At 70.1% G+C, this 45,814-nt stretch carries 43 protein-coding genes; 29 read left to right on the top strand and 14 right to left on the bottom strand.

All coding sequences use genetic code 11. The annotated features are described in order from the left end of the window. The first annotated feature begins 36 nt into the window (after window positions 1-36). From U874_RS0100255 to nrdF, 12 genes are all read left to right on the top strand, one after another. Window positions 37-1,029, top strand: coding sequence for a C-terminal binding protein (locus U874_RS0100255; RefSeq protein WP_025132543.1), 993 nt, complete (start codon window positions 37-39; stop codon window positions 1,027-1,029). Beyond that, complete coding sequence (locus U874_RS0100260) at window positions 1,029-1,892, top strand: fumarylacetoacetate hydrolase family protein (RefSeq protein ID WP_025132544.1); 864 nt, start codon at window positions 1,029-1,031, stop codon at window positions 1,890-1,892. The genes U874_RS0100255 and U874_RS0100260 overlap by 1 nt, the downstream gene beginning before the upstream one ends. A 46-nt stretch (window positions 1,893-1,938) precedes the next feature. After that, window positions 1,939-2,619 (top strand): two pore domain potassium channel family protein, encoded by a 681-nt coding sequence (locus U874_RS15600; protein ID WP_198525794.1) that lies wholly within the window; start codon window positions 1,939-1,941, stop codon window positions 2,617-2,619. Beyond that, window positions 2,616-3,929 carry a chloride channel protein gene (locus tag U874_RS0100270; protein ID WP_025132546.1) on the top strand — a complete coding sequence of 438 codons (1,314 nt, stop codon included), beginning with the start codon at window positions 2,616-2,618 and terminating at the stop codon, window positions 3,927-3,929. Before U874_RS15600 ends, U874_RS0100270 begins: the two co-directional genes overlap by 4 nt. Window positions 3,930-3,993: 64 nt before the next feature. Further along, window positions 3,994-5,865 (top strand): ABC transporter ATP-binding protein, encoded by a 1,872-nt coding sequence (locus tag U874_RS0100275; RefSeq protein ID WP_025132547.1) that lies wholly within the window; start codon window positions 3,994-3,996, stop codon window positions 5,863-5,865. Window positions 5,866-5,895: 30 nt separating this feature from the next. After that, complete coding sequence (locus U874_RS0100280; RefSeq protein ID WP_025132548.1) at window positions 5,896-7,122, top strand: pyridoxal phosphate-dependent aminotransferase; 1,227 nt, start codon at window positions 5,896-5,898, stop codon at window positions 7,120-7,122. Window positions 7,123-7,144: 22 nt separating this feature from the next. Then, window positions 7,145-7,603, top strand: coding sequence for a 23S rRNA (pseudouridine(1915)-N(3))-methyltransferase RlmH (locus U874_RS0100285; RefSeq protein WP_025132549.1), 459 nt, complete (start codon window positions 7,145-7,147; stop codon window positions 7,601-7,603). Between the two features lie 41 nt (window positions 7,604-7,644). Further along, on the top strand, window positions 7,645-8,034 hold the full coding sequence (locus U874_RS15445; protein WP_157834191.1) for a hypothetical protein: 390 nt from the start codon (window positions 7,645-7,647) through the stop codon (window positions 8,032-8,034). A 329-nt stretch (window positions 8,035-8,363) separates the two neighbouring features. Further along, on the top strand, window positions 8,364-8,600 hold the full coding sequence (gene nrdH, locus U874_RS0100295) for a glutaredoxin-like protein NrdH (RefSeq protein WP_025132551.1): 237 nt from the start codon (window positions 8,364-8,366) through the stop codon (window positions 8,598-8,600). Window positions 8,601-8,701: 101 nt separating this feature from the next. Further along, a complete protein-coding gene (gene nrdI, locus U874_RS0100300) occupies window positions 8,702-9,103 on the top strand; it encodes a class Ib ribonucleoside-diphosphate reductase assembly flavoprotein NrdI (protein WP_025132552.1) in 402 nt (133 codons plus the stop codon). Beyond that, window positions 9,103-11,244: a class 1b ribonucleoside-diphosphate reductase subunit alpha gene (nrdE, locus tag U874_RS0100305; RefSeq protein WP_025132553.1), complete on the top strand. Its 2,142-nt coding sequence runs from the start codon at window positions 9,103-9,105 to the stop codon at window positions 11,242-11,244. The genes nrdI and nrdE overlap by 1 nt, the downstream gene beginning before the upstream one ends. Window positions 11,245-11,293: 49 nt before the next feature. Then, window positions 11,294-12,262 (top strand): class 1b ribonucleoside-diphosphate reductase subunit beta, encoded by a 969-nt coding sequence (gene nrdF / locus U874_RS0100310; RefSeq protein WP_025132554.1) that lies wholly within the window; start codon window positions 11,294-11,296, stop codon window positions 12,260-12,262. 84 nt (window positions 12,263-12,346) lie between these two features. Here the strand turns inward: nrdF and U874_RS0100315 are convergent, their stop codons facing one another. Both U874_RS0100315 and U874_RS0100320 read right to left on the bottom strand, forming a co-directional pair. Further along, the gene (locus tag U874_RS0100315; RefSeq protein ID WP_025132555.1) at window positions 12,347-13,378 is read right to left on the bottom strand and encodes an AbaSI family restriction endonuclease; all 1,032 of its coding nucleotides are present in this window, start codon (window positions 13,376-13,378) and stop codon (window positions 12,347-12,349) included. 121 nt (window positions 13,379-13,499) lie between these two features. Continuing rightward, a complete protein-coding gene (locus tag U874_RS0100320) occupies window positions 13,500-14,003 on the bottom strand; it encodes a MarR family winged helix-turn-helix transcriptional regulator (protein ID WP_025132556.1) in 504 nt (167 codons plus the stop codon). A 187-nt stretch (window positions 14,004-14,190) separates the two neighbouring features. Between U874_RS0100320 and U874_RS0100325 the strand changes: the two genes are divergently transcribed. Together U874_RS0100325 and U874_RS0100330 are read left to right on the top strand one after the other, a co-directional pair. Beyond that, a complete protein-coding gene (locus U874_RS0100325) occupies window positions 14,191-15,267 on the top strand; it encodes a 2,3-butanediol dehydrogenase (protein ID WP_025132557.1) in 1,077 nt (358 codons plus the stop codon). Between the two features lie 381 nt (window positions 15,268-15,648). Further along, window positions 15,649-17,373 (top strand): long-chain-fatty-acid--CoA ligase, encoded by a 1,725-nt coding sequence (locus U874_RS0100330; protein ID WP_025132558.1) that lies wholly within the window; start codon window positions 15,649-15,651, stop codon window positions 17,371-17,373. 79 nt (window positions 17,374-17,452) lie between these two features. Here U874_RS0100330 and U874_RS0100335 read toward each other — a convergent pair whose 3' ends face one another. Continuing rightward, window positions 17,453-18,181, bottom strand: coding sequence for a Pr6Pr family membrane protein (locus tag U874_RS0100335; RefSeq protein WP_025132559.1), 729 nt, complete (start codon window positions 18,179-18,181; stop codon window positions 17,453-17,455). A gap of 136 nt (window positions 18,182-18,317) precedes the next feature. Between U874_RS0100335 and U874_RS0100340 the strand changes: the two genes are divergently transcribed. After that, a complete protein-coding gene (locus tag U874_RS0100340) occupies window positions 18,318-18,974 on the top strand; it encodes a TetR/AcrR family transcriptional regulator (RefSeq protein WP_025132560.1) in 657 nt (218 codons plus the stop codon). 50 nt (window positions 18,975-19,024) lie between these two features. Here U874_RS0100340 and U874_RS0100345 read toward each other — a convergent pair whose 3' ends face one another. Beyond that, a complete protein-coding gene (locus U874_RS0100345; RefSeq protein WP_025132561.1) occupies window positions 19,025-19,495 on the bottom strand; it encodes a zf-TFIIB domain-containing protein in 471 nt (156 codons plus the stop codon). A 77-nt stretch (window positions 19,496-19,572) separates the two neighbouring features. Next, window positions 19,573-20,733 (bottom strand): helix-turn-helix domain-containing protein, encoded by a 1,161-nt coding sequence (locus U874_RS0100350; RefSeq protein WP_025132562.1) that lies wholly within the window; start codon window positions 20,731-20,733, stop codon window positions 19,573-19,575. 208 nt (window positions 20,734-20,941) lie between these two features. Here U874_RS0100350 and U874_RS0100355 point away from each other — a divergent pair, with 208 nt between their 5' ends. The 5 genes from U874_RS0100355 to U874_RS0100375 are packed head-to-tail and all read left to right on the top strand — an operon-like array spanning window position 20,942 to window position 26,384. Further along, complete coding sequence (locus U874_RS0100355) at window positions 20,942-22,294, top strand: MFS transporter (protein WP_232755831.1); 1,353 nt, start codon at window positions 20,942-20,944, stop codon at window positions 22,292-22,294. Further along, window positions 22,291-22,677 carry a RidA family protein gene (locus U874_RS0100360; RefSeq protein ID WP_081809833.1) on the top strand — a complete coding sequence of 129 codons (387 nt, stop codon included), beginning with the start codon at window positions 22,291-22,293 and terminating at the stop codon, window positions 22,675-22,677. Before U874_RS0100355 ends, U874_RS0100360 begins: the two co-directional genes overlap by 4 nt. Beyond that, window positions 22,674-23,324 carry an RraA family protein gene (locus U874_RS0100365; protein ID WP_025132565.1) on the top strand — a complete coding sequence of 217 codons (651 nt, stop codon included), beginning with the start codon at window positions 22,674-22,676 and terminating at the stop codon, window positions 23,322-23,324. The genes U874_RS0100360 and U874_RS0100365 overlap by 4 nt, the downstream gene beginning before the upstream one ends. 42 nt (window positions 23,325-23,366) lie before the next feature. Continuing rightward, complete coding sequence (locus tag U874_RS0100370) at window positions 23,367-25,076, top strand: thiamine pyrophosphate-dependent enzyme (RefSeq protein ID WP_025132566.1); 1,710 nt, start codon at window positions 23,367-23,369, stop codon at window positions 25,074-25,076. Window positions 25,077-25,106: 30 nt separating this feature from the next. Continuing rightward, window positions 25,107-26,384: a M20 family metallo-hydrolase gene (locus tag U874_RS0100375; protein WP_025132567.1), complete on the top strand. Its 1,278-nt coding sequence runs from the start codon at window positions 25,107-25,109 to the stop codon at window positions 26,382-26,384. Window positions 26,385-26,432: 48 nt separating this feature from the next. Here U874_RS0100375 and U874_RS14560 read toward each other — a convergent pair whose 3' ends face one another. Then, window positions 26,433-27,710, bottom strand: a complete 1,278-nt coding sequence (locus U874_RS14560) for a D-alanyl-D-alanine carboxypeptidase family protein (protein ID WP_025132568.1) — start codon at window positions 27,708-27,710, stop codon at window positions 26,433-26,435. A 152-nt stretch (window positions 27,711-27,862) separates the two neighbouring features. On the opposite strand from U874_RS14560, the gene U874_RS0100385 reads away from it, so the two are divergent. Both U874_RS0100385 and U874_RS0100390 read left to right on the top strand, forming a co-directional pair. Continuing rightward, complete coding sequence (locus U874_RS0100385) at window positions 27,863-29,035, top strand: acetyl-CoA C-acyltransferase (protein WP_025132569.1); 1,173 nt, start codon at window positions 27,863-27,865, stop codon at window positions 29,033-29,035. Between the two features lie 127 nt (window positions 29,036-29,162). After that, a complete protein-coding gene (locus tag U874_RS0100390) occupies window positions 29,163-30,194 on the top strand; it encodes an FUSC family protein (protein ID WP_232755832.1) in 1,032 nt (343 codons plus the stop codon). Here U874_RS0100390 and U874_RS0100395 read toward each other — a convergent pair. Then, window positions 30,191-31,447, bottom strand: a complete 1,257-nt coding sequence (locus U874_RS0100395) for an MFS transporter (RefSeq protein ID WP_025132571.1) — start codon at window positions 31,445-31,447, stop codon at window positions 30,191-30,193. The two genes, U874_RS0100390 and U874_RS0100395, sit on opposite strands and share 4 nt — an antisense overlap. 62 nt (window positions 31,448-31,509) lie before the next feature. Further along, entirely contained in the window at window positions 31,510-32,340 is an 831-nt protein-coding gene (locus U874_RS0100400) for an aldo/keto reductase (RefSeq protein ID WP_025132572.1), read from the bottom strand. 139 nt (window positions 32,341-32,479) lie between these two features. On the opposite strand from U874_RS0100400, the gene U874_RS0100405 reads away from it, so the two are divergent. Together U874_RS0100405 and U874_RS0100410 are read left to right on the top strand one after the other, a co-directional pair. Further along, on the top strand, window positions 32,480-33,007 hold the full coding sequence (locus tag U874_RS0100405; protein ID WP_025132573.1) for an HPP family protein: 528 nt from the start codon (window positions 32,480-32,482) through the stop codon (window positions 33,005-33,007). A gap of 151 nt (window positions 33,008-33,158) precedes the next feature. After that, window positions 33,159-35,324: an ATP-dependent Clp protease ATP-binding subunit gene (locus U874_RS0100410; RefSeq protein WP_025132574.1), complete on the top strand. Its 2,166-nt coding sequence runs from the start codon at window positions 33,159-33,161 to the stop codon at window positions 35,322-35,324. On the opposite strand, the gene U874_RS0100415 is transcribed toward U874_RS0100410, so the two are convergent. Further along, complete coding sequence (locus U874_RS0100415; protein WP_025132575.1) at window positions 35,321-36,580, bottom strand: glycerate kinase; 1,260 nt, start codon at window positions 36,578-36,580, stop codon at window positions 35,321-35,323. The genes U874_RS0100410 and U874_RS0100415 overlap by 4 nt on opposite strands. A 171-nt stretch (window positions 36,581-36,751) precedes the next feature. Here U874_RS0100415 and U874_RS0100420 point away from each other — a divergent pair, with 171 nt between their 5' ends. Then, window positions 36,752-37,438, top strand: coding sequence for a TrmH family RNA methyltransferase (locus U874_RS0100420; protein WP_025132576.1), 687 nt, complete (start codon window positions 36,752-36,754; stop codon window positions 37,436-37,438). Here U874_RS0100420 and U874_RS0100425 read toward each other — a convergent pair. The 5 genes from U874_RS0100425 to U874_RS0100445 form a co-directional block, all read right to left on the bottom strand. After that, window positions 37,435-38,286, bottom strand: a complete 852-nt coding sequence (locus U874_RS0100425) for a hypothetical protein (protein WP_025132577.1) — start codon at window positions 38,284-38,286, stop codon at window positions 37,435-37,437. The genes U874_RS0100420 and U874_RS0100425 overlap by 4 nt on opposite strands. Further along, the gene (locus tag U874_RS0100430; RefSeq protein ID WP_232755833.1) at window positions 38,283-39,230 is read right to left on the bottom strand and encodes an ABC transporter ATP-binding protein; all 948 of its coding nucleotides are present in this window, start codon (window positions 39,228-39,230) and stop codon (window positions 38,283-38,285) included. The genes U874_RS0100425 and U874_RS0100430 overlap by 4 nt, the downstream gene beginning before the upstream one ends. 118 nt (window positions 39,231-39,348) lie before the next feature. Further along, window positions 39,349-40,074: a GntR family transcriptional regulator gene (locus U874_RS0100435; protein ID WP_025132579.1), complete on the bottom strand. Its 726-nt coding sequence runs from the start codon at window positions 40,072-40,074 to the stop codon at window positions 39,349-39,351. Window positions 40,075-40,089: 15 nt separating this feature from the next. After that, window positions 40,090-40,893: a carbon-nitrogen hydrolase family protein gene (locus tag U874_RS0100440; RefSeq protein WP_025132580.1), complete on the bottom strand. Its 804-nt coding sequence runs from the start codon at window positions 40,891-40,893 to the stop codon at window positions 40,090-40,092. Continuing rightward, a complete protein-coding gene (locus U874_RS0100445) occupies window positions 40,890-41,534 on the bottom strand; it encodes an RraA family protein (protein ID WP_232755834.1) in 645 nt (214 codons plus the stop codon). The genes U874_RS0100440 and U874_RS0100445 overlap by 4 nt, the downstream gene beginning before the upstream one ends. Before the next feature lie 374 nt (window positions 41,535-41,908). Between U874_RS0100445 and U874_RS0100450 the strand changes: the two genes are divergently transcribed. Genes U874_RS0100450 through U874_RS0100465 form a run of 4 tightly spaced genes read left to right on the top strand, consistent with a single transcriptional unit; the run spans window position 41,909 to window position 45,785 of the window. Beyond that, window positions 41,909-42,976: an extracellular solute-binding protein gene (locus U874_RS0100450; RefSeq protein ID WP_051582727.1), complete on the top strand. Its 1,068-nt coding sequence runs from the start codon at window positions 41,909-41,911 to the stop codon at window positions 42,974-42,976. 2 nt (window positions 42,977-42,978) lie between these two features. Beyond that, entirely contained in the window at window positions 42,979-44,079 is a 1,101-nt protein-coding gene (locus U874_RS0100455; protein ID WP_051582728.1) for an ABC transporter ATP-binding protein, read from the top strand. 10 nt (window positions 44,080-44,089) lie between these two features. Then, on the top strand, window positions 44,090-44,995 hold the full coding sequence (locus U874_RS0100460) for an ABC transporter permease (RefSeq protein ID WP_025132584.1): 906 nt from the start codon (window positions 44,090-44,092) through the stop codon (window positions 44,993-44,995). Between the two features lie 7 nt (window positions 44,996-45,002). Continuing rightward, entirely contained in the window at window positions 45,003-45,785 is a 783-nt protein-coding gene (locus tag U874_RS0100465) for an ABC transporter permease (protein ID WP_025132585.1), read from the top strand. Window positions 45,786-45,814: the final 29 nt, after the last annotated feature.

Genomic DNA, 45,814 nt, shown 5'->3' on the forward strand with positions numbered 1-45,814 from the left:
TGGCGCGTGTTTGCTAGATGCTATAGCATTCGATGCATGAACTCTGATCTCGTACTCCTCACGGACAGCGATCTCCCCGGCACCGCCGCCCGGGACACGCTGGCCGCGGCCGGCCTCCGCGTCGAGGCCGCCCAGACCCGCGATCCCGCGCAGCTCATCGCCGCCGGGCGCGACGCGACGGCGCTCGTCGTGCAGTGGGCCCCCATCACCGCCGAGGTGATGGACGGCATGCCGCGGCTGCGCCTCATCAGCCGGCTCGGGATCGGCGTCGACATGGTGGATCTCGCCGCGGCGACGGAGCGCGGCATCGCCGTCGCGAACACCCCCACCTACTGCGTCGAGGAGGTGGCCACGCACACGATCGCCATGGTGCTCGCGCAGGCCCGCGGTCTCGCCGGCTACGACGCCGCCGTCCGCGCCGGGCGCTGGGCCGCGGTCGACGCGCAGCCCATGTCGATCCGCCCCTCCGCGAGCACCGTCGCCGTGATCGGCTACGGCCGCATCGGCCGCATGGTCGCCGCCTCGCTCACCGCGATCGGCTTCCGCGTGCTCGTCTCGGATCCGTTCCTCGACGCCGCCGCAGCGACCGCGGCGGGCGTCGTCCCCGCCACGCTCGACGAGGCGCTCGCGGGCGCCGACATCGTGACGCTCCACGCGCCGCTCACCGAGGAGACCCGCCACCTCCTCAACGCGCGCAGCATCGCGGGCATGCGCCCCGGCGCGGTCGTGGTGAACACGTGCCGCGGCCCCCTCATCGACGAGGAGGCGCTCGCCGACGCGATCGAGTCCGGTCACCTCGGCGGAGCCGCGCTCGACGTGTTCGCCGCCGAGCCGCTCCCCGCGGACAGCCGCCTGCGCGCGAGCGACCGCGTGCTGCTCACCCCTCACGCCGCCTGGTACTCGCCGGAGGCGCTCGCCGACCTCCCGGTGCACGCTGCGCGCAACGTCGTCGACTTCGTCGCGGGCCGCCCGGTGCCCGCGATTCTCAACCCGGAGGCGCTGACGCGCCGCGAGGAGGTAGGTGCCTGATGGAACTCATGCGACTCGGCCAGCCCGGCCAGGAGCGCCCCGTCGTCCGCGACGGCGAGCGCGTCTACGAGCTGAGCTCCCTGACCGCCGATATCGACGGCGCCTTCCTCGCCGCGGACGGCATCGCGCGGGTCCGCGCCGCCCTCGCCGAGGGCGCGCTGCCCGAGCTCGCCGACTGGCGCTCGTTCCGCGTGGGCGCCCCGATCGCGCGGCCCTCCGCGGTGATCTGCATCGGCATGAACTACGCGGCACACGCCGCCGAGTCCGGGTCGCTGCCGCCCGAGCAGCCCGTCGTCTTCCTGAAGACCCCGAACACCGTCGTCGGTCCGTTCGACGACGTGTTCCTGCCGCCCACCGCCCAGACGGTCGACTGGGAGGTCGAGCTCGCCGTCGTGATCGGGCAGCGCGCACGCTACCTCGCGAGCCCCGCCGAGGCGCGCGCCCACATCGCCGGCTTCACGATCTCGAACGACGTCTCCGAGCGCGACTTCCAGCTCGAGCAGTCGGGCGGCCAGTGGTCGAAGGGCAAGTGCTCGGAGACGTTCAACCCGCTCGGCCCGGCGCTCGTGCCCACCGCGGAGGTGGACTACCAGAACCTCCGCCTCGGCTCGCGCGTGAACGGCGAGACTCGGCAGGACTCCACGACCGCCGACATGATCTTCCCGGTCGACGGGCTCGTGTACCACCTGAGCCAGTACCTCGTGCTTGAGCCGGGCGACGTGATCAACACGGGCACCCCGAAGGGCGTCGCGCTCTCCGGGAACTTCCCCTACCTCGGGGACGGCGACGAGATGACGATGTGGATCGAGGGGCTCGGCGAGCAGACGCAGCGCCTGCGCCCCGCGGTGCTGCCCGCCGCCTGAGCGCGGGCTCCCGGGCCCTGGCCGCCGGCCGTGGGACACTGAACGGGTGAGCAGACCGAGCGCCGATCCGCGGGACCCCGCGCACCCCGAGAGCCCCGGAACTCCCGCGCGCCCCAGAGTTCCCGCGAGCCGCGTGGGGCGCGATACCGTCGCGACCATCGGCATCGTCGTCGCCCTGCTCATCTTCTTCGCGACCGTGCCGCTCTCCGCGCAGGACGGCACCGCGTGGTGGCTCATCACCCTGGCGATCGGCTCCTCGCTGCTCCTCGCGGCAGTGCTCGTGCGCATGTTCATGCGCGGGTCGAATCTGTTCCGGCTCCTCGCGCTCCTCCTCGTGGTGGCGGTCGCGTGCGCGCTCGGCATCTTCACGGTGGCGCGGGAGATGCCCGGGCAGTTCTCGGGCATCGAGACCCGCATCGACGCGCTCTACTTCACGCTCACCACGATGACCACGACCGGCTACGGCGACATCCACGCGGTCGGCCAGTTCGCGCGCGCCCTCGTGTCGCTCATCCTCGTCTTTGATCTCGTCTTCCTCGGCCTGTTCGGCGCGGAGCTCTCGCGGATCGCGCAGCGCACGCTCGTGCGGGTGCGGGGCGGGGGCGCCGATCACTGGCCCGCGGGCGCGTCGGGCGCGGCGGGCGCGGCACCCGAGCGGCGCGCTGAGCGGCGTGCCGAGCCAGCGGAGCCCCGGCCCGCAGCACCCGAGCGGCCGGAGGCCGAGTGACCCCCGGCGAACTTCCCGGACCGCCCTCGCGCGCCGCGCGCCTCCGCGCCACCGCGAAGCCGCTCATCACCGCGATCCTGATGGGCGGCTTCGCCGGGCTCATCGCGATCCTCACGTTCCAGGGGATGATGGCGCTCCAACACCTCGTCTGGGGCGACGAGGCGGCGGGCCCGGCGCGGATCGCCCTCACGATCCTGCTCGGCGGGGCCCTGCTGATCCTGCTCGCGCGCATCGCGCCCACCGAGACTATGGACGAGCTCCTCCGCGACACCGAGCGGCCCTGGCAGCGCTCCCGCCGCACGATCATCGTGACGGCGCTCAGCGCGATCGTCGCCGTCGCGTTCGGCGGAGCGATCGGGCCGGAGGCGGGGCTGCTCGCGGTCGTCGCCCAGTGTTCGGCGATCGTGTCCCGGCTCATCGCCCGCGACGAGGCCGGAGCCCGCGCGATCTCCGAGGCCGGGGCGGCCGGCACGCTCGGCGGGCTCTACGCCTCGCCGCCCGCGGCGGCGGCGCTCGACGGGGATCGCCTCACGCCGAGCCGCTTCGCCTCGCTCGTGGCGGCGGTGTCCGGCTTCGTGGTGTTCCTCTGGGTCGCGCGCAACGTGTTCGGCGGCGAGGGCGTCACCGCCGTCCCGCTGCCCGCGCCGAGCCCGGGCGCCGACTGGCTGCTCGTCATCCCCGTGCTCGCCGGCCTCGCGCTCGGCGTGCTGTTCCGGATCCTGCTCCCCGCCGCTCAGCGGCTCGCAGCCCGGCTGCGCCGCCCCTGGCTCGCGACCGTGGCCGGCACCGTGCTGTTCGCGCTCCTCGCCGCCGCCGTGCCGCTCGTGCGCTTCTCCGGGCACCACGACCTCGGCACCGTGAACGCGCTCGCTGCGGACGATGCCTGGATGCCGCTCGCGCTCGTCGCCGTGGCGAAGCTCGTCGCGCTCGTGCTCTGCCTCGCCTCCGGCTGGCGCGGCGGCGAGATCTTCCCGCTCATCTTCATCGGGGCGGCCGCGGGCGCGGCGTGCGCGGCGCTCCTCCCCGGGCTCGATCCGGCCTCGGCCGTGATGATCGCGATGGCCGCGACGGTTACCGTGGGTTGGCGCCGCCCGCTCGCCGCCTTCCTGCTGCTCGTACTCGTGGTCGACGGCCCGGTGATCGTGCCGCTGCTCGTCGGGATCGGCTGCGGGATCGTGGTGGACAAGCTCTGCTTCCCGCCCCGCGCGGAGCCGGAGGCCCCGGCCGGAGCGGCGCCCGATGCGGCGCCGGGCACGCCGCCGGGCACGCCGCCCGGCACGCCGCCCGGTTCCTCGTCGCGCGCGCGGTGAATCGGCCGCACCCCGGAACCGCCCCCACCCCGCGCCCCATCGCCGCTATGCTCCGAGCATGAGCATGGGTGGCGGAATGGGCGGTGGCCGGGGCTCGCGCGTCTCGGGCGGCGACGCCGCGCGGCAGCGCGAGCTGAACAGCCAGGCGCCGAAGGTGGCGGGCCTCGGCAAGCGGATCGCGGAGCTCTTCCGCCCGTACCGCGGCCCGCTCGCGGTGATCATCGCGCTCGTGATCGTCTCGGCCGCGCTCGCGATCCTGCCGCCGCTCATCACGCAGCGGGTGTTCGACGACGGCTTGTTCCCGGTCGACGGCTCCGGGCCGAACCTCCCGATCCTCACCTGGCTCGTCGTGGCGATGATCGTCGTGTTCGTGGTCTCGTCGGGGCTCGGCATCATCCAGACCTACTTCACCGCGCGCGTGGGCAACCGCGTCATGGGCGACCTGCGCGTCCGGCTGTTCTCCCATCTGCAGCGCATGGAGCTCGGCTTCTTCACCCGCACGAAGACGGGCGTCATCCAGTCCCGCCTGCAGAACGACGTCGGCGGCGTCGCGAACGTTCTCACGAACACGGTGTCGAACATTATCGGCAACACGGTCACGGTGATCGCCGCGGCGGTCGCGATGATCCTGCTCAGCTGGCAGCTCACGATCGTCGCGCTCGTGCTGATGCCCGTCCTGGTCTTCGCACAGCGTCGGGTGGGGCAGGTGCGGGCGCGGATCGCGGGCCGCACCCAGGAATCGCTGTCCGAGATGACGGCGATCACGCAGGAGGCGCTCTCGGTCTCGGGCGTGCTCCTCGCGAAGACCTACTCGCGGCAGCAGGCGGAGACCGAGCGCTACGCCGACGAGAACCGCAACCAGATCGCGCTGCAGGTGCAGCAGACGATGAGCGGGCAGGTGTTCTTCGCGCTCGTGCAGGTGTTCCTGTCGGCGGTGCCGGCGATCGTGTACCTGGTTTCGGGCTGGCTGCTCGCGGAGGCGCAGGGCACGGGCTTCGACCCGGGCATCACGGCGGGCACGATCGTCGCGTTCACGACGGTGCAGTCGCGGCTGCTCTTCCCGCTCATGGCGCTCATGCGGATCGCGCTCGACCTGCAGACCTCGAGCGCGCTGTTCGCGCGCATCTTCGAGTACCTGGATCTCGCCCCGGCGATCGTCGACGCCCCCGATGCGGCGCAGCCCTCGGACGCTGCGGGGCGGGCGGGCCGGATCGAGTTCGCCGACGTGACGTTCCGCTACCCGGACGCGGGGCCGGAGGACCGCCCCACGCTCGACGGCATCTCGTTCACCGTGGCGCCGGGCGAGTTCGTGGCGTTCGTCGGCGCATCGGGCTCGGGCAAGACGACGATCGGGAACCTGATCCCGCGCCTGTACGACGCCTCCTCGGGCACCGTGAGCTACGGGGGCGACGACGTGCGCAGTCTCGCGCAGGAGGCCCTCATGGACCGGATCGGCGTGGTCACCCAGGAGCCGTACCTGTTCCACGCGTCGATCGCGGCGAACCTGCGCTACGCGAAGCCGGACGCGAGCCAGGAGGAGCTCGAGCGGGCGGCGCGGCTCGCGAACATCCACGACACGATCGCGGGCTTCGCCGAGGGCTACGACACGATCGTCGGCGAGCGCGGCTACCGCCTCTCGGGCGGCGAGAAGCAGCGGATCGCGATCGCGCGCGTGCTGCTCAAGAACCCCCGCGTGCTCGTGCTCGACGAGGCGACGAGCGCGCTCGACACCGTGAACGAGCGGGTTGTGCAGCACGCGCTCGAGGACGCGCGGAGCGGGCGCACGACGATCGCGATCGCGCACCGGCTTTCGACCGTGGTCGACGCGGACCGGATCTACGTCGTCGGGGCCGGGCGGATCCTCGAGGCGGGCACGCACGAGGAACTGCTCGCAAGCGCCGGCGCGTACGCGGAGCTCTACTCGCAGCAGCAGTAGGGCGCGGCCGCCGCGGAGTAGGATCTTCCCGTGCGTCCGATCACCCAGTCCCGCAAGCTCGCCGGTGTGCGCTACGACGTGCGGGGCCCGATCCTGCAGGAGGCCGAGCGCCTCGAGCGCGCGGGGCAGCAGATCCTGAAGCTCAACATCGGCAACCCGGCGCCGTTCGGCTTCGCGGCGCCGCCCGAGATCGTCGAGGCGGTCGAGCGCGCGCTGCCGATCGCGCAGGGGTACACCGACTCGCGGGGGATCCTCCCCGCGCGCGAGGCCGTCGCCGCCGCCTACACGGCCGCGGGGGTGCCCGGGGTCGGGCCGGACGACGTGCTGATCGGCAACGGCGTGAGCGAGCTCATCTCGCTCGTGCTGCAGGCACTCGTCGACACGGGCGACGAGATCCTCGTCCCGGCACCCGACTACCCCCTGTGGACGGCGCAGGTGACGCTCGCGGGCGGCCGCGCGGTGCACTACCCGTGCGCCGAGGAGCAGGGCTGGCTGCCGGATCTCGCCGCTGTCGAGGCCCTGATCACTCCCGCGACCCGGGGCATCGTGCTGATCAACCCGAACAACCCGACGGGCGCGGTGTACCCGCCCGAACTCGTGCGCGGCTTCGCGGCGCTCGCCGAGCGGCACGGCGTCGTGCTCATGGCGGACGAGATCTACGACCGCATCCTGTACGACGGCGCGCGGCACGAGCACGCGGCGCGGCACGTGGCGGACACCCTGTGCCTCACCTTCGGCGGCCTGTCGAAGGTGCAGCGCGTGGCGGGATACCGCGCGGGCTGGCTCGTCGCCTCCGGGAACCGGGCGCGGGCGCGCGACTTCCTGGAGGGGCTCACCCTCCTCGCCAACATGCGGATGTGCGCGAATGCGCCGGCTCAGCACGCGATCCCGGTGGCGCTCGCGCCCGGGGGCGACGGCTCGGGGATCGCGGAGCTCTGCGCGCCGGGCGGACGGCTGCGCGAGCAGCGCGACACCGCGCACGGGCTGCTCACCGAGATCCCGGGCGTGAGCTGCGTGCTGCCGGGCGGCGCGATGTACCTCTTCCCGCGGCTCGACCCCGAGCGCTTCCCGATCGAGGACGATCAGGCCTTCGTGATCGAGCTGCTGCGCGCCACGCGCGTGCTCGTGACGAACGGGCGGGGCTTCAACCTCCCGACGCCCGATCACCTGCGCTTCGTCACGCTGCCGAGCGTCCCCGTGCTGACGGAGGCGATCGGGCGGATCGCGGAGCACCTCGCCGAGATCCGGCGGGACTGAGCGTGGAGCGGACGGAGCGCGCGTGAGCATCAGGATTCTGGCGGTCGGGAAGAAGCACGAGGCCTGGGTGACCGAGGGGATCGGGCGCTACGAGCAGCGCCTGCGCAAGCCCTTCGACACGGCGTGGCAGCTGCTGCCGCACTCCGCGCGCGACGGCGAGGCCGCGCGGGCGGAGGAATCGGAGCGGATCCTCGCGAAGCTCGACCGCGACGCCTTCGTGGTGCTCCTCGATGAGCGCGGGCGCAACGTCGATTCGCCCGAGCTCGCGCGGCGGGTGCGCGCGGAGCTCGACGCGGGACGGCAGATCGTCGTGGTGATCGGCGGCGCCTACGGGGTGTCCGACGCCGTGCGGCAGCGCGCGAACTTCGTGTGGAGCCTGTCCGCTCTCGTCTTCCCGCATCAGCTCGTGCGGCTCATCCTCGTGGAGCAGCTCTACCGCGCCCAGGAGATCTCCGCGGGGCGGTCCTACCACCACGTCTGAGCCTCGGCCACAGTGTCGGAGGCCGCCGGTATCCTCCCCGCATGAACCCCTTCCGGCTCTCGACTCGGCGGCGGCCCCCGGCCGCGCGGGCGCGCTCAGCTCGGCCCGGTGCCGGCGCTGCGCCGCGCGCCGCGGCCCCGGTGCCGCCGCCCGGCGTGGTTGTGCCCTGGCGGGTCACGGAGCGCTCGCCCTCGGGGGTGATCGAGGTGGCCCACGTCGGCCACGCGCCGCTCACCTCCGTCCGCTTCGCGCTCGCGGGCCGCGGGATGCTGGGGCTCTCCCTCCCGCAGACGGTCCACCCGGGGGAGCGCGTGCGCGTGGTGCTGCGGGGCGTCCACGCCGAGGCGGCCGCGCAGGCCCCCGACGGGATGCTGGTGCTGCGCTGGTTCCAGGCGGACGGAACGGAGCTGCTGTGGCCGATCGCGCTGTGAGGGGGCGCCGCAGAGGCCCCGCAGAGGAAGCTCCGAGCTCCGGAGCGCGGTGCGCTGGGCGCGCCCACGGGGCTCCTCTGGGGGCGCTCGCGCGACACGCCGAGGGAGGGGTGTGCGGCAAATTCTTCCGGGCCCGCTCACCCTGTGGATAACCCCCCGAAAGGGGCGGAACTGCGCCGAAAGTTCTCCCCAAGCAAGTGGCGTTTCTGGTGGATAGACCGTGAATAACTACATTGATGTAACTACATCATGTTGTGGTTGGCCGAGGTGTGGTTCACTAGATGTAGTGCCTCGGGGTGAGGCGCGAGGTTGTTCGAGAAGGGCGTGAAATGGCCATTACGGTATACACCAAGCCGTCGTGCGTGCAGTGCACCGCGACGTACCGGGCGCTCGACAGCAAGGGGATCGAGTACAACGTGCTCGACCTCTCGCAGGACGAAGCGGCACTCGAGACGGTGAAGGAGCTCGGGTACCTGCAGGCGCCCGTTGTGGTGACCGATGAGGAGCACTGGTCCGGCTTCCGTCCCGACAAGATTTCGGAGCTCGCCAGCCGCCTCGCCGACTGATCCCGAGCCCCACGCAGCGCCCCGTGCGAGCGGAGTCCCGTGCTTCGCTGGTCGGGGCGCTTCGGTAGCGTGAACTCAGTCGGGGATGAGAGGTGAAGGCCGTGGCTGATCTGGTCTACTTCTCGAGCGTCTCGGGGTACACCCACCGATTCGTCGAGAAACTTGGACGGCCGGCGCATCGCATCCCGCTCTACGCGCACGATGAGCCGCTCGTCGTCACGGAGCCGTTCGTGCTCCTCCTGCCCACCTACGGCGGGGGCCCCGAGACTCGGGCCGTCCCGAAGCAGGTCATCCGGTTTCTCAACGATGAGCGCAACCGGACGTTGATCCGAGGCGTGATCGCCTCGGGCAACACCAATTTCGGCGAGGCGTACGGCCTCGCAGGGGACATCGTGGCGCGGAAGTGCCACGTACCGGTCCTCTACCGATTCGAACTCTTTGGCACCCCGGACGACGTGCGCGTCGTCCACGATGGATTGGAACAGTTTTGGAAGCAACAGTGATGGAGCCCGGGCTCGCGTCGTCGAAGATCAGCGACATGGATTACCACTCGCTGAACGCGATGCTGAACCTGTACGACGCCGACGGCAAGATCCAGTTCGACAAGGATCGCGAGGCCGCGCGCCAGTACTTCCTGCAGCACGTCAACCAGAACACGGTGTTCTTCCACAACTTCGAGGAGCGCCTGCGCTACCTCATCGACAACGACTACTACGAGAAGGAACTGCTCGATCAGTACGACGCGAAGTTCGTCGAGCGGCTGACCGACGAGGCGTACGCGATGAAGTTCCGCTTCCCCGCGTTCCTCGGCGCCTTCAAGTTCTTCACCTCCTACGCGCTCAAGACGTTCGATGGCAAGCGCTACCTCGAGCGCTTCGAGGACCGCGTCGTCATGGTCGCCCTCGGCCTCGCCCGCGGCGACGAGGAGCTCGCACGCGGCTTCATGCGCGAGATGATCTCGGGCCGCTTCCAGCCGGCCACCCCCACCTTCCTGAACCTCGGCAAGGCGCAGCGCGGCGAGCTCGTCTCCTGCTTCCTCCTCCGCGTCGAGGACAACATGGAGTCGATCTCGCGCGGCATCAACTCCTCGCTGCAGCTCTCGAAGCGCGGCGGCGGCGTGGCGCTCTCGCTCTCGAACATCCGCGAGGCCGGCGCCCCGATCAAGAAGATCGAGAACCAGTCCTCCGGCATCATCCCCGTGATGAAGCTGCTCGAAGACAGCTTCAGCTACGCGAACCAGCTCGGCGCGCGTCAGGGCGCGGGCGCGGTGTACCTCAACGCGCACCACCCCGACATCATGAAGTTCCTCGACACGAAGCGCGAGAACGCGGACGAGAAGATCCGCATCAAGACGCTCTCGCTCGGCGTTGTCGTGCCCGACATCACCTTCGAGCTGGCGAAGAAGAACGAGGACATGTACCTCTTCTCGCCCTACGACGTCGAGCGCGTCTACGGTGTGCCCTTCGGCGACATCTCGGTCACCGAGAAGTACGCCGAGATGGTCGCGGATGCGCGCATCAAGAAGACGAAGATCAGCGCCCGCCAGTTCTTCCAGACGGTCGCCGAGCTGCAGTTCGAGTCGGGCTACCCCTACATCGTGTTCGAGGACACGGTGAACGCGGCGAACCCGATCAAGGGCCGCATCAACATGTCGAACCTGTGCTCCGAGATCCTCCAGGTCAACACCCCGACCACCTACAACGAGGACCTCAGCTACGACCAGATCGGCAAGGACATCTCCTGCAACCTCGGGTCGATGAACATCGCCATGGCGATGGACGGCGGCGACCTCGCCGGCACCGTCGACCTCGCGATCCGCTCGCTCACCGCGGTGAGCGACATGAGCTCGATCACGTCGGTGCGCTCGATCGAGGACGGCAACGCGCAGTCGCACGCGATCGGCCTGGGTCAGATGAACCTCCACGGCTACCTGGCGCGCGAGCACGTGCACTACGGCTCCGAAGAGGGCATCGACTTCACGAACATCTACTTCTACACGGTGCTGTTCCACGCGCTCTCCGCGTCGAACAAGATCGCGATCGAGCGCGGCGAGGTGTTCGGCGGCTTCGCCGACTCGAAGTACGCCTCGGGCGAGTTCTTCGACAAGTACACGGACGCCGCATGGGAGCCGGAGACGGCCCGCGTGCGCGAGCTGTTCGAGAACGCCGGCATCGCGATCCCCACGCAGGAGGACTGGCGCACGCTCAAGGCGTCCGTCATGGAGCACGGGATCTACAACCAGAACCTGCAGGCCGTGCCGCCCACCGGCTCGATCTCCTACATCAACAACTCGACGAGCTCGATCCACCCGATCGCGTCGAAGGTGGAGATCCGCAAGGAGGGCAAGCTCGGGCGCGTGTACTACCCGGCCCCGTTCATGACGAACGAGAACCTCGAGTACTACACCGACGCGTACGAGATCGGCGCTGAGAAGATCATCGACACCTACGCCGCGGCCACGCAGCACGTCGACCAGGGGCTGTCGCTCACGCTGTTCTTCAAGGACACCGCCACCACGCGCGACATCAACAAGGCGCAGATCTACGCATGGCGCAAGGGGATCAAGACGATCTACTACATCCGCCTGCGCCAGCTCGCACTCGAGGGCACCGACATGACCGAGTGCGTGAGCTGCATGCTCTAACCTGCCACTGAGACGACTACCACTGACGGAGAAAGACGCAAGGGACGCGATGAACTTCAAGTTGGGGCACGCCGTGCAGGCGATCAACTGGAACCGGATCGAGGACGACAAGGACCTCGAGGTCTGGAACCGCCTCGTCAACAACTTCTGGCTGCCCGAGAAGGTGCCGCTGTCGAACGACGTGCAGTCGTGGGCGACCCTCACGGAGGACGAGAAGCTCCTCACGATGCGGGTGTTCACGGGCCTCACGCTGCTCGACACCATCCAGGGCACCGTGGGCGCGGTTTCGCTGATCCCCGATGCGATCACCCCGCACGAGGAGGCCGTCTACACGAACATCGCGTTCATGGAGTCGGTGCACGCGAAGAGCTACTCGTCGATCTTCTCGACGCTGTGCTCCACGCAGGAGATCGACGACGCCTTCCGCTGGTCCACGGAGAACGTGAACCTGCAGAAGAAGGCCCAGATCATCGTCGACTACTACGAGGGCGACGACCCGCTGAAGCGGAAGATCGCCTCGACGCTGCTCGAGTCGTTCCTCTTCTACTCCGGCTTCTACCTGCCCATGTACTGGTCGGCGCACGCCAAGCTCACGAACACGGCGGACCTCATCCGCCTCATCATCCGTGACGAGGCCGTGCACGGCTACTACATCGGCTACAAGTTCCAGAAGGGCCTCGAGAACGAGACCGAGGAGCGCCGCCAGGAGCTGAAGGACTACACCTTCTCGCTCATGTACGAGCTCTACGAGAACGAGGTGAAGTACACGCAGGATCTCTACGATCCCGTCGGCCTCACCGAGGACGTGAAGAAGTTCCTCCACTACAACGCCAACAAGGCGCTCATGAACCTCGGCTACGAGCCGATGTTCCCCAAGGAGATGACCGACGTCAACCCGGCGATCCTGTCGTCGCTCTCGCCGAACGCGGACGAGAACCACGACTTCTTCTCGGGATCGGGATCCTCCTACGTCATCGGCAAGGCGGAGGCCACCGAGGACGAGGACTGGGACTTCTAGCCCGGAGCTGCTCCGGCCCGCACTCGCGGGCGCACGAGGCCCGGAACCGCGCGAGCGATTCCGGGCCTCGTGCTGTGCACGACGCTAGTGCTCTCCGGTGCCGTCGGCTGCGGGCATCTTCGGGAAGCGCTCTCCGACACGACGATGCACCTCCGTGGTGCCCCCGTTGATCACTCCGGCGGGGCCGGCTGCGCGCTCGAAGACCCCTACGAATCGGTATCCGATTTCCCGCGTGACGGGGTTCCTGACCTGTGCGAATGTGAGGCTCTTGGTGACGCGATCCGGCGAGATCTCTTCGACGGCGCCGCCGTCGCCCCTGTGGGTGTAAATCGTCCGGCCGTCGCTCGCGAGCGAGTTCTGCCAGTGGAACGAATCGCTCACCGTTCCGACGAGCTTCGGGCACCAGATCCGGTACGTGGAGTAGTCGCGGTCCGTGCCTCGCGTCCCGGCGAGGCCAGCGGGCGTAAACCAGGAGCGCTGGATCCCGCGATAGCTGCAGCCCAGCAGCACGTTGCAGATCTCGGCAATCGTGGCGAAGCTCACCCCGTCCCCGACGGTGAACTCATCCCGTCCGGCGTAGAAGGCGTTCGGGTCGTTCGCGATATCGAGATCGTCCCACATGACGAAGTCTGCCGTTGCTGTCCTGCGTGTGATTTCGGCCACGTGCGCGTCGATGGTGGCATCGATCTGCGCGACGGTGACCGCCTCGGGCGAGCGGCCCGCGTTCGAAGTCTCCGCGTCCGCGGGAGCGGGCACCGGGACGCGGAGGAACTCGCACTCATTGGCCTGAATGGCGGTCAGAGTGGTGAAGAGATCCGGGTGTTCGACCGGGCGCAGCTCGGTGATGATGCTGGCCTGCCGCTGGGCGTCGGCGAGCTGGTTGTGCTCGTGAAAACGTTCGTCGCACTCGATCGCGAGATTCAGCTGTGGGAAGTAGAGGTCGATGTAGAACTGGCGACCGTCTTCGGTTCGAACGGACTGCTGGCTCACCGGTTTGAGCTGTCCGCGTACCTCGGGGCTGAGCCGGTGCCAGATCGCATTGATGACGTAGTTCTCGTAGTCCTTGCGTCGCGTGCGTGACAGCGTTCGTGAGAGGTATTCCAGCCGATCGATCATCCCTCAAGTATGCAGGAATTACATTGCTTATTGATAGGTAGCACACGCGGCCCGTCACGATGGCTGCGGAAGCGGGCTCCCCTCATGTCCCGGCGCTCGCTCACCCGGGCGTGCTGCACGGTCAGTGGGGTGTCGAGCCCCCGGCATCCGCCCGGAGATGGGCGCGGAGCGCGGCCGCGATCTCGCCCGCGTGCCGAGACTGCTCGGGGGTGAGCGCGTCGACGAAGAGCTCCTTAACCGCGTGGAGGTGCCGGGCCGAGGCCGCGCGGAAGGCGCTGAGCCCGGTCTCGGTGATCGTCACGTACACCCCGCCGCGTCCACTGCTCGTCGAGGCCGCGCCGCCGGGTCCGCGGTGCACCAGGCCCCGCCGCTCCATGCGCCCCACGTGGTGCGAGAGGCGGCTGCGCTCCCACTCGACGAGGTCGGCGAGCTCGGAGGAGCGCAGCGTGTGGCCCTCGGCCTCGCTCAGCGCGAGCAGCACGCGGTAGTCACCGAGGGAGAGCGCGGATTCCGCCGCGAGCCGGCGGTCCATGCGGCTGCGCAGGATCTCAGCAGACTCGATGAAGTCTCGCCAGACGAGCAGCTGCTGGGCGTCCGGCGAGTGGCGTCCCGGGAACTCGGTCATGGCGTGCCTCCTCGCATGGTTGACGTGTCAACACTAGCAGCGGCTATGATTGATGTATCAACTCGGAGGCGAGCAGCTCGCCTCCGGTTGAGCGAAAACCCATCCGGCAACTGACCGGTCGGTGCCGACCCCACAAGGGACGGCGGCTTCGTGTCGGTTGCGACCTTGCACTGAGAGGTTGAACACCATGAAGGCAGCGCGCTACTACGGCCGCAAGGACATCCGCATCGAGGACATCGAGCCGCAGCCGCTCGAGGCCGGGACCGTGCGCATCGACGTGGCCTGGACCGGCATCTGCGGCACGGACCTGCACGAGTACCTCGAGGGCCCCATCTTCGTGCCCGAGCACGGGCATCCGCACCCCATCTCGGGCGAGGACGCTCCCGTGACGCTCGGACACGAGTTCTCGGGCGTCATCTCCGAGGTTGGCGAGGGCGTCACTGATCTCGCGGTGGGCGATCACGTGGTGGTCGAGCCCTACATCATCCGCGACGACGTCAACACGGGCCCCGACTCGAACGACTACCACCTGTCGCCAGACATGAACTTCATCGGCCTGGGCGGCCGCGGCGGTGGACTCGCCGAGAACATCGTGGTGCAGCGCCGCTGGGTGCACAAGATCGACGCGTCCGTCGCGCTCGACGAGGCCGCGCTCATCGAGCCGCTCTCCGTGGCCTACCACGCGGTGCAGCGCTCCGGCGTGGTCGCGGGTCAGACCGCGCTCGTCGGCGGCGCCGGGCCGATCGGCCTCCTCACGGCAGCGGTGCTGCGCGCGCTCGGCGTCACGGTGATCGTCTCCGAGCTCTCGCCGCTGCGTCGCCAGAAGGCGCTCGACTCGGGTGTCGCCGATGTCGCGCTGAACCCGGCCGAGGTCGACGTCGTCGCCGAGGTGAAGAAGCTCACCGACGGCAAGGGCGCGCACGTCGCCTTCGAGGCGACCTCGGTGCAGGTCGTCTTCGACACCCTGATGGACGCGGTGCGCCCCACGGGCGTCATCGTGGTCATCTCGATCTGGGGCAAGCCCGCCACCTTCGACATGCACAAGCTCGTCATGAAGGAGATCGATGTCCGCGGCACGATCGGCTACGTGAACTCCCACCCCGCCACGATCGCGCTCGTCGAGTCCGGGAAGATCGACCTCAAGCCCTTCATCACGGGCCGGATCGGCCTGGAGGGGCTCGTCGACGAGGGCTTCGACACGCTCATCAACCGCAACGAGACCGCGGTGAAGATCCTCGTCTCGCCGACGGGCAAGGGGCTGTAGCCGAACGGCTGCAGCGATTCCGGCGTGCGCGGCCGGGGTGGGGCAGCGGCCCCGCCCCGGCCGCGTTGCTTGTTCGCGAACGCGGACCCCGAGGCGCGGGGTCCCGAGGTGGGGGACCGCGAGGCGCGGATCCCGAGGCACCCCCCGTGCGCGGGCAATCGAATGACATCAATGTCATTTCGAAGTTCGCTTCGACTTATCCACATGGCTGTGCAGAATGTTCCGCACATATCTGCGAGTTATCCACATGTCCCTGCACAGGGTGTGGGGAAAACCTGCCCGCCACCGGGGCCTTCTTCGCTCAGGGGCACGGCGCTCGCACACGCGTTCGAGCGCGGCCGCGGGGGCGGAGCATACCCCCGAGGGGGTTACCCTTGACGCATGCAGTTGAATGACACGCGCGCCTGGAACCGCTTCTACGCCCCGGGCACCCCGGTCGACATTGAGCCCGTCACGGGATCCCTCGTGGATCTCCTCGACGAGCGCTGCGCCCAGTGGGCCGACCGCGACGCGATCAGCTTCTTCGGGCGCACCGTCACCTACCGGGAACTCGGCGAGCGCGTCGCGCGCGCGGCGCAGGGGCTCGCGGATCTCGGCGTGCGCGCGGGGGACCGTGTCGCGCTCATCATGCCGAACGCGCCGCAGCACGTCATCGCCTTCTACGCGGTGCTGCGGCTCGGCGGCGTGGTCGTCGAGCACAACCCGCTCTACACCCGCGACGAGCTCGACACGCAGTTCCGCGATCACGGCGCCGCCGTCGTCATCGCCTGGGACAAGGTCGTCGGCACCGTGCAGTCGCTGCCCGCGGAGCTCGGGATCCGCACCGTCGTCGCGGTCGACATCACCCGGGCGATGCCGTTCGCCACTCGCGCGGCCCTGCGCCTGCCCATCGCGAAGGCCCGCTCGTCTCGCGCGGCGCTCACCGCGCCCACGAGCGGCACGGTGTCGTTCGCGGAGCTCGAGCGCGCCACCCCGCTGCCCGCGGCGCACCCCCGGCCCGGCCGCGACGACGTTGCCTGCCTGCAGTACACCTCGGGCACCACGGGGGCGCCGAAGGGCGCCATGATCACGCACGGCAACCTGTGGGCCAACGCCCGCATGGGCGCCGCCTGGATGCCGGAGTTCACCCGCGGTGAGGGGTCGATCTACGGCCTCCTGCCGATGTTCCACTCCTTCGGGCTGCTCCTCTCGGTGATCTACTCGGTCGAGACGGGATCCCGGGCCGTGCTCTTCCCCACCTTCGACCCCGAGCTCGTGGCCCAGGCGGCGAAGCGCTTCCCGCCCACCTTCATCCCCGCGGTGCCGCCCATGTTCGACCGGCTGGCGCGCGTCGCGCGCGACGGGAAGCTCGACCTCAGCCAGGTGGTCTACTCGATCTCCGGCGCGATGACCCTCACCCCCGCGATCGTGAAGCGGTGGGAGGATCTCGCGGGCAGCATGCTCAACGAGGGGTACGGCCTCACCGAGACGAGCCCCATCGCGCTCGCGAACCCCTTCACCGCGGAGCGCCGGATCGGTGCGATCGGGATCCCGTTCCCCTCCACGGACATCCGCGTCGTGGATCCCGAGGAGCCGGGCCGTCAGGTGGCGCAGGGCGAGGTGGGCGAGCTGCTCATCGCGGGCCCGCAGGTGTTCCTCGGATACTGGAACCGGCCCGAGGAGACGGCGGCGACGCTGCTCGACGGCGGCTGGCTCCGCACGGGCGATCTCGTGGTGCAGGACGAGGACGGCTTCGTGACCGTCGTCGACCGGAAGAAGGAGCTCATCATCACGGGCGGCTTCAACGTCTCTCCGAGCGAGGTCGAGCGGGTGGTGAACGCGCTCCCCGGCGTCGCGGAGTCGGCGGTCGTCGGCATCCCCCGCGGCAGCGGCGCGGAGGTCGTGACGGTCGCGGTGGTGCTCGAGCCGGGTGCCGAGTTCGACGAGGAGGCGGCCCGCGCCGCCGCGCGCGAGCACCTCGCGGAGTACAAGCGGCCGAGCACCTACCTCGTGTGGGAGGAACTGCCGAAGTCGCTCATCGGCAAGGTGCTGCGCCGAAAGGTGCGCGACACGCTCGTTGCGGACCGGGGCGCGGTGCGCGCGGCGCCCGAGGACGCCGCCGAGTAGCGGGGTTCCCGGAGCGGAATCCGGCGCGACGGGTCCCGGCCGGATCGGGGCAGGGCGCGGCGGGCTCGCCGGCCCCTGATCAGCCGCGAGTGAGGAGACGCGCGAGCAGGCGGTCGAGCGCGACGTAGACGTAGCCGACCCCGATCAGCGCGACCGAGAGCGCCGCGATCCAGAGCGCCACGCCGCCCCAGCCGAGCCTGGCCACGTCGAGGAACGGGTACGGGTAGCTCTGCCCGGCCGCGAACTCCCCGCCGAGCCCGCCGTACACGAGCGCGTAGGCGAGGTACGCGTACGGAATGAGCGCCCAGAGCACGGGGTCGATCCAGCGCAGCCGGCCCTTGGGCACGAACAGCAGCCAGTCAAGGATCAGCAGTGCGGGCGTGATGATGTGGATCAGGTTGTCCGTGAGCGAGAAGGGCACGTAGTCGCCCTCCTGCTGGAACGCCGTGGGCACGAGCACCACGAGGTAGACGAGCATGGTCACGGTGATCGCCATCATGACGGCGCCGCTCGCCCGGGCCGAGGGCGTCGAGGTGCCGCGCGGGCCCAGCGTGCGCAGCTCGTGGATCGTCCGCGCGATGAGCACCACGAGCCAGAGGAGGCAGAGCAGGTTGCTGAGCACGGTGTAGTAGCGCAGCGCGCCCCAGCTGGGGTCCGGGGTGAGCGCGCCCGTGATCCGCAGAAGTCCCGTCAGCACGACGAGGAGCGCGACGGCGCGGAAGGCGAGCGCGAGCGGGCGGGAGCGCAGCGCTCCGACGGCGGATGCGCGCCCTTCGGCGGCGGTCTGGGGAGCGGCGATGGTGTCCACGGCACTATCTCACCACGGGGCGGGCGAATCGCGCGAGCGACGCGCACTCGGCGCGGCGTCGTGAAGCGCTAGACTGACCCGGAGGTGCGCCGGTCCGGTTCCGAGGCGCACGTGCAGACTGACGGAGGTGGCGCGGATGAAGCGAGGCCGCCTGGACCAGCGCACGATCGTCGATGCGGTGCTCGGTCTTGCGAGCGGTGAACCGCAGGCGCGCATCACGTTCAAGCGGCTTGGCGAGGCGCTCGGCGTCGACGCGACCGCGATGTACCGGCACTTCCGCAACAAGGACGAGCTGATCCGCGCCGCGCTCGACCGGCTCGCCGCCACCGCGACCGCCGATGCGCGCGCGACGCCGGGGGACTGGCGGGCCCGTCTCGAAGCGTTCGTCACCCGGATGGCCGAGCTGAGCCTGGAGCACCCTGCTATCGGTGCGGAGTGGGCGATGGTCGATCCCGTGGGTCCCGGCGACGTCGCCTCCGACGAGTTCATCCTCGAGATGCTCGCCGACGCTGGGCTTGCCGGGACGGAGCTCATCACCGCCTACGCCGCGATCTCGGGCTTCACGCTCGCGCAGAGCGCGGCCCTCGCGCAGGAGGCGCTCGAGCGCTCGGAGAGTAGCCGGGACGGGACGATCCCCTGGATCAGCACGTTCGGCTCGGTGGATCTCGCCGAGTTCCCGCACGTCAGCGCGCACCGCGAGGCGCTGCTCGCGATCGACGGGATCACGGTGTACCGCGCCGGGATCACCGCGATCCTCGACTCGATCGCGCGCTCGGCCGCCGCGAACGGGTAGCGCCCGCGCGCAGCGAGCGCCGGGCGGGCGCCCGGCGCCGGCGCTCCGGCCTACTCGAAGATGTCGCCGAGGAAGTCGAACGGGCTCTTCTTCTTGCGGGAGCGGGGATCGCCGTACCCGCGGCGGTCACCGTACCCGCGGTCTCCATATCCGCGCTCGCCATACCCGCGCTCATCGGAGCGGCGGTCATCGTACCCACGGTGGTCGCCGGAGCGGCGCTCGTCGTACCGCTGCTCGTCGTACCGCTGTTCGTCGTACCGCCGTTCGTTCGCGCCGGAGGTCGGGGCGGGAGGAGCCGCGGGTGCCTGCGGTGCTGGAGCCTGCGCGGCCGGGGCGACGCCCGGGGTCGCGGGCGCGCCGCCCGGGGCGGTGAACGCGGCGGCCTCGGCCTGGGCGCGGTCGAGAATCTTGTCGAGCTCACCCCGATCGAGCCAGATGCCTCGGCACTCGGGGCAGTAGTCGATCTCGATGCCCTGGCGCTCGCTCATGAGCAGGGTCGTTCCATCAGTGGGGCAGTTCATACCCGTCAGCGTATGGGGGCGGGATCAGCGGGAGCCGGGAGGACCGCTCCTTCTCGGTGGATTCAAAGCACCGCCGCTCACCCCGCGGCGGGATCCCCGCCCTCGCGCTGCAGCCCGGCCAGCGCGATCAGCGCGCGCGCCGCGTCGCGCGGCACGGTGGGATCCATGCCCGTGAGGTCGTGGAAGCTGCGGAGCCGGTTCACCACGGTGTTGCGGTGCACGAAGCCGGCCTCGGCGGTGAGCTTCACGGATCCCGTCTCGCAGTAGCTCAGGAAGGTGGAGACGAGGCGCTCCCGCTCGGCCGGGGCCGCGGCGCGCAGCGCGGCGAGGGCTGCGGGGCTCAGGCCGGGCAGGATCGGCGCAAGCGCGTGCGCGGCGACGGGCACCCAGAGCTCCTGCTCGTCGCTCAGCCGCCCCTCGGGGGCGTGCGGGGCGAGCCGGTGGGCGAGGCGAGCGGCCGCGGCGACGCCGGCGAGCCCGTCGATCTCGGCGACCACGACGCCGCGCACGGCGGCGAGCGGATGGCTGCCCAGCACCGCCAACTGGGGGCGCACGAACAGCACGCCGTCGTCGAAGTCCCAGATGAGGAAGCGCTGCCGGGTGTATTGCAGATCGGCGACGCGCTGGCGGGCCTGCGCCGCCGCGGAATCGGGGACGAAGATCGCCTCGTAGGCTGCGCCGACGGGGAGCCCGAGGTCGGCGGCGACGTCCTCGGCCGCGGCTGCCGGATCCTCCGCGGAGAGCAGGCGCGCGAGCGCGCGAGTCTCGGTCGCGCGCGAGTCGCGTGCGAGCACGTCCCGCTCGTTCAGGAACGCGACCTGCACCTCCCGGATGTACTCCTCGACGGTGGAGAGCACCACCTCCGCGTGCTCGACGAGCAGGTGCGAGTCCGCGGGATCCACCACGCGGGTGAGGCCGGCCCAGAGCACCCGGTAGTCGAGGCGCACGGCCTCGAGCAGGCGATCCCGGTCGACCCCCTGCCGCGCGCGCCGCACGCCCAGGCGCTGCGGGAGGTCGCGCAGCGCCTGGGGCGTCGGCTCGCCGCGCAGCTCGGAGATGAGCAGGGTGAGGGTCTCGTGGGCGGTGAGGTGGAGGTCCTCAGCCGTGATGCTCTCGTAGCCGCTGCCCGCCGCGCGGAGGCGCGAAATGAAGTCGGCCACGAGCGCGTCCATGTCGGCCCGGAGGTCGGCGAGCGTCGCGAGCCACCAGGCGTCCTGCGGGGCGGTGCGCGTGGGCATGGGGCCTCCTTCGAGCGAGTGCTCCCAGTGTATTGAGTATTCACACACTCAGCGGCGAGAAAAGGCTCGAATTGCGATCCCTGGCTGTGCATCTGCATACTCTCACGGGGGATCCGTGTGCGAATGTCGATTGCTGCGGCCCGCGAGAAGCGAGACCGTAGAGTGATGGGCCAGCGACGTGCCCACCACGTATTCCATGGAGGAAACAATGACTGCACAGCCAGCTCTGGACGAGGCTGTCCCCAACGCGCGACTCGACCAGTCGAAGATGCGGAAGATCGCCACGGCGAGCGTGATCGGGACGACCGTCGAGTGGTACGACCTGTTCCTGTTCGGCACGGCATCGGCGCTCGTGTTCAACCAGGTGTTCTTCCCCGATCTGCCGCCCGCCGTCGGCACGATCCTCTCCTTCCTCACCTTCGCGGCCGCGTACGTGGCCCGCACCCTCGGCGCGATCCTGTTCGGCCACTTCGGTGACCGCCTCGGCCGCAAGTCGATGCTGCTCGTCTCGCTCCTCACGATGGGCGGCGCGACCCTCGCGATCGGTCTCGTGCCCGACTTCAACACGATCGGCCTCGCCGCGCCGTTCATCCTCCTCACGCTGCGCATCATCCAGGGCCTCGCGCTCGGTGGCGAGTGGGGCGGCGCCGTGCTCATGACCGTCGAGCACGCGCCCGAGGACAAGCGCGGCTGGTACGGCTCGCTCGTGCAGGTCGGCGTGCCCTTCGGCACCCTCCTCGCGAACGTCGCCTTCCTGATCGTCACGGCCGCGGTCTCCGAGGAGGCCCTCCTCTCCTGGGGCTGGCGCGTGCCCTTCATCGCCTCGGTGCTGCTCGTCGCCGTGGGCATCTACATCCGCCTGAACATCGAGGAGACCCCGAGCTTCCAGCAGGTCCGCGAGCAGGGTGCGAAGGCGAAGCTGCCGTTCGCGTACCTCATGAAGCACTACTGGAAGCAGGTCATCCTCGGCGGCGTCGCGACGCTCTCGACGGGGTCCACCTTCACCCTCATGGTCGCGTCCGGCATGAACTACGGCACCAGCGAGCAGGGCTTCTCGGCGAACCTCATGCTCTGGGTGGTGCTCGTCGCCTGCATCATCGGCCTCTTCCTCATCCCGTTCTTCGGCCGGCTCTCCGACCGCTACGGGCGCAAGCCGATCATCGCAGCCGGCATCGCGGCCGAGGCGCTCCTCGCGTTCCCCTTCTTCTGGCTCATCAACACGGGCACCGTGGGAGGCCTGTTCCTCGCCTACGCGCTCATGATGGTCGCCTTCTCCGCGAACTACGGCCCCATTGCCACGTTCCTCGCCGAGCTCTTCGGCTCGAAGGTGCGGTACTCGGGCCTCTCGATCTCCTACATGCTCTCGGGCCTGCTGGGCTCGGCGATCACCCCCGCCGTGACCGTCTGGCTGCTGAACCTCACCGGTCAGAGCGACTCGATCGCCTGGTACATCGCCGCGTCCGCCGCGCTCTCGTTCGTCGCGCTCTTCATGCTCGCGGACAACCGCTCGCGCAACATCGACCGGGTCGGCGCGACGACCGCCATCTCGGTGGACCGATGATCCGCCGGATCGACTCGGCGCCGGGGCTCGCCCCGGCGATCGGGCCCTACTCGCAGGCCGTGGTGGCGAACGGCTTCGTCTTCACGACGGGGCAGGTGCCCTTCCGGGCCGATGGCACGCTGCCCGAGCGCTTCGAGGATCAGGTGCGCGTCTGCATCGAGAACCTGCGCTCGGTGCTCGAAGCTGCAGGGTCCGATCTCGCGCACGTCGTGAAGGTCACCGCGTTCCTCACCGATCCCGCGCAGCGCGAGGAGTTCAACCGCGTCTACGCGGAGTACTTCGGCGAGGCGAAGCCGGCGCGCACCACGGTGTGCGTCGACATCTGGGACATCCCCTTCGAGATCGAGTGCGTCGCGGCCGTCCGCGCGGAGCTCGAGCGATGAGTGCCGCAGACGCGGAGCTCCTCGCCGCACTGCGCGCGGTCGAGCTCCCCACGCTCGGCCACTTCCTCGAGGACGGCTTCTGCGGCCAGGAGCTCCGCCCGGTGAACCACGGGCCGCAGCTCGTGGGCCGCGCCCGCACGCTCGACCTCACCTCGCCCGACGCCTACGCCGTGAACCGCGCGCTGCTCGCACTCGAGGCCGGGGAGGTGCTCGTGATCCGCGTGGCGGGTCGCGGGCACGCCCCGGTCGGCGCGGTCACGGCGCACGCCGCGATCGCGCGGGGCGCGGCGGGGATCGTCGTCGACGGCCCGGTGACCGATGCGTCCGCGCTGCGCGAGGTGCAGGATCGGCTCCCGGTCTTCGCGACCGGGCTCACCGCGCGCACGACGAAGCGCTCCGGCGCGATGGCCGGCGACGCCGACGGCGGACTCGACCGCGCGATCGAGGTCGCCGGGGTCACGGTGCGCCCGGGCGACCTCGTGCTCGGCGACGCGCAGGGCGTGCTCGTGCTCCCGCCGGCCGGCCCGGATCCCGCCGTGCTGAGCGCCGCCCTCGCATCCGACGCGGCCGAACCCGAGCTGCTCGCCCGGATCGCCGCGGGCGAGCCGCTCGACACGCTCCTCGCCACGGCCGATCCGGCCCTCTAGACCCTCACGACCCAGCGTTCACCGCTTCACAAGGAGAGCAACATGACTTCGCAGCAGCCCGTCGCCGAGACGCACTCGGCGGGCCACCTGATCGTCCGGACCCTCGAGGCGCACGGCGTCGAGCGCGTCTACGCCGTGCCGGGCGAGAGCTACCTCGACGTGCTCGACGGGCTCCACGACTCGGGGATCGAGACGGTGGTGTGCCGCCAGGAGGGCGGCGCAGGGTTCATGGCGCTCGCGGAGGGCCGGCTCACCGGCCGCCCCGGCATCGCGATGGTGACGCGGGGACCCGGCGCCGCGAACGCGATGATCGCGGTGCACACGGCGTACCAGGATGCGACGCCGCTCGTGCTCTTCGTGGGGCTCGTCCCCGTGAACGACCGCGAGCGCGAGGCGTTCCAGGAGTTCAGCCTCACGGGCTGGTTCGGCTCCACCGCGAAGCGGGTCATGACGATCGACGATCCCGATCGCGCGGGCGCGCTCGTCGCCGAGGCGATGCGCATCGCCGCGGCGGGCCGCCCCGGACCGGTCGTGATCGGCCTGCCCGAAGATGTGCTCGTGCTCCCCGCCGCGCCGCGGGTCGCGCAGCCCGTGCTGCCGCCCGCCCCGGCGCCGCACCCGGACGCCGTTGCGGAGCTCGTCGCGCGGTGCGCCGCGGCCGAACGCCCCGCGATCGTGACGGGCGGCGACGGCTGGCACGGCGGCGAGGGGCGCGCGCTGCTCGCGTTCGCCGAGGCCGCGGGCATCCCCGTCTTCGCCGACTGGCGCGCGTACGACACGGTGCCCCACGACGGCGCTGCGTGGGCCGGCTGGCTCGGCTACGGCCGCACCGACGCCGTGGCCGAGGGCTACCGCACGGCCGACCTGCTCGTCTTCGTGGGCTGCGGCCGCGCCGACGTGCTGAGCGACGGCTACACCCAGGGCTTCGACGCGGAGACGGTGCTCGTCACGGCCGACCCCGACGCGGCTATGCACTCGGGACGCACGGATCAGCACATTCTCGCGACCCCCGCGACGTTCGTCGCTGCGCTCGCCGCGGTCGACCCCGCTGCGGCCCGCGGTGCGCGCGGCGACGCCTGGCTCACGGGTCGAGCCGAGGCGCAGCGCCGCACGGCCGCGCACCGTCCGGACGCCGTGATCGCGGGCGAAGCACAGGCGATGGATCTCGGGATCGCGTTCGGCGAGCTCGACGATCAGCTGCGCGGCGAGGCCGTGCTCACGTTCGGGGCGGGCAACGCGACGATCTGGGCGCACCGCTTCGTGCGGCACCTCCGCTCGGCAAGCCTCGTCGGCGCCCGGAACGGCGCCATGGGCCTCGCGGTTCCCGCGGCCGTTGCCGCCTCGCTCATCTTCCCGGAGCGCACGGCGGTCGCGGTGTGCGGCGACGGCGACTTCATGATGAACGGGCAGGAGCTCGCCACGGCGGTGGCGCACGGCGCCGCCCCGCTCACCATCGTGATCGACAACGGGATCTACGGCACCATCGTGCAGCACCAGGAGAACCACTACCCGGGGCGCCCCTCGGGCACCCGGATGGCGAACCCCGATTTCGCCGCCTGGATGCGCTCCTTCGGCGGCCACGGCGAGCGGGTCGAGCGGACCGAGGAGTTCGGGCCCGCGCTCGAGCGCGCGCTCGCGGCCGACGGCCCGGCCCTGCTCCACGTCCTCATCCCGGACACCATCATGCCGCCCGCGAGCAGCGACGTGCCCGCGAGCGGCGACGTGCCCGCGAGCGGCACTGGCCGCGCCTAGGCCCGCGAGATCAGGCGAAAGGACCCCTCGATGACGCATCAGAATCACGACTCCGCATTCCTTACCGATTGGGCGACGCACTCGGCGTTCGGCGCGGTTCCTGGCACGAACGGCGTCGACCGCCAGGCCGGGAGCGCGGCCGACGGCGCGCAGCGCGCCTGGTTCGCGGAGCTGCTCGAATCGCGCGGCTTCACGGTACTGCGGGACGAGATCGGCAATCAGTTCGGGCTGCTCGAGCTCGTCCCCGGCGCGCCCTACGTGCTCACGGGTTCGCACATGGACTCGCAGCCGACGGCGGGCCGCTTCGACGGCGCCTACGGGGTGATGGCCTCGGCGTACGCCTGCTTCCGCGTGGCCGACGAGCTGCGCGCCCGGCCGGAGGGCGCGCGCTTCAACCTCGCCGTGGTGAACTGGTTCAACGAGGAGGGTTCGCGCTTCAAGCCCTCCATGATGGGCAGCTCCGTGTTCACGGGCAAGCTCGATCTCCCGGAGGCGCTCGCCACCCCGGATCCCCGCGGCACGACCGTCGCGGAGGCCATGGGCGGGCTCGGCGAGCTGGGATCCGGCCCCGTCTTCGGCGGCGACTCGGGGCGCAGCGTCGCCTCGTACGCGGAGATCCACGTGCAGCAGGGGCGCAGCATGGAGCAGGACGGTGTGACGATCGGGCTCGTGAACGCGACCTGGGCCGCGCACAAGTTCGAGTTCCGGGTGACGGGCGAGCAGGCGCACAGCGGCTCCACCCTCATGCCCGAGCGGCGCGACGCGCTGCTCGGCGCGGCCCGCCTCGTCGTCGCGGCCCGCGAGCTCGTCGACGAGTTTGCGCCGGGCTCGCTCCACACGGCGTGCGGCGAGCTCAACGTGTACCCGAATTCGCCGGTCGTCGTGGCGAGCGAGGTGGAGCTGCTGCTCGACCTCCGCTCACCCGATGCTGAGGTGATCCGCGCCGCGCACGCCTCACTCATGGCGACCGTCGAGCGCGTGCAGCGCGAGGACCGGGTGGGGATCGAGGTGATCGCCGAGCACGCATGGGATCAGAACCCGTACCCCGAGCACGGGGTCGAGCTCGCACGCGAGGTCGCGGAGGAGCTGGGGCTCACCCACGACCGCGTGATGACGGTGGCCGGCCACGACTCGACCAACATGAAGGACGAGGTGCCGACCGTCATGCTCTTCGTGCCGAGTGTGGACGGGATCTCCCACAACCTCGCGGAGTACACCCGGGACGAGGACCTGCTCGCCGGGATCGCGCACCTCACGGGCGTCGTCGGCCGGCTCGCCGCAGGCGCGCTCGTGGCGCCCGCGGCCTAGCCGGGCCGCGGCCTCGCCAGGCCGCGGCCTCGCCGGTCCGCGGCCGCGCTACTCCCAGCCGAAGACGCGGGCGGGGTGCGTCACCCGCCACCAGAGATCGGGCTCCTCGATCCGCTCCGCGGCGACGACCGCCACCTCCGTGTCGCCCTCCGGCGCCGTCACCGTGATCCGGCCCGCCGACTGGCGGGCCGGGCCCGCGGCCACGGGCGCGAGCGCGATCTCGCGGCCGGCCTCCTCGCTCGGCAGCAGCACGGCCGCCGCGCTGCCATCGGCGACGAGGGGGATCTCCGCGCCGTCGATCGTCGTGGCGGTGCCCACCCGCTCCTCGGGGAGCACGAGCTGCACCTGGCGGCTCGCGTCGCCCATCCCGGTGAGGAGCGTCCCGGCGTCCTGCGCGCGCTGCGAGGCGGAGTCGCGGCCCAGCACCGCCGCGATCCGCACCACCGGGCGGCCGTGCGCGTCGGCCTCCTGCGCCGCGACGAGGTTGGCCCCCGCCGCCCCGGAAGTGCCGGTCTTCACGCCGATCACCCCGGGCAGCTTCGTGAGGAGGGGGTTCGTGTTCTGCACGGTGCCGATGTCCCACGGCAGCTCGGCGCTCGGCGTGCGCACGATCTCGGCGACGACGGGCTCGGCGAGCGCCAGGCGCGCGATCCGCACGACATCCGCGGCCGACGCGACGTTCTCCTCGTCCATGCCGGTCGGCTCCGCGAGGGAGACGGAATCGAGCCCGTTGCGCGCCGCCCAATCGGCGACCGCCGACGTGAACGCCTCGCCCTCGCCGATCGTCTCGGCGGCGTACGCGGCCATGAAATCGTTCGCGGAGGGGAGCAGCGAGAGGGTGAGCAGCTGCCGCGTCGTCACCTCCGTGCCGACGGGAATCGGGTAGGCGATGCCCCCGAGGGCCTGGTAGCCGCGGCTCCGCGACGCGTCGGCCTCGGTCCAGACGTGCACGGGCCCGTCGGCACCCGGGGCGAGCGGCGCGCGCTCGAGCCCCACGAGCACCGTGACGAGCTTCGAGATGCTCGCGATGGGGTGGGCGCGATCGTCGTTGCTCCACACCTCCTCGTCGTCGAGCCAGCCGATCGCCGCGGGGCCGCCCTGCGCATCGACCGCGGCCTGCGTGCGCTCGGTGAGCTCGGCGGCCGTCGCCGTCGCGTCGATGTTCACGGGGTCGGTCGCGGTGGTGACCGCGGCGCGCACCTCGGGCTGCGGAAGCGGAGTGAGCGCGCAGGCCGCCGTGTAGCCGCCGAGCAGGGCGACCGCGGTGAGCGCGCTGATGCCCCAGGCGCGGCCCGCGCGGCGGGTGCGGGTGGCGTCGGATCGCATTCGCCCAGCCTACTGGGGGCGCGCTGCACAGCCGCGATGGCCTGCGCTGTGCGAGGATGCGGGGGAGTGCGCGGCGCCGTCCTGGCAGGATGGCCGTACTCGCGGGGCGCCGGCGCGCTCCGCCGGATCCACCGTCGCCCGAGGAGGCCCCCATGTCTGCACTGATCGCGGGATACGCGCGCACCCCCTTCACCCGCTTCACGGGGCAGCTCGCGTCCCAGCCCGCAACGGCCCTCGGCGCGCACGCAGCCCGTGCCGCGCTCGAGCGCGCCGGCGTCGCCGCCGAGCAGGTGGACGCGCTCGTCGCCGGCCAGGTGCTCCAGGCCGGTGCGGGGCAGAACCCCGCGCGCCAGACCGCGGTCGCCGCGGGCATTCCCCTCGACGTCCCCGCCATCACGCTCAACGCCGTGTGCCTCTCCGGCGCCGAGGCCGTGTCGCAGGCCGTGCGCCTCATCGCCGCGGGCGAGGCCGAGGTCGTCGTGGCCGTCGGCCAGGAGTCCATGTCGCTCGCCCCCCACGTGATGCCGCTCCGCGCCGGTACCAAGTACGGCACGGCGCAGCTGATCGACACGGTCGAGCGCGACGGCCTCTCCGACGCCTTCGATCAGGTCGCCATGGGTGCGCTCACCGAGCAGGGCAACGCGCCGCTCGGCCTCACGCGCGAGGAGCAGGACGCGTTCGCCGCCGCCTCGCACCAGCGCGCCGCGGCATCGGCCGCGTTCCTCGCCGAGGAGATCGCGCCCATCACCCTCTCCTCGCGCCGGGGCGACACGGTGGTGTCGGCGGACGACGGGGTGCGCGCGGACACGACCGCGGAGGGCCTTGCCGCGCTGCGCCCCGCGTTCGCGAAGGACGGCACCATCACCGCGGGCAACGCCTCCCAGATCACGGACGGTGCGGCGGCGCTCGTGCTCGTGAGCGAGGCCGCGGCCGAGCAGCTCGGGCTCGCGCCGATCGCGCGCGTCGAGGCCACCGCGTTCGTGGCTGGCCCGGACACGCACCTCCACTCGCAGCCCGCGCGCGCGATCGCGGCGGCGCTCGCGAAGCTCGACGGGGTCTCCGCGGGCGATCTCGCGGCCGTCGAGATCAACGAGGCGTTCGCCGCGGTGGGCCTCCAGTCCACGCGCGAGCTCGGCATCGATCCCGCGATCGTGAACCCGCACGGTGGCGCGATCGCGCTCGGCCATCCGATCGGCGCCTCGGGCGCGCGCATCGTGGGCACGCTCGCGCGGCAGCTCGCGGCCGCGGGCTCGGGCACGCTCGGCGCGATCGGCATCTGCGGCGGCGGCGGCCAGGGCTCCGCCGTCGTGCTCCGCGCGCTCTAAGCGGCGACCGGGGCCGGCGCCGCCGCCGGCTCCCGATACCCTCGAAGCGGGGCGATTCCGCGTCCCACGGAAGTGAGGGCGGCTGGTGCACACGGTACGGAGAGCACTCCGAGCGGTGGCGGCCGCGGTGCGGAGCCTCTTCGCGCTGCCGCCGGGGCCCGGACCGAGGCACTGGATTGCGCTGCGCGCCGCAGCCTCGATGGGGATCCCGCTCGCGGTGATGACGGCCCTCGGGCGGCCGGATCTCGGCCTGCAGGCGAGCACGGGCGCGTTCCTCGCCCTCTTCTGCGCGGGCCTCGGCGCCGCGGAGCGCGCGCGGGTGCTCCCCGTCGTCGGCGCCGTGCTCTTCGGCTGCGCCATGCTCGGCACGGCGCTCGCGCCCTGGCACCTCCTCACGGCGGTCGGGCTCGTGGTCGTCGCGATCGGGGTGAGCGCGTTCGCGTTCGGCTCCCGGCTGGGGCCGCCCGGGCCGGTGTTCTTCGTGCTGATGTTCGGGCTGTCCGGCACGATCACCGGGCTTCGCGACGGCGTGCGCGCCACGGATCCGGCGGTGTTCCTCTCCGCGCTCGGGGCGGGGCTGCTCTTCTCCTACGTGCTCGCGCTGCTGCCGCTCCTCCGCCGCGCCGAGCGGGCGAAGCCCGTGCGGCCGTTCCGGGAGCTGCTCCCGCGCCTCTGGCTCGGGGTCGGCGAGCAGCAACTGGTGCTGCGGGTGGCGCTCGTCGCCGCGCTCGGAACGCTCATCAGCGTGATCTGGCTCGACCCGCTACGCGCGTACTGGACGGTCACGGCGGGCGTCGCGGTCGTGGGCCTCAGCGCAGTGCGCAGCCACTCGCTCGCTCGCGGCGTGCACCGCACCGCCGGCACCCTGCTCGGCGCCGGCCTGTACCTCCTCATCGCCCCGCTCGGCGAGCACACGTGGGTGTTCGTGCTCCTCCTCGCCGCGCTGCAGTTCCTCATCGAGCTCGTCGTCGTGCGCAACTACGCGTTTGCGCTCGTGTTCATCACGCCGCTGGTGCTCCTCATCACGGCGGCGGCCACGGGCGGGGGCGACCGCTTCGCGACGGCCGGGGAGCGCGTGCTCGACACGGCCGTCGGATCCGCGCTCGCGGTCCTCTCCGCGCTCGTCCACCGCCCGCCGCGCGCCGCGGCGGAGCGCTAGGCCCGCCCGCCGAAGACCATCCGCTCGCGCCCGAGCAGGATGCCCGCGACGAGCTGCACCGCGCCGACGGCGAGCACGAGCCAGAGCGGCACGATCCAACCGCCGCTCGTCGCCGCCAGCCAGCCGAACAGCGCCGGCCCCGTCGCGGCGATGAGGTAGCCGATCGACTGCGCCATGCCGGACAGTGCGCTCGCCACCTCGGAGCTGGGTGCGCGGATCGCCATGAACAGCATCGAGAGGCTGAGGGAGGCGCCCGAGCCGAAGCCGCCGAGGAGCACCCACGCGAGATCGGCTCCCGGGTGGAGCACGACGGTGGCGAAGGTGCCCGCGATGATGATGGGCAGCACGGCCGGGATCCAGCGCCGACTGCGCCCCCGGAACACGAGGGGGAGGGAGAGCGACCCGAGGATGCTGACCAGCTGGTAGAGCATCACGTCGAGGCCGGCGGCGACCGCCGTGCTGCCCTGCGAGACCTGGATGGGCGCGAGCCAGGTGGCGAGCATGTAGAAGAGCATCGCCTGCGAGCCCTGGTAAAGCGCGACCGTCCAAGCGACGGGGTCGCGCCAGATCCGGCCGCCCGCGCGGCCGGCCCGGTTCCCCTCCCGGGAGCCGCCGACGGCGGGGAGCGCCGCGCGGGGGATCGCCTCGTGCGGGGCGGGCGCGGGCTCGCCCCGCGTCGCCGCGAGCCAGGCCACGAGCGCGACGGGGATGAGCGCGCCGCTCGTGAGGAGCGCGACGCGCCAGCCGAGCTCGCCCCCGCCGAGCTCGGCGTGCGAGATCGGTACGACGAGACCGGCGGCGAGGGCGCCGATTCCGCCGAGCAGCGCCGTGTAGATGCCCATGACGGTGGGCACGCGGGCCGAGAAGTCGCGCCGGATCACCACGGGGAGCAGCACATTGCCGATCGCGAGCGCCGCGCCGATGAGCGCGGTGCCGAGCCACAGGTTGACGTCGCTGCCGGGGAGCGAGCGCCAGACGGTGCCCGCTGCGAGCGCGACGAGCGACCAGGTCACGGTGCGCGCAAGGCCGAAGCGCACGCTGAGCCCGTGGGCGAGCGGGGACACGAGCGCCCACGCGATGAGCGGAACGGACGCGAGTCCGCCGAGCGCCGCGGGCGCCACCCCGCGGTCAGCGGCGATCTGCTCGAGCAGCGGGCCGACCCCCGTGATCGTCATCCGCATGTTCGCGGCGAGGAGGCACACCGCGATGAAGAGGAGGCCCCAGTTGCGGGGCCGGGCGGCGGCGTCGGTCACGAATGGACCCTATCGGAGTTCGGGCGCGGGGGCGGAACCGCCGCCGGTTCAGCGCGGTCGGCTCAGTGCCCGAAGTCGTCGGCGTCGTGGTGCAGGGGCGCGCCGGTGTCGAGCGCGGTGATCGCCGCCATCTCCGCGGCCGTGAGCGCGAAATCGAAGATGTCGAGATTCTCGCGCTGCCGCTCGGGAGAGGCAGACTTGGGGGCCGCGGCGTTGCCCTGCTGCACGTGCCAGCGGAGCACCACCTGCGCCGGGGTCTTCCCGTGGGCCGCCGCGGCAGCGGTGATCGCCGGGTCCGCGAGGAACGCGCCCCCGCGCCCGAGCGGCGTGTACGCGGTCGTGACGATCCCGTGCGCGCGGTTCACGGCCTGCAGCTCGGGCTGCGTGTGCTGCGGGTCGAGCTGGATCTGGTTCACCTCGGGCACGATGCCGGCGTCGAACACGCGTGCGAGGTGCGCGGGCTTGAAGTTCGAGACGCCGAGCGCCCGGATGCGGCCCTCCTCGCGGAGCGCCGCGAGCCCGCGGACGGCCTCGACGTAGCGATCCTGATCCGGGTTGGGCCAGTGCACGAGGAAGAGGTCGATCGTGTCGACGCCAAGCCGCGCGCAGCTCGCCTCGGCCGCCGCGCGCACGCCGTCGGCGCTGTGCCAGGCGCGGTTGAACTTCGTCGTGATGAACACGTCCTCGCGGGGCAGGCCGGAGCGCCGGATCCCCTCGGCCACGCCGCGCTCGTTGCCGTAGTTCTCCGCGGTATCGATGTGGCGGTAGCCGGAGGCGAGGGCCGCGGCGACCGCGTCCGCGGTCTCCGCATCGTTCATCGGCCACGTGCCGAGCGCGATCGCGGGCATCGCCGCGCCGCCGCGCAGCTGGATGAGTGGGGCGAGTGCAGACATAGAAGGCTCCTTCGCATCGGGTGCTCCCCACCCTACGAGGTGCCGCCGACACGATGGTGAATGGGCGGCTCGGTAGGATACGCGGGTGCCCGCGCGAGCGATCGTCGCGCGGCGGGCGCGCGCGAGAGGAAGTGGTTCGGTGCGGGCTCTCTGGCATTCGGGACAGCCGCGGCTGCCGTGGCGTCGACTGGTCTTCGCCGCGTTCGGCGTGGCGCTGCTCGTCGCGCTGCTCGGCCTCTTCGGGGACGCGGTCGATCTCACGCTCCTGTTCCTCGGCTTCGCGCCCAGCTGCCTCCTCGTGTTCCTGCTGCCCGAGGCGCCCGTGTCGCAGCCGAGCGCCGTGGTCGGCGGCCACGTCGTGTCGGCGCTCGTCGGGGTCGGCGCGGCGGCGTTCCTCCCGCTGTCCTGGTGGAGTGCCGCGCTCGCCGCAGGCGTCGCGACGGGTGCCATGGCGCTCCTGCGCATCATCCACCCGCCCGCCGTCGCCACGGCCGTCGTCGCGCTCGCGTCGGGCGCCGGGTGGATGTTCCTCCTGCTTCCCGCGCTCGCCGCGCCCGTGCTCATCGTCGTGGTGGCGCTGCTCTACCACCGGCTCACGGGGGTGCAGTACCCGGCGCCCGGGATCCGGGGCGGCGGCGCGGTCGAGCGGCACCCGCGCGAGGACTGACGCAGAAGAGTTCATCGCGAGTTCAGCGGACCCTCTGGCGGGATCCGGCCACTTCAGTTAAACTTGAGTCAACAACACTCAAGTTTGCGGCGAGGGTCCGGCGCATCCGCCCGGCACCCGCCGCGCGGCACTGCGAACGGAAGGGACCCACATGCAGGCAAACTGGCAGCCCGCCCAGGGCGAGGGCGAGCAGTCCGCCCTCGAGCAGTTCGGCGTCAACCTCACCGAGGTCGCCCGCTCGGGCAAGCTCGACCCCGTGATCGGGCGCGACTCCGAGATCCGCCGGGTGAGCCAGGTGCTCACCCGACGCACGAAGAACAACCCCGTCCTCATCGGCGAACCCGGGGTCGGCAAGACCGCCGTCGTCGAGGGCCTCGCCCAGCGCATCGTCGCGGGTGACGTGGCCGAGTCGCTGAAGGACAAGGAGCTCATCTCCCTCGACATCTCCGCGCTCATCGCCGGTGCGAAGTACCGGGGCGAGTTCGAGGAGCGCATGAAGGCGGTGCTCGCCGAGATCAAGGAATCGGACGGCAAGTTCATCACCTTCATCGACGAGCTCCACACGCTCATGGGCGCCGGCGGCGGGGAGAGCTCCGTCGCGGCGTCGCAGATGCTGAAGCCAATGCTCGCCCGCGGCGAGCTGCGGCTCATTGGCGCGACCACGCTCGACGAGTACCGCGAGTACATCGAGAAGGACGCGGCGCTCGAGCGCCGCTTCCAGCAGGTCTACGTGGGCGAGCCGAGCGTCGAGGACACGGTGGCGATCCTGCGCGGCCTGAAGGAGCGCTACGAGGCGCACCACAAGGTCACGATCGCCGACTCGGCGCTCGTCGCCGCGGCGGCGCTGTCGGACCGCTACATCACCGCACGGCAGCTCCCGGACAAGGCCATCGACCTGATCGATGAGGCCGCGAGCCGCCTGCGCATGGAGATTGACTCCGCGCCGATGGAGATCGACGAGCTCCGACGCGCCGTGGACCGGCTGAAGCTCGAGGAGCTCGCGCTGAAGAAGGAGAAGGACGCCGCCTCGAAGGAGCGCCTCGCCAAGCTGCGCGAGGACCTGGAGGCGCGCCAGGCCGAGCTCGACGTGCTCGAGGCGCGGTGGGAGCGCGAGCGGGCGAGCCTGAACCGCGTCGGCGAGCTGCGCGAGAAGCTCGACCAGCTCCGCATGGCGGCTGAGGTCGCCCAGCGCGAGGGCCAGCTTGAGCGCGCCTCGAAGCTGCTCTACGGCGAGATCCCGGTGATCCAGAAGCAGCTCACCGAGGCGGAGAACGCCGAGGCCGCCGACGAGATCGGGGGCGAGCCCCGGATGGTGAACGACCAGGTCACTGACGAGGACATCGCGGGCGTCGTCGCCGCGTGGACGGGGATCCCCGTCGGCCGGCTCATGCAGGGCGAGACCGAGAAGCTGCTCGCGCTTGAGCACGAGCTGGGCAAGCGCCTCATCGGGCAGAGCGACGCCGTGTCCGCCGTGGCGGACGCCGTGCGTCGTACACGCGCCGGGATCGCGGATCCGAACCGGCCCACCGGTTCCTTCCTCTTCCTCGGGCCGACTGGCGTCGGGAAGACGGAGCTCGCCAAGGCGCTCGCCGAGTTCCTCTTCGACGACGAGCACGCCATGGTCCGCATCGACATGAGCGAGTACGGCGAGAAGCACTCCGTCTCGCGGCTCGTCGGCGCCCCTCCGGGGTACGTCGGCTACGAGCAGGGCGGGCAGCTCACGGAGGCCGTGCGCCGTCGCCCCTACTCGGTGGTGCTGCTCGACGAGGTCGAGAAGGCGCACCCCGAGGTGTTCGACGTGCTGCTCCAGGTGCTCGACGACGGCCGCCTCACCGACGGCCAGGGGCGCACCGTCGACTTCCGCAACGTGATCCTCATCCTCACGTCGAACCTCGGCAGCCAGTACCTGGTGGATCAGGATCTCGCGTGGCCCGAGAAGGAGGCCGCGGTGCGGGAGACCGTGCGGCGCGCCTTCAAGCCCGAGTTCATCAACCGGCTCGACGAGATGGTGATCTTCCACCCGCTCTCCGAGGCGGATCTGGCGCAGATCGTAGAGCTCGCGATCGACCGGATGCAGACCCGGCTCGCCGACCGCAGGCTCACGCTCGCCGTGACGCCGGAGGCGCGCGGCCTCCTCGCCTCGCGCGGCTACGACCCGAGCTACGGTGCGCGTCCCCTGCGCCGCCTCATGCAGAAGGAGATCGACGACCGGCTCGCCCGCGCGATCCTCTCGGGCGAGGTGCGCGACGGCTCGACCGTGCGCGTCGACGTGGCCCCGGACGGGGACGGCCTCGCCCTCTCCGTGCTCCCCGGCTAGGCGCGGGGAGCGGAGCCCGCGGGAGGCGCGAGCAACCCGCAGAGCTGCGCCGCGGTCTCCGCGAGGAGCCGCGGCGCAGCTGCGCGGAGCTCCGGGAGGGTCGCCGGGCCCGGGGCCAGCGAGAACGCGCTGAACCCCGCCGCCCGGCAGTCCTCGGCGGGAAGCGCCACCTCGCCGGCGATCACCGCGACCCGCGGCCGGGCCGGTTCGGTCGCACCGTCCGGCGCACGATCCTCCGCCCCGCGCGCGACCCCGGACAGCACGCGCGACAGCACTTTCCCGGACAGCGACGAGGCGTCGACGCGCCCCTCGCCCGTGACGACAAGGTCCGCGTCCTGGAGCGCCGCGTCGAGTCCCGCGGCCTCCGCGACGAGCTCGGCGCCCGGCAGAAGCTCCGCACCCCAGAGGGCGAACGGGCCGAGCGCGAGCCCGCCCGCCGCGCCGAGCCCCGCTTGCGTGGCCAGGGCGGCGGCGAACCCGGCGGATCCGGCACCGGCACCGGACCCGGATCCTGACCCCGCCGCCGGTTCCGCGTGCGCGAGGAGCTCCGCGAGGCGCGTGAGGCCCGCGTCGATCCGGGCGACCTCGTCCGGAGACGCGCCCTTCTGCGGGCCGAACACGGCGGCGGCACCCGCGGGCCCGGTGAGCGGGTGGTCCACGTCGACGGCGATGCGCCACCGCACCTCGCGCACCGCCGGGAGCACGCCGCTCGTGTCCACGCGCGCGAGGGCGGCGAGTCCGCGTGCGCCCGGCGCGATGGGCGCGCCGTCGGCGTCGAGGAGGGCGACACCGAGCGCGCGGAGCATCCCCGCGCCGCCGTCGCTCGTCGCCGAGCCGCCCAGGCAGAGGAGGAGCTCCCGCGCGCCGGCATCGACTGCGGCATGGACGAGCGCGCCGACGCCGGCGGAGTCGGCGTCGAGCGCACGGAGGGGCTGATCCGCCACGTGAGGGAGGCCGTTGGCCTCGGCCGCCTCGATGATCGCGGTCGTGCCGTCGGCGCTCAGCCCGATCCGGGCCTCGCGATCCCGCCCGAGCGCGTCCCGAGCGGTGACGAGGCGGATCCGACCGCCCCAGGCCGCGGTGAGCGCGTCGAGCGTGCCCTCCCCGCCGTCGGCGAGCGGGATCGTGCGGATCTGCGCGGAGGGTCCGAGCGCGGCGCGCGCGCCCTCCGCGATCGCGTGGGCGGCTTCGACGGCGGAGCAGCTGCCCTTGAACGCGTCGGGGGCGATCACTGCGCGGATGGGGGAGGCGCTCATGGCCCCAGCCTACGGTGCGCTGCGGGCACGCCACCGTGCTGGGAGAATGGGCGGGTGAATCACGTCGCCAATTCTGATCCCGCACCCGCGTCCGCAGCAGCCGGGACGCCCTCAGCCGAGGCGCCCGCGGCCGGAGCTTCCGTGGCCGGAGCTTCCGCGGCCGGAGCTTCCGTGGCCGCCCCGCACCCGGAGCGCACCACTGCCGGGGTGGGGCCGTGGCCGGGCGGGCGCGCGGAGTGGCCGGAGGACGAGCGCTACGATCCCGAGCTGCTCGAGCACGGCGATACCCGCAACGTGATCGATCGCTACCGGTACTGGCGGATGGCCGCGATCGTCGCGGATCTCGACGAGCATCGGCACCCCTTCCACGTGGCGATCGAGAACTGGCAGCACGACATGAACATCGGCTCGATCGTGCGCAGCGCGAACGCGTTCGCCGCCGACACGGTGCACATCGTGGGCCGTCGCCGCTGGAACAAGCGCGGCGCCATGGTGACCGACCGTTACCAGCACGTGGAGCACCGGGAGGACGTCGCGGCGCTCGTCGCGTGGGCACGGGAGGCCGGGGTGCCGATCATCGCGATCGACAACGTTCCCGGCTGCGTTCCCATGGAGACGTTCGATTGGCCGGAGCGCTGCGTGATGCTCTTCGGCCAGGAGGGGCCGGGGCTCACGGAGGAGGCGATCGCCGCGTCGGAGGCCGTCGTGGAGATCACCCAGTACGGTTCGACGCGCTCGATCAATGCGTCCGCCGCCGCAGCGGTTGCGATGTTCAGCTGGGTGCAGCAGCACTCGCCGCTCGTGCCGCGCGCGGCGGAGCTGCCCGGGGCCGGTGGTCCCGGGCAGCTCGCGGGCTAGACGACGTCCTTGCGCCAGCGGGTGAGCCAGCCGAGCAGCACGGCCACGATCCCGTAGGCGAGGAGCACGGCGAGCCCGCCCCAGATGCCGAGGGGCTGCGCGCCCGCGGGGGCGCTCGGGTCGATCGCCGACATGCTCGTCATCACGCTCGCGCCGACGAACGCGTCGCTCGCGGCCCCGGGCAGGAACTTCGCGATCTGCGCGCTCCAGTCCCAGAACCCCGCCGCCATGCGGAGCACGGGCTCCAGGAACTGGGTGAACACGAGCACGATCACGATGGCGAAGGCCTGGTTGCCGACGAGGAGGCCGACGCCGAAGCCGATCACGGCCCAGATGCCGATCGCCACGATGACGCGAGCGAGGAGCGCCCAGGTGTCGCCCGATCCGAGCATCGGATCCCCGCCCGTCGCGGCGAGCAGCCCGCCGCCCGCGGCGACCGCGCCGATGACGCCCGCGATACCGAGCAGGAGTCCGACGCCCAGGAGCACTTTCACCTTGCCGAGCAGCACGATGCCGCGGCGCGGTTCGAGCGTGAACGCGAGGCCGAGCGTGCGGTGGCGCAGCTCGCCCGTGGCCATCAGCGCGCCGAAGATGAGCGGGATCACGTAGCCGAACGTGGAGACCCCGGAGTAGACGAGCTCGGCGATCTCCTGGGCGGGCGGGGCGAAGCCAGCCGCCTGGTCGCCGCCCGCGGAGCTCATCGCATCTCCGACCGCGCTGAACATGAACGCGAACGCGCCCGCCATGAGCGCGGAGTAACCGGCCAGCACGATGGCGAGGACCCACCAGAGCTTCGTGGCGCGAACCTTGCGCCACTCGGCGGAGACGCTGCGGATGATGCGGTTCATGCGAGCCCTCCCTCGGGCTGGTGCGCGGCCTGCTGCGGGGCGCGGGGGTCGGTGACGGCGGCGCCGGGCTCGGCGCCGCCGTTGATGAGGTCGAGGAAGCGCTGCTCGAGCTCGCCCGCCTCGACGCTCAGGTGCGAGAGCGGGATCCCCGCGGCGAGGGCGACCCGGCCCACGGCCTCGGGATCGAGGCCCGTGAGGCTGAGCGCGGCGCCGTGCTGGCTGTGCACGCGCGCCCCGGCGGCCTCGAGGGCCTGCGCGAGCGCGCCCTGCTCGGGCGCGGCCACGCGCACGGTCGCCTCGCCGGCGCCCTGCTGCAACTCGGCGAGCGTGCCCGCGAAGGCGAGCTCGCCGCGCCGGATCACGATCACGTCGTCGACGGTCTGCTGCACCTCGCTCAGGAGGTGCGAGGAGAGCACGACGGTCTTTCCCTGGCTCGCGAGGTGGCGGAGGAACACCCGGATCCACCGGATGCCCTCGGGGTCGAGCCCGTTGATCGGCTCGTCGAGGAGCAGCACATCCGGGTCTCCGAGGAGCGCGGCTCCCAGCGCGAGCCGCTGCCGCATGCCGAGCGAGTAACCGCCCGTCTTCCGGTCGGCGGCGTCGGCCAGGCCGACGAGCCCCAGGATCTCATCGACCCGCGCCTCGGGGAGGCCGATCGCCCGGCGGGCGATGTCGAGGTGGGCCCGTCCGGTGTGGGCCGGATGGAAGTCTGCGGAGAGTGCGGCCCCCACGGTGAGCGCCGGGCGCTCGAGCGTGGCGTAGGGTCGGCCGCCGATCGTCGCCCCGCCGCTATCCGGGCGGATGAGCCCCAGGGTCATCGCGAGCGTGGTGGTCTTCCCGGAGCCGTTCGGGCCGAGGAAGCCCGTGACGCGGCCGGGCTCGGCGGTGAAGCTGAGCGCGTTCACTGCGCGCACCGCCCCGAAGCTCTTGGTCAGTCCGTCCACTCTGACTGGCAGTCCCATGCGCCGTCCTCTCTCGCGGTGCTGCGTATGCGGGCAGCGCGAACACCGCGCCATCCAGAAATAACCCTACCGGAAGTAGAACTATCTGGGGAGAGGAAAACTAGTTGGGGAAGACTCCAGATACTTCATCGAGGCTTCCGAGGAGATGGGACTCGAGCAGAGATTTCGCCGCGTCCTCGTCGAAATTTCGAATTGCTTCTGCGATCTCCTCATGCTGGTGAATCGCCGAGCAACGACGCGACTTCACTGCCTGGAACATCGCGATGCCGATACGTAGCTGTCGGTCGTGGATCGAATGGTACAGCTGCGCAAATTCGGTGTTTCCGATTGCCTTGACGAGAGTCCAATGGAACTCCTTGTCTGCAACAACCATGTCCACGATCTGCTCGGGGTCCTTGGCGAAAATAGCTCGCTGGGCCTCGACCAACTCAAACAAACGGTCGGCGATGGGAATCCGATGAGAGCAGATCCATTCGACGCTGTAGCTCTCGAGGACTACTCGAGTCTGTGCCTGCTCCTGGATCGCTCGCAGGGTGATCTCGGGGACAACTGCGCCGCGATGAGGAATCAACGTGAGGAGTTGCTCCGACTGCAGTCGAGAGAAGGCCTCGCGCACCGGAGTGCGCGAGGCCCCAATCGCGGCTGCAACTTCGCTTTCGGTAATGATTGACTGCGGTGCAACTCTCATCGTGACGATGAGATCCTTCAGGTACCCGTAGGCGAACTCTGCGGCCTTAAGTTCGGATGGGCGCTCGCTAATCGGCAGCGGGGTCTTCACCGACCAGCCGCCGAAACGGGCGTTCGCCGCATCCGGATTGATCTGCATGCGTAGAGTCTATGCTCAGGCCCGAGGGGCCACCGCGAACCTTCTGTTGAGGAGGCACGGGTTCGATTCCCGCGCCGAATGGATTCGCTCAGCGCGGATCAGGGCAGTGGCGATTCCGTGTTGCTCGGTGCCTGCCGATGCAATGGTGGTGCCCATGGGGTCAACGATCTGGCTTTGGCCCGTGCAGAACGGAGCGGTCTGGCCGGCAGCCGCGACGTAGACAGTGTTTTCGATGGCACGGGCGCGAATCAGGGATTCCCAGTGGGACTCCTTCATGGGCCCCACAGCCCAGGCTGCCGGATAGAGGATGACGTCGGCAGAGTGATCGACCAGCCAGCGCGCCATCTCGGGGAATCTCAAGTCGTAGCAGGTGGCTGCGCCGACCGAAATCCCGTTGATGTCGAAGAGGAGCGGTGACTCGGCTGGCGCTGGGCTTATGGTGTCCGATTCGCGATATCCGAACGCGTCGTAGAGGTGGATCTTCCGGTACACCCCTGCAAGGTTGCCGTCTCGGTCGATGTGCACGAGTGTGTTGAACGGCCGGTCATCATTGTTCGTCTCGGTGAAGCCGGCGACAACATGGATCTTCTGGGTTGAGGCGGAGGCGCGGAGGGCGCTGACGAACTCGCCCTCCAGTGATTCGGAGTAGCTTGGCCCGGCGCTCTCGTGGGCGGGGTCTGAGTACATGGCGTTCTCGGGGAGTACCACGAGGTCCGATGTAGCCCCAGCCCGAGCGATGAGAGTCTGCGCGGCCTTGAGGTTTTCCACCGTGTCCCGGGTTGCTGCAAACTGTGCGACGGAAAGGGTGAACTCGGTCATCGCTGTGCTCCGCTCGGCTCAAAGAACTGTGCGGCGCCGCTCCACTCGGAGAGCATCTGGCCCGCTCGGATTTCTTCCTTCTTCGCGGGCTCCGCGCCCTCCTTCTCCCGGAGGTCCGCGACGACCCCGTCAATCTCGGACTCTGAGAGTACGGCGATCCCGTCGGAATCCGCAAACACGGCGTCGCCTGGGGTGATGACGACACCCCCGACGGTGATCGGGACGTTGATGGCTCCCTCGACACCCAAGATGCGCGTGGTGCGGGCGGAAACTCCACGAGAGTAGACAGGAAGCCCAAGCTCGAGTACCTCGTCGAAATCGTTCATGGCGCCAGCGAGGATCACGCCTTCGGCGCCGCGGGTTCGGGCTGTGAAAGCAACCATTCCACCGAAGCTCGACCGGTCGTCTCCCGATTGCTCGACGACAAGAACATCGCCAGGTCGGAGGTGGTCGGCCGCGACGTGTAGTGCCGTCGAATCCATGTGCGGCAGGCGGACTGTGACGGCGGTGCCGGCGAATTGGAGCGGCCGACGGTTCGGGGTGAGGCCTCGAATGAAGCCGAAATCGCGCAGGTGGCCCAGTGTTGAGGTTTGCACAGTCAGCAGTGCGCGGCGGCGCCCCTCTGGGATCTGCGTGGGCATGGGATGGAATTCAAACATGTTGGGCTGGCTTTCCGGTGGCGGGTCATAAGGGCTCGCACACCTCATTGTGTGGTCGTGCGGGAGGTGACCAGGCCTGTCGCACGGATTGTGTACGTGTTGTATACACGTGCCATGCACAGTATCAGGCGGGTTCGCGTGAGGGAAGGGGAAAGTGCTCGGGTCAATCAAAGTACCTGCTCAGGGCGGTCAAATTGCGCAACCCATGGAGTTTGATCCGCTGTCTCCGCAATTTGCTTCGACCTGAGTTGAGGGTCTTGCGCGTTTGCAGCCTCACGCGTAGTGTCACTCGGGACCGGGCCTGTTGACATGGATCCGAGAGGCGGTTTTCGCCTCGACTTCAAAGGAGAAGCACCATGTCAATGAAGACTCCAATTGGCGTCTCCGCCGTACTTGTCTCTGCTCTCGCGTTGTCCGCGTGTAGCGGTGCAGGCGGCGGTTCGGACGCGTCATCCAGCGATGCCATCGAGATCAACGTGCTTGGATACGCTGCGTTGTTCGAGGACCAATACACCGCAGCCGTCGTCGACCGGTTCAACGCTTCGCAGGACGAAGTCGTCGTCAACTTCGTCCCATCGCAGAACAGTGCGGAGATGCTCGGGAAGCTCCGCAGTGAGTCGAAGTCCCCGACGGTGGACGTTGCGATTCTCGATGCTTCGGTTGCTCACACGGGAAACCAGGAAGGCCTGTTCGACAAGATCACCGAGTCGGATGTGCCGAACTTGGCGAATGTCGTAGAGCTCGGTCAGAACGCTGAAGGCTTTGGTCCCGCGGTGACCTTCGACAACCTTGTGGTTCTGTACAACGCAGAGAAGGTTCAGACGCCGCCGAAGGGAATCGCTGATCTGTGGGGCGCACCAGAGAACTCGGTTTCGATCCCGGCTCCCCCAGATATCCAGGGGCACACGCTGACCATTCTCACGGCAAACGGTATGGGTGTCGACTACCGCAGTGACATTTCGCCGGCGATCGAGAAGCTCTCGGATCTCGCACCGCTCGTGAATACCTGGGAGCCCGTGCCCGACGTCTATCAGCCCGTGATCTCGGGGACGTCCCAGTACGGCGTCGGATGGAATGCCCGGGCGCAGTACTTCGCCGAAGACTCTGGCGGAGCGATGAGCGTGGTGCAGCCTGACGATGGCATCGGTTTCCAGATCAATACGATCAATCTCGTTGCGGGAACGGAGAAGGGTGACGCGGCGCTGGCGTTCATCGACTATGCCCTCTCGCGAGAGGCTCAGGAAGCGTTTGCCGAGGCGCTGTATTACGCCCCCGTGGTGAGTGGCACCGAACTTCCCGCCGATGTAGCGGAACGTGTCGCTGATGCCGCCGACCCGAACATTGTTGACATTGATTGGATCTGGCTCGCGGACGAGCGCGACGCCTGGACTGAGCAGTGGCGTCGCCAGGTGATCGGGGGATAGCCGTGGGTGAGCATGCTGGCCTTGATTATCTGTCGATTCGAAGCTTGAGAAAGATCTACCCCAAGACAAGCGCTCCTGCTGTGAACGATGTCAACCTTGATGTGCGACGCGGCGATCTGGTGGCGCTTCTGGGTCCCTCCGGGTGTGGCAAGACCACCACACTGCGCATGGTGGCAGGCCTGTTGGAGCCCTCTTCGGGCGAGATCTTCGTCGATGGGAGTGACGTTGTTTCCACTCCGGTGCACAAACGTGGGATGGGGATGGTATTCCAGTCCTACGCGCTCTTCCCTCACCTCACCGTTGAAGAGAATGTTGCATTCGGGCTGCAGATGCACCGCGTCCCGCGAGGAGAGATCAGCGCCCGGGTGTCCCAGGCGCTCGACAATGTGCAGCTGGGGCATCTCGCGAAGCGGAAGCCCGCCGCACTCTCAGGCGGACAGCAGCAGCGCGTTGCGCTCGCTCGCGCCTTGGTGATTCAGCCGACGCTTCTGCTCCTTGACGAGCCGCTTTCGAACCTTGATGCCAAGCTCCGTGAAGCCATGCGAAAGGAGATTAGAGCTATTCAGCAGGAGTCGGGCACGACGACCCTGTTTGTCACCCATGATCAGGACGAGGCCCTGGACATGGCTGATCGAATTGCGATCCTGAACAACGGTGTGATCGAGCAGTACGATTCTCCATCGGCGATCTACGAGAACCCGGCCACGCGGTTTGTGGCGAACTTCGTAGGGAAGGCGAACTTCATTGATGTGGAGACGCGAAGCTCTCCCTCAGGGGGGAAGTACTCGGTGGAATCGGCGCTCTTTGGGAAGCTCACGGTTCGCGGGGCTCCAGGCATCGACGCATCTGCTGCGCTGGTCGTGAGGCCACATCGAGTCTCTGTTGCTGCGAAGGATGAGCGCGCCGGTAGCCTGCCGAGCGCACGGGCGCGGGTCAGGGCAACGAGCTACACCGGAAATGTCAGGAGCTATGACCTGATGCTGGAGAGCGGGGAACTCATGCGAGCCGATCAGCTCAGCGCACCCGATGAGCAATTCCGAATCGGCGATGAGGCCTACGTGTCGTTCGAGCCGGACGACGCATATCTGGTCTCGGAATGTTAGGAGCGCTGCGATGACGGTGACGCACACCAATACCGAGCTCATCAGCGTCGGTCTCAAATCGAATCGTGGGAGAGCGCGCGCACGGCGGTCCGCCTACGGCCTTGTCCTTCCCGGTTTGGTCGGGCTGTTCGTGAGTTTCATCCTTCCGCTCTTCGTCATGGTGCGGATGTCTCTGAACGCAAATGGCTCGGGTGGACAACTCATTGAGACATTCACATTCGACTCATATGGGGCAGCGCTGAGTGACTCGTTTTACTGGAAGGTCATCGGGAACACGCTGCTCCTGGGCTTTGTCTGTGGAACGGCTGCTGTTGTGCTCGCGTACCCGATTGCCTTGTTCCTCACGCGCACCAGTTCACGCTGGAAGGGTGCGCTTATGGCACTCGCGATCGCTCCGCTGTTGACGTCTGCGGTTGCGCGAACATTCGGTTGGATGGCGCTTCTTGGCGATCAGGGCGTTGTCAACGAAGCGCTGTTGGGCGCTGGCATGATCAGCGCCCCGCTCAGGCTGAGCAACAACTTTCTCGGTACAGCGATTGCCCTCGTCGAGATCCTGATGCCCTACGCCATTCTCGCCATGATCTCTGGCTTCGGTCGCATCAACGCTTCACTGGAGGAGGCAGCAGGCTCACTGGGGGCATCACGAGCACAAGTGTTCTTCCGAGTCACACTGCCGCTTTCTCTGCCTGGTGTCTTCACTGGTTTTCTCCTGGTGTTCGTGCTTGCCGTGAGTTCCTTCGTGACCCCCAAACTCTTGGGGGGCGGCCGGGTTTTCATCCTTGCGACGGAGGTCTACAGCGAAGCCACGCAAACACTCAACTGGCCGCTAGCCTCGGCTCTCTCGGTGATTCTCCTGGTGGTGTTTGGGGCGATCGTTGCGGTGTACCAACGACTGATCAAGAGATTCGAAGGGTAATTGAAAGATGACGAAGATTCTCAACAGGGCGGTGGTGATCGTCGCCTATCTCTTCCTTCTCGCTCCGATCATTGCGGTGGTGCTGATCTCGTTCAATGGTTCGAAGAGTCTGGCGATTGAGTTCGGCGCTCCCTCGCTTCAGTGGTACGAAAGCGTGATCTCCAATGGCTCGCTCATGGAAGGCGCGCGAGTGAGTCTGATCACTGCCGTGATTACCGCGGTCGTGGTGCTGCTCCTCGGTGTACCGGTCGCTCTCGCCATTGCGCGGTTTGAATTCCCTGGAAAGGGGGCGGTTTCTGGATTCTTCCTTTCGCCGCTCCTGGTCCCAGGTGTGGTGCTCGGACTCGGCCTGCTGCTCGTTTTCCAGCCGATCGGTCTCGTCGGGACATATCCAGGAATCGTTCTCGCCCACTTCGGGGTGACCGTCCCCTACGTGATCCGGACGACTCTCTCAAGCCTGCTGACCAGCGATATGCGGTGCGAGGAAGCGGCACGAGTGCACGGTGCGAATGCGTTCACGACGTTCCGGAGAGTCACTCTCCCGATCATCGCGCCGGGGATCCTCGCGGGAGGCGTTATGGCCTTCATCATCTCGTTCGACGAAGCCGTGATCTCCCTCTTTGTCGCTGGCTCTGGACATACGACCCTCCCCGTAGAGATGTTCCGTTACTTGCAGTACCGCTCGGACCCTGGTCTCGCGGCACTGTCGGTGATCCTCATTGCCCTATCTGTGGTCATCGTCCTGGTCATTGAACGTGCAGTTGGACTGAAGAAGGTAGTGAACGGGTAGCTCCGCATAACCCGAGGCCCGGGCCGCGG

The organism is Leucobacter sp. PH1c, assembly GCF_000633415.1.
In the GTDB taxonomy this organism is placed as follows: Bacteria; Actinomycetota; Actinomycetes; order Actinomycetales; family Microbacteriaceae; genus Leucobacter.

Coding starts and splice junctions, on each gene's coding strand:
- U874_RS0100255 (WP_025132543.1), top strand. CDS start 37: ATGAACTCTGATCTCGTACTCCTCACGGACAGCGATCTCCCCGGCACC.
- U874_RS0100260 (WP_025132544.1), top strand. CDS start 1,029: ATGGAACTCATGCGACTCGGCCAGCCCGGCCAGGAGCGCCCCGTCGTC.
- U874_RS0100275 (WP_025132547.1), top strand. CDS start 3,994: ATGGGTGGCGGAATGGGCGGTGGCCGGGGCTCGCGCGTCTCGGGCGGC.
- U874_RS15445 (WP_157834191.1), top strand. CDS start 7,645: ATGAACCCCTTCCGGCTCTCGACTCGGCGGCGGCCCCCGGCCGCGCGG.
- nrdH (WP_025132551.1), top strand. CDS start 8,364: ATGGCCATTACGGTATACACCAAGCCGTCGTGCGTGCAGTGCACCGCG.
- nrdE (WP_025132553.1), top strand. CDS start 9,103: ATGGAGCCCGGGCTCGCGTCGTCGAAGATCAGCGACATGGATTACCAC.
- nrdF (WP_025132554.1), top strand. CDS start 11,294: ATGAACTTCAAGTTGGGGCACGCCGTGCAGGCGATCAACTGGAACCGG.
- U874_RS0100315 (WP_025132555.1), bottom strand. CDS start 13,378: ATGATCGATCGGCTGGAATACCTCTCACGAACGCTGTCACGCACGCGA.
- U874_RS0100320 (WP_025132556.1), bottom strand. CDS start 14,003: ATGACCGAGTTCCCGGGACGCCACTCGCCGGACGCCCAGCAGCTGCTC.
- U874_RS0100325 (WP_025132557.1), top strand. CDS start 14,191: ATGAAGGCAGCGCGCTACTACGGCCGCAAGGACATCCGCATCGAGGAC.
- U874_RS0100330 (WP_025132558.1), top strand. CDS start 15,649: ATGCAGTTGAATGACACGCGCGCCTGGAACCGCTTCTACGCCCCGGGC.
- U874_RS0100340 (WP_025132560.1), top strand. CDS start 18,318: ATGAAGCGAGGCCGCCTGGACCAGCGCACGATCGTCGATGCGGTGCTC.
- U874_RS0100345 (WP_025132561.1), bottom strand. CDS start 19,495: ATGAACTGCCCCACTGATGGAACGACCCTGCTCATGAGCGAGCGCCAG.
- U874_RS0100350 (WP_025132562.1), bottom strand. CDS start 20,733: ATGCCCACGCGCACCGCCCCGCAGGACGCCTGGTGGCTCGCGACGCTC.
- U874_RS0100355 (WP_232755831.1), top strand. CDS start 20,942: ATGACTGCACAGCCAGCTCTGGACGAGGCTGTCCCCAACGCGCGACTC.
- U874_RS0100360 (WP_081809833.1), top strand. CDS start 22,291: ATGATCCGCCGGATCGACTCGGCGCCGGGGCTCGCCCCGGCGATCGGG.
- U874_RS0100365 (WP_025132565.1), top strand. CDS start 22,674: ATGAGTGCCGCAGACGCGGAGCTCCTCGCCGCACTGCGCGCGGTCGAG.
- U874_RS0100370 (WP_025132566.1), top strand. CDS start 23,367: ATGACTTCGCAGCAGCCCGTCGCCGAGACGCACTCGGCGGGCCACCTG.
- U874_RS0100375 (WP_025132567.1), top strand. CDS start 25,107: ATGACGCATCAGAATCACGACTCCGCATTCCTTACCGATTGGGCGACG.
- U874_RS14560 (WP_025132568.1), bottom strand. CDS start 27,710: ATGCGATCCGACGCCACCCGCACCCGCCGCGCGGGCCGCGCCTGGGGC.
- U874_RS0100385 (WP_025132569.1), top strand. CDS start 27,863: ATGTCTGCACTGATCGCGGGATACGCGCGCACCCCCTTCACCCGCTTC.
- U874_RS0100400 (WP_025132572.1), bottom strand. CDS start 32,340: ATGTCTGCACTCGCCCCACTCATCCAGCTGCGCGGCGGCGCGGCGATG.
- U874_RS0100410 (WP_025132574.1), top strand. CDS start 33,159: ATGCAGGCAAACTGGCAGCCCGCCCAGGGCGAGGGCGAGCAGTCCGCC.
- U874_RS0100415 (WP_025132575.1), bottom strand. CDS start 36,580: ATGAGCGCCTCCCCCATCCGCGCAGTGATCGCCCCCGACGCGTTCAAG.
- U874_RS0100425 (WP_025132577.1), bottom strand. CDS start 38,286: ATGAACCGCATCATCCGCAGCGTCTCCGCCGAGTGGCGCAAGGTTCGC.
- U874_RS0100435 (WP_025132579.1), bottom strand. CDS start 40,074: ATGCAGATCAATCCGGATGCGGCGAACGCCCGTTTCGGCGGCTGGTCG.
- U874_RS0100440 (WP_025132580.1), bottom strand. CDS start 40,893: ATGACCGAGTTCACCCTTTCCGTCGCACAGTTTGCAGCAACCCGGGAC.
- U874_RS0100445 (WP_232755834.1), bottom strand. CDS start 41,534: ATGCCCACGCAGATCCCAGAGGGGCGCCGCCGCGCACTGCTGACTGTG.
- U874_RS0100450 (WP_051582727.1), top strand. CDS start 41,909: ATGTCAATGAAGACTCCAATTGGCGTCTCCGCCGTACTTGTCTCTGCT.
- U874_RS0100460 (WP_025132584.1), top strand. CDS start 44,090: ATGACGGTGACGCACACCAATACCGAGCTCATCAGCGTCGGTCTCAAA.
- U874_RS0100465 (WP_025132585.1), top strand. CDS start 45,003: ATGACGAAGATTCTCAACAGGGCGGTGGTGATCGTCGCCTATCTCTTC.